The sequence below is a fragment of the Nocardiopsis sp. FR4 genome (genome assembly GCF_009830945.1).
Lineage (GTDB): Bacteria > Actinomycetota > Actinomycetes > Streptosporangiales > Streptosporangiaceae > Nocardiopsis.
Genome location: NZ_VWVV01000027.1, coordinates 56,076 through 109,723 on the forward strand (window position 1 = coordinate 56,076; position 53,648 = coordinate 109,723).

Here is a 53,648-nt window from a genome sequence, read left to right on the forward strand (position 1 = left end):
CGGGTTGCTGGTGGCCGTCGTCAGCCCGATGACCGCCAGGACGAGGCCGACGATCGCCAGCGCCCAGCACAGGCACAGGCCCACGGCGTTGGCGACGATCGCGCCGATCGCCGAGCCCTGGCTCGCCGGGCTGGGCGGGGGCTGGAATCCGGGGCCGCCGTACCAGCCTCCCGGCGGCGGAGGAGGGGGACCGCCGCCGGGAGGCGGGTAGCCGCCACCGCCGGGCGGAGGAAAGCCTCCGCTGCCTCCCGGCGGGGGAAGGTAGCCGCCGGTTCCGGAGTCGTAACTCATGGAGACCTTTCACAGGGATACCGGGGGAGAACGCGTCACCCGGGTGGGACGCACCGTCAGTGTCCCAGGTTCTCCCCAACGCCCCGCCCCGGCACCGGATGACCGTTTGGCCGCGCGACGATTCCCACGCGGTCGCGGAGCTCGGATAGGGTCCCCTGCGTGGCTGTCACCTCCTTGCGACGAAAACTCCTCCTGTGCGCCGCGCTCGGCCTGCTCCTGGTCCCCGGGTGCCACACGGTGCCCCAGGCCCTGCCCTACGCCGAGGCGGTCCGCACCCCGCCCGAGGACGTGGCCGGGATGCGGGCGCGCACGGTGACGGTGGAGGCCGACCACAGCGTGACGAGCTACCGCTACCCGGAGCTGGGCGGCGCGCACCCCCTGACCGTGCGGGTGCGCACCCTCATGGCCCGGCGCCAGACCGACTTCCTGGAGGACCTCCCCGAGCGCGGCAGGCCCGAACTGCACCAGGACGTGTCCGTCCTGGCCGCCTCCTCCCAGGTGGTGGGGGTGCGCCTGACCGCGGCCACCGAGGCGGGCATGTCCCGGGACCTGACCGCCGACACCCTGTGGTACGACGCCGACAGCGGCGAGGTGCTGCCCTGGACCGCGCTCTTCCGCGACGACGAGGCGATCGAGCGGGCCCACCTGGCGCTGGCCCGGGTGCTGCGGGACGGCTACAACCTGCCCGCCCAGCAGCTGCCCGGAGTGGTGGGAGAGGCGGCCCGGGACCAGGCCGCGCTCGACGAACCCGCGCCGAGCCCGAGCGCCTCCCCCCGCGGCCGGCCCACGCAGGCCCCGGGGAGGACGGAGTTCTCCGACCCCGACCGGGTCCGTGAGGCCGCCGAGCGCTGGACCGACTCCCCCCTGCGGGACGCGGCCTTCAGCACGGCGGGCGGCCTGGCCGTACGCATGGACCCCGCCCAGGTGCCCGGCGCGGGCATGGTCCGGGAGGTCATGGTCCCGATCGAGGCCGCGGACGCCGAGGACCTGCTGTCCGAACTCGGCTACCGGGCCCGCGAGGCGGCCCTGTCGGGCAACGACCCGGGGGACGACCTGGTGCCGGACGGCGACTCCGACACCCCCGGGCACACCCTGGACTGCTCCCAGCTCAAGTGTGTGGCCCTGACCTTCGACGACGGCCCCGGCGAGCACACCGACGACCTGCTGGACATCCTGGCCGGCTACGACGCGCACGCCACCTTCTACGTCCTGGGCTCACTGGTCGAGGAGTTCCCCGAACCGGTCGAGCGCATGGCCGCCGAGGGGCACGAACTGGGCAACCACACCTGGAAGCACGACGACCTGGCACGGATGCCGGGCAACGCGATCAAGAAGGACATCGGGCGCACCAACGAGGCGGTGCGCGAGCTGACCGGGACCACGCCGCCGACCGTACGGCCCCCCTACGGGTCGCTGAACGGCACGGTGCGCCGGTCGGTGGACCAACCGCTGGTGTTGTGGGACGTGGACACCCTGGACTGGCAGAGCCGCGACCCGGAGGCGATCAGCGAGCACGCGCTCACGCACACCGCCCCGGGCAGCGTGGTGCTCTTCCACGACATCCACCGCACCTCGGTGGACGCCATCCCCCAGGTGCTGGCCGGACTGCACCGGCAGGGCTACCACTTCGTCACGGTCACCGACATCTTCGGCGGCCAGGGGCTGGAGCCGGGCGAGGTCCGCACCGACGCCCGGCTGACCTGAGCCGCGCCCGGCGCCTCACAGGAGTCTGCGCAGCAGTTTCTCCTTGGTCCGGGTGATGGGCGCGTAGGCCACCCGCATGGTGTCCAGGAGCAGCGGCTTGTCCAGCACCGACTTGGTGTGGGAGAAGGTGTCCAGCGAGGCCACCGAGTGATAGGCGCCCATGCCGCTCTCCCCCACCCCGCCGAAGGGCAGGCCGGGCACGGCCAGGTGCGCGACGGGCAGGCCGAAGGCCAGCCCGCCCGAGGAGGTCTCGGTGGTCAGGCGGCGCTTGGTCTCCTCCGATGCGGTGAAGCCGTACAGCGCCAGCGGCTTGTCGTGCCGGTTGACGAAGTCGATCGCCGCGTCCAGGTCGGGCACGCCGACCACCGGCAGGATCGGGCCGAAGATCTCCTCCGACATCACCGGTGAGTCCGGGTCCACGTCGCCGAGGACGGTGGGGGCCAGGTAGAGCCGCTCGCGGTCGTGGCGGCCCCCGGCGACCACGGTGCCGCTGTCCAGCAGCGCGGTGAGCCGGGCGAAGTGGCGTTCGTTGACGATGCGCCCGTAGTCGGGGCTGGCGGCGGGGTCCTCGCCGAACATCTCGGTGATGGCCGCGGCCAGCTCCCGCTGCAGCGGGGCCGCGGTGTCGCCGACGGCGAGCACGTAGTCGGGTGCCACACAGGTCTGACCGGCGTTGGTGAACTTGCCCCAGGCCAGGCGGCGGGCGGTGGTGGCCAGGTCCACGCCGGGCTCGACGATGACCGGGCTCTTGCCGCCCAGTTCCAGGGTGACGGGGGTCAGGTGCTTGGCGGCGGCGGCCATGACGATGCGGCCCACCGCCCCGTTGCCGGTGTAGAAGATGTGGTCGAAGCGCTCCTCCAGCAGGGCGGTGCTCTCGGGGACCCCGCCCTCCACCACCGCGACCGCCTCGGTGTCCAGGTGGCGCGGCACCAGGTCGGCCAGGGCCGCGGAGGTGGCGGGGGCCAGCTCGCTGGGCTTGAGCAGTGCGGTGTTGCCCGCCGCCAGGGCGCCGACCAGGGGCGCCAGGGACAGGTTCACCGGGTAGTTCCACGGGGAGATGATGAGCACGGTGCCCAGCGGCTCGCGCACCAGGCGGGCCCTGGCCGGGGCCAGGGAGACGGGCACCGGGACCCGGCGCGGGCGCAGCCAGGAGGACAGGTGGCGCAGGGTGTGGTCGATCTCGTTGACCACGAAGCCGATCTCGGTGGTGTGCGCCTCCACCGGGCTCTTGCCCAGGTCGGTGCGCAGGGAGTCCTCCAGCGCGGCGCGCTCCTCGGTGAGCAGGCGGCGCAGGGCGCGCAGCTGGGCGCGGCGCCAGGCCAGGGGCTTGGTGCGGCCGGAGGCGAAGGCGGCGCGCAGGCGGGCCACGGTCGGGGGGATCTCGGTGGTCAGGGTGAGCGGTTCGGGGACGGGCAGGGGGGCGCTCGCGGCGTCGGCGGCGGTGTTCGACATGCGCCGATGGTAAACGAAACACTTTCGTTTCCATAGGGGGCACTCGCATAGGATTTCCGGTATGACCACGGACCATCTGCCCGAGGCCTCGCGCGCGCCCCACCGGGGCAGGCCGCGCGACGCCGCCCGGGACCGCGCGCTGATGGACGCCACCCTCGCCGTACTCCAGTCCCACGGCTACAGCGGCCTGACCACCGCCGCCGTCGCCAAACGGGCCGGTGTCTCCACCGCCACCCTCTACCGGCGCTGGCGCTCCAAGGAGGACCTGGTCCTGGGCGCCGCCCGCGCCTGGGCCGAGGAACTGGGCCCCGACCGCGACACCGGGGGCCTGCGCGGGGACCTGTCGGCGCTGCTGCACGACAAGGCCGCCGCCCTGGACGGCCCCTCCGGGCGCCTGTTGCGCGCCGTCCTGGGCGAGGCCGCGCACAACCAGGCCCTGGCCGAGGCCCTCACGGAACAGTTCGTGCTGCCGCTCCAGGCCCGGGTGGAGGCCGTCCTGGCCCGGGCCGCGGACCGGGGGGAGATCCCCCCGGTCCAGGACACCACGGTGGTGGGGGAGATGGTGATCGGCCCCATGGTCAGCCACACCTTCCTGGTCCCGCACACCCCCGGGTCCCGCCCCGGCGCCCGCATGGCCGAGCGGCTGCTGCCCTACCTGCTGCGCGCCCTGGGCGCCCGGGGCGCCTGACCCCCGGCCCCGAGGGTCCCGCCGGTCCGCACGCGGCCTCAGTCGCGGGCGGGCAGAACCCGGCCGGTGACCTCGCCGAAGTGCACCAGCGCACCGTCGGCCCCGGGCGCGGTGGCGGTGATGGCCACCTCGTCACCGTCCTCCAGGAAGGCGCGCTCGGTGCCGTCGGACAGGCGCAGCGGTTGCTTCCCGCCCCAGGTCAGCTCCAGCAGGCAGCCCCGCTGGTCCGGCTCGGGGCCGCTGACCGTGCCCGAGGCGTACACGTCCCCGGTGCGCAGGCTGGCGCCGTTGACTGTCATGTGCGCCAACTGCTGGGCGGCCGTCCAGTACATCTGGGCGAAGGGCGGACGCGAGACCACGTGCCCGTTCACCCGCACCTCCAGGCGCAGGTCCAGCCCCCAGGGCTGGCCGGTCCGCAGGTAGGGCAGCGGCTCGGGGTCCTGGGCGGGCGGGGCCACGCGGGCCGCCTCCAGCGCGGCCAGCGGCACCACCCACGGCGAGACCGAGGTGGCGAAGGACTTGCCCAGGAAGGGGCCCAGCGGCACGTACTCCCAGGCCTGGAGGTCGCGCGCGGACCAGTCGTTGAGCAGGAAGACCCCGAAGACGTGGTCGGCCAGGGAGTCCGCCCCCACCCGCTCGCCCATCCGGGTTCCGGTGCCCACCACGAAACCGACCTCGGCCTCGATGTCCAGACGGGTCGAGGGGCCGAAGAGCGGAGCGGGCGCGCCCGGGGGCCTGCGCTGCCCCACCGGGCGCACGATGTCGGTGCCCGAGACCACGACCGTGCCCGCCCGCCCGTGGTAGCCGATGGGCAGGTGCTTCCAGTTGGGAGTGAGCGGCTCCTGTTCGGGGCGGAAGATCCGGCCGACGTTGGTGGCGTGGTGCTCGGAGGCGTAGAAGTCCACGTAGTCGGCCACGGTGAAGGGCAGGTGCAGGCGCGCCGAGGACCGCTCCACCAGGTGGGGGCGCACCGCGGCGGCCCGGGCGGGATCGGTGAGCCAGTCGGTCAGCGCGGCGCGCACCGCCTCCCACACCGGCCGTCCGGCCGCCAGCAGGGCGTCCAGGTTCGGCCGGGCGACGGTGTCGGCGAAGGGCGCGTCCAGGGCACGGGCGGCCGCGCCCAGGTCCAGCACGTACTCCCCCACCGCCACGCCGGTGCGCGGGGCGGGATCGGCGCCGGTGCTGAACACCCCGTAGGGCAGGGTCGCCAGGCCGAACGGCGCGTCGGGTACGGGATCGAGCCAGCTGTCGGGCATGGGTTCGCTTTCTCGGAAGTGGGCGGGTCAACGGGTGCGGGACACAGGCAGCGCTCCCAGGACGACCAGGTCCTCCAGGGGTTCGCTGATACTGCACGTCCCGAAGGAACGGAAGGCCGCGCGCACCGCGGCGGCCCGGTCGTCGGGGAGCGCGGCGGCGAGCGCGGCCAGGCGGGGGCCGTCGCGGTCGGCCAGCACGTGGGCGGCCTCGCGCACCGGGCCGCCGCCGACCAGGGCAGCGGTGGCCATCAGCACGTTGAGGAAACCGTGCTGCTCGAACCCCTCGGCGCTGGTGTGGCGCACGGCGTGGTGCAGCCCCGCCGTGCACTTGAAGGGCACCCCCCGTTCCACGGCCGCGTGCAGGAAGGCGGCCAGTTCCTCCTCGTCGGGGTGGGCCCGCGCGGTGAGCCCGCCGGTACGGAACTTGGCGCCGTACCCGGTACCCGCCAGGGCCGCCAGGTCGGCGGCCACCTCGCCCTGGCGCGCCACCTCCACGAACCCGCCCGCCCCCGCGGGCAGGCCGGCCCCCAGGGCGGCGGCCGCCTCCGCGGCCCGGCCGGGCTCGGCCGCGACCTCGACCCCCACCAGGCGCAGCGCCGGATCGGCCAGTACGGCGGCCACCGCGGGTTCCACCCCGTCGGGGCCGCCGGGGACGGTGACCGCGACCGCCAGGGGCTCGGGGGCGCCCTCCTCGCGGGCCAGGACGGCGCGCAGCTCGCCCAGGCGGGCGTCGGAGACCAGGAACGGGCCGACGTAGGCGGCGCGCGGGCCCGACCGGTGCGCGCGGTGCGCGGACAGCGCCCCCACCATGGGGGCGTTGCCGGGCGGGAAGAGCGCGGCGTCGTCGAACAGGCCGCGGTACAGGAGCACGCTCATCCCCGCTCCCGGCGTCCGCCGGCCCAGGTCCAGGCGTAGCCGCCGTCGTCGCTGGCCAGACCGCCCTCGCCCAGGTCCAGGGGGCGGAAGGTGTCCACCATGACGGCGAGCTCGTCGAAGGCCTGCACGCCGATGCTGCGCTCGTAGGCGCCGGGTTGGGGGCCGTGGGAGTGGCCGCCCGGGTGCAGGGAGACCGACCCCTGGCCGATCCCCGAGCCCTTGCGGGCCTCGTAGTCGCCGCCGCAGTAGAACATGACCTCGTCGGAGTCGACGTTGGAGTGGTAGTAGGGCACCGGGATGGCCCCGGGGTGGTAGTCCACCTTGCGCGGCACGAAGTTGCACACCACGAAGTTGTGCCCCTCGAAGACCTGGTGGACGGGCGGCGGCTGGTGGACGCGACCGGTGATGGGCTGGAAGTCCTCGACGTTGAAGGCGTAGGGGTACAGGCACCCGTCCCAGCCCACGACGTCGAAGGGGTGGGTGGGGTAGGTGTAGCGGGTGCCGGAGATCCCGCCGGGGCCGTCACCGCGGTGCTTGATGAGCACCTCCACGTTCTCCCCCTCCGCCAGCAGGGGTTCGGAGGGGCCGCGCAGGTCGCGCTCGCAGTAGGGGGCGTGCTCCAGGAACTGCCCGTAGCGGGACAGGTACCGCTTGGGCGGTGCGATGTGGCTGTTGGCCTCGATGGCGTAGGCGCGCAGCGGCTCCTGGCCGGTGGGCACCCAGCGGTGGGTGGTGGCGCGCGGCAGGATGACGTAGTCGCCCCGTCCCACCTCCAGCAGCCCGAAGACGGTCTCCACCCGGGCGGTGCCCGACTCCACGTACACGCACTCGTCGCCGATGCCGTTGCGGTACAGCGGGGAGGGGGCGCCGGCCACCACGTAGGACAGGCGCACGTCGTCGTTGCCCAGCACCAGGCGGCGCGACTGGACGACGTCGGCGGCCTTCCACTCCTGGCCGGGGAAGAGCTCGTGCAGCCGCAGGTGTCGGGGCACCATGGGCGCGTTGCGGGTGCGGGTCTGGTCCGGGACGCGCCACTCGGCGGCGTCGACGATGGCCGAGGGGATGGCGCGGTGGTACAGCAGCGAGGAGTCGGAGGAGAACCCCTCCTCCCCCATCAGCTCCTCGTAGTACAGGCCCCCCTCGGGGGTGCGGTGCTGGGTGTGGCGGGTGCGGGGCACCTCGCCCACCTGCCGGTAGTAGGCCATGGCGGTGTTCTCCCTACCGTGTCGGTGGATGGCGGTCAGACGGTGGCGGCGGCCGCGCCCAGGGCGGTGCGCACCGCCTCGCGCACGGCGTCGGCGCCGGTGACGACGGCGGCGACGTGGGCGTCGGGGCGCACCAGCCACACCTGGCCCGGTTCGGGGGCCAGGGCGCGGGTGAGCGCTCCGGTGGCGTCGATCTCGTGCAGGTACAGGGCGGTGACGGGGGCCGGGGTGGCCTCGCGGGCGGCGGCGCGCACACCCGACAGGAAGGCGTCGGGGTCGCCGTCCCCGGGGGCGGGGCCCGCGAGCAGGGTCAGCCCCTCGCGCAGCAGGGGGCGCAGGCGCTCGGGCGCGCCGGGGCCGGGCAGGGCGACGGGGGCGTCGGGCATGACCACGCCGGGGCAGGGGGCGGGGGCCTGCCCGCGGGCGGGGCGCCCGCCGAAGGGGCGTTCGGTGCAGGGCGTGGTCAGGGCCGAGTCGGTGTACCAGAACGGTTCGGCCAGGCGCCCGGAGTCGACCAGGGCGCGGGCGGCCTCCTCGGTCAGGGCCCGCTCCAGCACGTCCAGGCGGGTGCGGTGCTCCTGTTCGCTCCGGGGGACCAGGAAGCGCATGGTGGCGCTGGTGACGTCGGCGTTCTCCAGGGCGGCGGCGTGGCGTTCGGTGTGGTAGCTCTCCAGCAGCTCCTCGCCCGCCCACCCGGCGCGCACGTAGGCGAGCTTCCAGGCGGCGTTCTCGGCGTCCTGCACCCCGGAGTTGAGGCCGCGGGCGCCGAAGGGGGCGACCAGGTGGGCGTTGTCGCCGGCCAGCAGGACCCGGCCCGCGCGCATGCGGTCCGCCACGCGGGTGTGGAAGCGGTAGACCGAGTGCCACACGATCTCGTAGGGGCGCTCGCCGATGATCTGGCGGACGCGCGCGTCCAGGCGTCCGCTGGCCTGCTCCGCGGCCAGGTCGAAGTCGCTGGGCACCTGCCAGTCGATGCGGTAGACCGAGTCGGGGCAGGGGTGGATGAGCACCTGGCGGCCGGGGTTCCACTCGGGGTCGAAGTAGAAGCGGCGCTCGCGTTCCCACCCGGCCAGGTCGGCGCGGATGTCGCAGATGAGGAAGCGGTCGTCGAAGCTGGTGCCCTCGAAGGCGATCCCCAGGGCCTGGCGGACGGAGCCGCCGTGCGCGCCCAGGCAGGACAGGGCGTGGGAGCCGCGCAGGGACACCCTGCCCCCGGGGGTCTGGCACTGGACGGTGACGCCGTGCTCGTCCTGGGTCAGGCCCGTGACCCGGTGGTTCCACAGGGTGGTCAGGCCCGCCGCGGCCATGCGCTCGTCCAGGACCTGTTCGGTGCGCGACTGGGAGATGTTGACGAACGGCGGCAGCGGCGAGGCCCCCGGGTCGGGCAGGCGCACGCTGAACAGTTCCCGTTCGCGGTAGAAGGTGCGTGCGGTGTCCCAGGTCAGGCCCTCGCGGGTGAGGGTTCCGGCGCCCAGCCAGTCCCACACGTCCAGGACGTCGCGCTGCTGGCAGATGGCCTTGGACCCGACGGCGTCGCGTTCGGGGCGCGCGTCCAGGACCAGGACGGGGACGCCGCGCCGGGCCAGCAGCAGGGCCGCGGTCTGGCCGACCGGTCCGGCGCCCAGGACCAGGACGGGCTCGGCGCCGGTGTCGGCGCCGGCGGGGGTGCGGGGAGCGGGGGGTCGCATGTGGTGGCTCCATTCACGTGGACGCCCCGGACGGGCGGGGGTGGACGGGGTCGGGGTCGGGTCAGCCCTGGAGCTGGTCCCAGACCTGGCGGTCGCGCTCGGCGGTCCAGATGACGGGGCGCTCGATGCCGGAGAACTCGTCCCACAGGCGCGAGACGTCGAAGGGCAGGCAGTGCTCGAAGATGGGCCAGTGGCCGTAGTCGTCGACCAGGGCGGCGTGGGTGGCCTCGAAGGCCTCCTTGAGCGTGCCGCCGCGCCGGTGGACGGCGCCGACCTGCTCGATCATGACCCGCAGGAAGCCGCGGGTCTGCTCGATGGCGGCGTCGACCTCCTCCCGGCCGCGGCTGACGGCGCCGCGCCCGCCGACGAGCATCCGCGCGCCCAGGGCCTTGACGCCGTCCAGGGTGGCTCCGGCCCAGTCGTGGTGGAAGGCGTCGCCGGTGTAGAGGGCGGCCTGGGCCTCGACGAGGTCGCCGGCGAAGAGGATCTCCTGGCGGGGCAGCCAGGCGACGATGTCGCCCTCGGTGTGGCCGCGGCCGAAGTACTGCAGGACCAGTTCGCCACGGTTCCCGCCCAGGTCGATGGTGGTGCGGTCGGCGAAGGTCTGGGTGGGCCAGGTCAGCCCGGGCACGGAGCCGGCGTCCTTGGCCAGGCGCGGCATGCGGGCGAACTCGCTGGCCCAGTCCTCCTTGCCGCGCTCGCGGATGAGGGCGTGGGTCTTCTCGTGGGTGAGGATGATCTCGGCGTCGAAGGCGCTGGCGCCCAGGACGCGGACCGCGTGGTAGTGCGAGAGCACCAGGTAGCGGACGGGCTTGTCGGTGTGCTCGCGCAGCTTGGCGAGCCACTCGCGGGCCGCGGTGGGGGTGGCCAGGGCCTCGAAGGCCACGAGGAAGTCCTCGCCCTCGATGGCGCCCACGTTCGGGTCGCCCTCGGCGGTGAGGGCGTAGACCCCCTCGGCCAGGACCTCCAGGGTCTGCTCCTTGGCCTGGGTGTCGGCGGATGAGGCGAACGGCTTGGCTGCCATGGTCGGGCCCTTCACGCGTTGGGGGCGGCGCACCACCCGATTGATCAAAGGTTTGATGATTCTGACCCGGGCGTGCCCCGCGCCACAACCCCGGGAGGCGTGGAACCCCCGCACAAGTGGCGCAGATCACATTCTCAGGCTACTCTCTCCCTTTCCCGCACCCGGGGCGGACGACCTCGCCACGCCGGCACCCCCGCCACGCGCACGCCACAGGGGAAAGACCAGGTAAACAGCGCGCACACACCAGGTACTAGGCTGGTCGGCGTGACCGACAACGCCGCTCCCCCCAGCGATCTCACGTTCTGGTCCTTCGTGGACTACGCGGTGCGCAAGGCCGAGCAGGAACTGCCCTCCGTGAACACCGACGCCATGCGCATGGTGTTGACCCTCAACCGGGCCACGAGCATGGTCATCTACGACCTGGAGTCCTCGGTCCACCGCCCCCGCGGCCTGACCTGGCCGGGCTTCCGGGTGATCTTCGCGCTCTGGCTGGCCGGACCCATGGAGGCCAAGACCACCGCCGAGATCTCCGGCATGAGCCGCGCCGCCCTGTCCGCCCTGCTCAACACCCTCGAACGCGACGGACTCATCGTGCGCGAACGCGCCGCCCACGACCGGCGCGCCCTCCAGCTCAGCCTCACCGAGGCCGGGTACGGCGCGATCCTGGGCAGCTTCCGCGCCCACAACCGGCGCGAGAGCGCCTGGGCCCAGGCCCTGGAACCCGACGAGCGCCGCGAACTCGTCCGCCTGCTCAACAAGCTCATGGCGGGCTCCACCGACGCCAAGGCCAAGTTCCGCAGCTGACCCGGCAGTCCACCGCGGCCCCCAATGGACCTTGCCGCGCCCCGCCGGCGGCGCGAGCATCAGGGGCATGGACGACTCCCACTCCACCACCCGCGTGCCCCTCGCCCTCCGGGACGAGTTCTCCCCCCAGGCCGCCTACCTCGACACCGCCACCCACGGCCTGCTCCCCCGCCGGAGCCGCCGCGCCCTGGAGGAGCACGCCCGCGACCTGGCCGAGGGCCGATTCCACCCCGCCGACGCCGACCCCCTCGTCGACCGGGTCCGCGCCGCCTACGCCCGCCTGGTGGGCGTCTCGGCCGACGACGTCGCCGTGGGCACCCACGTCGCCCAGTTCGTCGGGGCCGTCGCCGCCAGCCTGCCCCCGGGCGCGCACGTGCTGACCGCCACCGGGGAGTTCACCTCGCTCACCTTCCCCCTCATGGCTCGCCAGGAGCACGGGGTCCGGGTCCGCGAGGTCCCCCTGGCCGACCTGGCCGGCGAGGTCGGCCCCGCCACCTCCCTGGTGGCCGTCTCCGCCGTGCAGTCCGCCACCGGACAGGTCGCCCCGCTGGAGGACCTGCGCGCCGCCTGCGCCGAGCACGGCACCCGGCTGCTGGTGGACACCACCCAGGCCGCCGGGTGGCTGCCCCTGGACGCCTCCCGCGTGGACTACACGGTCTGCTCCACCTTCAAGTGGCTGCTGGGCACCCGCGGGGCCGCTCTGCTCACCGCCGCCCCCGGCGCCCTGGCCGCGCTCCGCCCCCCGGCCGCGAACTGGTACGCGGGCGAGGACCGGTGGTCCTCCCTGTACGGGGGCCCGCTGCGACTGGCCGAGGGAGCCCGCCGCCTGGACCTGCCCCCGGTGTGGTCGGCGTGGATCACGCTGGAGCGCTCCCTGGCCCTGCTGGAGGAGGTGGGCACCGCCGCCGTGCACGCGCACAACACCGCCCTGGGCGACCGGCTGCGCCGGGCCCTGGACCTGGAACCGGCCGGGTCGGCGATCGTGTCGGTCCCGGTTCCCGAGGGGGCCCTGGAGCGCGTCGCCGCCGCGGGGGTGCGCACCGCCGCCCGCGACGGCAGGCTGCGGGCGGCGTTCCACCTGTACAACGACGCCTCCGACGTGGACCGCCTGGTCGGCGCCCTGCGCGGCTGACCCCCTAGAAGATCACCCCGCAGAACGGGGCCCGGGGGCGGTGCAGGGCGGCGTCCAGCCGCTCCACCGCCCCGGGGGTGTGCTCGGTGAGCAGCCCCGCGCGCAGGTAACCCTCCAACGCGGTCTGCCCCAGGTAGGCGGCACCCAGATGGGACACGTCCACGCTCAGGTCGGGGGCCGCGTCGGTGGCCTCCGCCCGGGCGCCGTCGGTCCCGGCCTTGAGCCGCCAGCGCCCCGCGTTCCACGGAGCGTAGCGGTCACCGACCTCCAGCACGGTGTCCACCGGGGCGGCGTAGGAGCGCTCGGACAGAGCCCCGGGCACGTCCACCAGACGCACCCACAACGACGTGTACAGGGTGGGCGGCGCCGCGTCGCGGTCCGCCAGCAGGTGGCGCAGGGGGTCGTCCACCGGCAGGGAGTCCAGCACGACCCCGGTGGTCAGGTCCCGCGAGAACAGGTGCTCGTACAGGGCGGTCCAGGCCGCCGGGACGGTGGCGGTGACCTCCTGCACGTGCACCTCACCGCGGGCGCCGTCGCGCTCCCACGTGCTCTGTGTCCGGTAGAGGGCGTACCCCACCGGCCCGTCGGGACCCTCGACCACCACCGCCCACAGCGGCCCCTTGCCGCCCCGCTGCGCGGGGTCGTCGCGCAGGAGGCGGTCCCACCAGTGCGCGGCGCGCTGGAACTGGCCGACCTGGACGGCGGCGACCTCGCGGTGCACCCGCTCCAGCTGGGGCCGCGCCCGCCCGGGCTCGACCAGGCGCACGGTCAGGGCGGGGTCGCGGGGCGCGTCGGGGCGCAGGACGGTGCGCGGGGCGCGCACGGAGGTCTCCATCTCTGTGGCCGCCGGACCGTACCCGAACCGGCCGTAGATCGACCCCTCGGAGGCCCACAGGGCGGCGTAGCGCTGTCCGCGCGCGTGGGTGTCGGCCAGCTGGCGGCGCATCATCGCGCTGAGCACGCCCCGGCGCCGGTGGGTGGGCCACACCCCCACCCCGGTCACGCCCGCGACCGGGCGCGGACCGCCGGGCAGGGCCATCTCGAACGCGAAGTCGTTGACCGCGCCGACGATCTCCCCGTCGTCGCCGGTGGCCACCAGGACCCGGTCATAGCCCTCGGCGTCCAACAGGGGGCGCAGGGTGGCCTCGCGCTCCTCGGTGCTCTGCGCGGACAGCAGGGCCTCGCCGACCACCCGCATCACCTGCGCGTACTCCTCGCGGTCGGTACCGCGCACGGTCCACTCGGCGTCCCGCCGCGGGCCGGATTCGATCGTCATGGGCAGTGTTCCCGTCCGTTCTGGCGGCGCCAGCCGCCTGTGGGGTGGTCAGAATTCGGTACTGCAGAAGGGGGCGCGCGGCACGTACAGGGCGGTGTCCACGCTCGCCGCCGCGCCCGGGGTGTGCTCGACCGCCGCCCCGGCGTCCACGAACCCGGTCAGGGAGCGCCGCCCCAGGTAGGCGGCGCCCAGGTGGGACACGTCCACGGTCAGGTCGGGGGCCGCGTCGGCGGCCTCCACCCGGGCCCCGCCGGGGCCGCCGCGCACCCGCCAGCGCCCCGCGTTCCAGGGCGCGTAGCGGTCGCCGACCTCCAGCACGGTGTCCACCCCGGTGGCGTAGGGCCGCTCGGACAGCGCCCCGGGCACGTCCACCAGGCGCACCCACAACCCGTCGAAGCCGCGGCGCACCAGGCGCCGGGGGTCGGCCAGGTGCACGGTGAGGGGGTCGTCCTCGGGCAGGGCTTCGAAGGCCGTCTCGGCGATCAGGTCGCGGGAGAACAGGTGCTCGTACAGGGCCACGCGCGCGGCCGGGGTGGTGGAGACCAGGTCGGACACCTCGATGCGCCCCTGGGCCAGGTCCTCCCCCCACCGGCCGAGGAGGCGGTGCAGCGCGTAGCCCGCGGGCCCGTCGGGGCCGCGCACCAGCGCCACCCGGACCCGCCCCGGCCCGGGTTTGGACCGCTCCCGCAACAGCTGGCCCCACCGGTTCGGGGAGCGGACGAACTCCCCCGCCCGGGCGGGCACGGCGCGCTGGTGCAGATCCTCCATCTCCTGGCGGACCTGGTCGGGTTCGGCCAGCTCCACGGTCAGCGCCGGGTCGCGGGGCGCGTCGGGGCGCAGCGCCGTGTGGGGGCGCTGGATGCTCGCCCGCACCTGGTGGAAGGCCATGCCGTAGCCGAACCGGGGGTAGATGCCGCTCTCGGAGGCCCACAGCACGGCCAGGTGCTCCCCGCGGGCGCGAACGTCGGCGAGCTGGCGGCGCATCATCGCGCTGAGCACCCCCCGGCGCCGGTGGGTGGGCCACACCCCCACCCCGGTCACGCCCGCGACCGGGCGCGGACCGCCGGGCATGGTCATGCGCAGACCGCAGGCCATGGCGGTGCCCACGATCCGCTCCCCGTCCAGGACGAGCAGGGTCCGGTCGTGCTCGGCCGTGGGATGGTCGCGCTCGCCCTCGACCACCTCCTGGGCGGAGACGTTGACGGCCTCGGCGAAGACCCGCAGCGCCTCGGGGTGTTCGGCCTCGCTCCCGACTCGCACGGTCCACTCCCGGCCGCCGGGTCCCTGCGCTCGCACACCTGTCATGAACCCGAGCCTCTCAGCCGCGCACGGGGCGTGCCACTGATTTTCCGCCTGGTGGCACCCGTGTCGCCCGCCCCGCCGAGCGCGCTCAGCCGCCGTGGCGGGCCGAGGCCTCCAGGGCGGACCGGACCCGGTCGGTGGCGGTGAAGGCGCCCAGGGCGATGAGTCCGACCAGGTCGGCGTCGGTACCGCCGCCGGCACGCCAGTGCTCCACATGGGCGTCGCTGACCCGGTGGGGGGCCAGGGCCGCGCACAGCGCCAGGCGCGCTGCGGCCCGCTCGGTGCCCTGGAGCCCCTCCAGGTGCTCCTCGGGCCAGGCCCCTGCCAGGGGCGGCGGGGTGAGGTCGCCCCCGGCGACGACCGCGCGTACCCGGGCGCGGACCGCCCCGGGCAGGGGCAGGGCCTCGACGGCCTCACGCAGCGCGGTGTAGGCGGTACCGACCGGGCTCTGGCGCGCCCAGGCGGGCACGGGGCCCCGCACGGGCGGGAGCAGGGACAGGGAGCGGCCGGGCGCGACGGAGTCGCCTGGGCCCCGGCGGACGGCGCGGCCCAGGGCACGCCGGACCAGGCGCGAGTTCTGGGCGTTGGCGGGCAGGAGGCGTTCCTCCAACAGGGAGGTGACCACGCGGTTGATGAAGTGGGTGACCAGGGCGGTGCCCACGAAGGCGGCGGTGTGCTCGGCGGGGAAGGGCGCCGGGGGGAGCTCGCCGGGGGCGGCGGTGGCCGCGGCCCAGTCGGCGAGGGCGGCCCTGGCGGGGTCCCGGGGGCTGCGGCCCGCCCGCACGGCCTCGGCTGCGGTGTGCTCGCCCGCGGCGTGCCCCAGGGTCGTGTGTGCGTCGACACAGAAGGGGCAGCGGTTGGCCGCGGAGACCGCGGCGGCGACGAGCTCGCGGTCGGCGCGGGAGGCGGGTCCGGCGAGTTCGGCCTCCCGGAGCAGGGCCCAGACCGCCACGAGCAGGGACGGAACCCGGGACAGGGTCATCAGGGGGCCGTCGGCGAGCAGGAACTCCTCACGGATCTGGGTGTAGGCGGCGGCGACCGGCCCGGTGGCCTCGCGCGGTGTGACAGGGGTGGTGTACCGGTAGATGCTGGCCATGGCTGGGGTTCCTCCGGGGAAGCGAAGCTTTATCGCAACTTTTTGTTGCGATAACTCAGCCTGCCGCACCGACAACCACCAAGCAACAAGGAGTTGCGTTGACTTCTGCCTCCCGACCCCTCGGCCGAGGCGCCAAGGTACGCGCCGCCGTCCTGGCCGCCACCCTGACCGAGTTGGGCGAGCGGGGCTACTCGGGCCTGAGCGTGGAGGGGGTCGCCCAACGCGCCGGAGTCCACAAGACCACGGTCTACCGGCGCTGGCGGGACCGCCAGAGCCTGGTGGTGGACGCCCTGGGGCAGGTCGTGGCCCAGGACGTCCCCATGCCCGACACCGGAACACTGGAGGGCGACCTGCGCGCGATGGCGCGCTCCCTGGTCGACGTGCTGGCCTCCCCCACCGGGGCGGTCATCGCCGCGATGCTCGCCGACGCCGTACGCATACCCGAGGTGGCCCGCGCCCGAGACCGCATGTTCGACGACCGGGTCGCCCGGGCCCGCCCGGTGGTCGAACGCGCCCGGGCCCGCGGGGAACTGCCCCCGCACACCGACCCCAGAGATCTGGTCCGCGCGCTGGCCGCCCCCGTCTACCTGCGCCTGCTGGTAACCGGCGACCCCCTGGACGCGCGGGCGGTGGAGGAGGCGGTGCGCTCGGCGCTCGCCGCCGCACGGCCCACGGGGAACCCGCCCGCCGCTCCCGCGTCCCCCCCAGCGGAGGGGTAACACCGCCCGCGGCGGGGCACCTCTTCCCTGTGACACGTGCGACCACCTCCTTCCAGGCCCGATCCGACCGACGCCCCCGCGACGGGGAGCACCGACTCGTGGTGGGGGTGGACGCCGGAGGCACCGCCACCCGCGCCCTGGTCACCACCCTGGACGGAAGACGGATGGGCCTGGGCCACGCCCGGGGCGCCAACCCCAACGCCCACGGCGCCGACAGCGCCGCCGCCCACCTGGCCCAGGCCCTCACCGCCGCACTGGACACGGCCGGGCCCCGCTCACGCGAGTCCGTGGCCGCCGCCGTGGTCGGCCTGGCCGGAGCCTCCGCTCTGCGCGAGGAACACGTACGCGCCCGCATGGAAAGCGCCCTGGCCCAGGCGGGCCTGCCCCGGGTCCGCGCGGAGTTCACCGGCGACGACGAGGTGGCCTTCGCCTCGGGCACCCCCGCCCCCGACGGCACCGTCCTCATCGCCGGAACCGGGGCTATCGCCACCCGGATCGAGGGGCGGGCGCGCACACGCTCGGCCGACGGGATGGGCTGGCTGATCGGCGACGAGGGATCGGGGTTCTGGATCGGCCACCAGGCCGCCCGGGAGACGGCCCGGCAGCTGTCCCGGGGCGGGGCGCTCAGCCCGCTGGCCCGCGCGGTGGCCAAGCGGGTCATCCCGGGCCAGCGGCCCGCACCGGACCGCGCGCACCTGCCCGAGGAGCACGCCCGCGCCTTCGCGCGCACCCTGACCGCCGCCGCCCCCGTCACCCTCGCCGCCCTGGCCCCGCTGGTCAGCCAGGCCCTCGAGCAGGGCGACCCCGCCGCCGAGGTGATCGTGGAGGCCGCCGCCGGACACCTGGCGCACTCGGTGCACCATGTGCGCAACCCGGGCGAGCGCCAACCCGTGGTCCTCGCGGGCGGGGTGCTCACCGGATCGGAACCGGTCCGCGCGGCGCTGATGCGCAAGCTGACCCTGGGCGCGGCCGGGTCCGCGATCACCCTGGCCGGGTGCACGGCGGGCGGGGCGGCCTGGCTGGCGGCCCTGCGGGCGGGTGCGCCCGAGCACGACCGCCGCCTGCACGCGGTCTTCACCCGCACCGACCGCGATCCGGGCCAGGACCGCACCGACGCGGCGTGAACCACACGGCGCCGACCCGTGTTGCCCCGGGTCGGCGCGTACCCTACGGTAGAGAAGACTTAGGGTTGGCTAACCTGACAAGAACCGAGGGGGCGCTGTGGCACAGCGGCAGGGACGCGGGAACAGAACCGTCCACACCGGACGGGTGGAGAGCGTCGAGCGCCTCACGCCCCACATGATCCGCGTCGTCCTGGGCGGCGAGGGCCTGGCCGCCTTCACCACCCGGGGCCACACGGACAGCTACGTCAAACTCCTCTTCCCCCCGCCCGCCCCCGGCGACCCCGAACCCTACGACCTGGACCGGGTCCGCGCCGAACGCCCCCGCCAGGAGTGGCCCGTCACCCGCACCTACACCGTGCGCGCCTGGGATCCCCGCGCCCGCAGGCTCACCCTGGACTTCGTCCACCACGGCGACACCGGCCTGGCCGGCCCCTGGGCGGCCTCCGCCCGGCCCGGCGACCGCCTGCGCCTGCTCGGCCCCGGCGGCGGCTACGCCCCCGACCCCGACGCCGACTGGCACCTGCTGGCCGGGGACGAGAGCGCCCTGCCCGCCATCGCCGCCACGCTCGAACACCTGCCCGCCCACGCCCGCGCCCACGTGTTCGCGGAGGTCGCCGGCCCCCGCGAGGAACAGGACCTGGCCGGCGGCCCCCACGTGCGCGTGACCTGGCTGCACCGCGCCGACCGCCCCGTGGGCGCCGCCCTGGTCGAGGCCGTACGCGCCCTCGACTTCCCCCCGGGCACCGTCCAGGCCTTCGTCCACGGCGAGGCCGGGTTCGTCCGCGACCTGCGCCGCCTGCTGCGCGTGGAACACCGCCTGCCCAAGGAGCGCCTGTCGGTGTCGGGCTACTGGCGGCTGGGCCGCGACGAGGACGGCTGGCAGAGCTCCAAGGCGGAGTGGAACCGCGACGTGGAGGCCGAGGAGGAGGCCGCCCTGACCGGGGCCTGAGCCCGCAGCTTGCTCACATCCGCAGCCCCTCCAGGGCGATGAGGTAGGCCTCGTTGTAGGTCGGGAACTGCGGGATCGTATCGGCCAGCACCGCCACCGGCAGGCCCGTGCGGATGGCGAGCGCGGCGGTGTGGATCCACTCCCCCGCCATCGCCCCGAACGCCCAGGCGCCCACCAGCACCCCGCGCCCGCGGTCGGCCACCAGACCCAGGGTCCCGCGCGGTTCGGTCTCGTAGGTCCAGGGCCGGGCCAGGCTCCGGGCCAGGTCGACCTCGGAGGTGACGGTGTCGATCCCCGCCCGTCCGGCCTGCTCCTCGGTCAGCCCCACCCCCGCGGCCTCGGGCGAGGTGAAGACCACGCGCGGCACCGCGGTGTAGTCGGCGGTGCGGTCCCCGCCCAGGATGTTGTCGGCCACCACCCGCCCCTGGTACTTGGCCACGTGGGTGAACAGCGCCCGTCCGGTGGCGTCTCCCACCCCCCACAGCCCCGGCGCCGCCCGGCAGCGCTCGTCCACCACCAGGGCGGAGGAGTCCACCCGCACGCCCGCCTCCTCCAGGCCCAGCCCGTCGGTGCGCGGGCGCCGCCCGGTGGCCAGCACCACCACGTCGGCCTCCACCGTCCGGCCGCCCTCCAGCACGGCCCGCACCCCCGCGCCCCCGCGGGCCACCGAGGAGACCTCGCTGCCCAGCAGCACGGTGACCCCGTCGCGCTCGAACTGGTCGGCGACCAGCTCACCCAGCCGCGGATCCTCCCGGTCCAACAGGCGCGGACCCCGCTGGACCAGCGTGACCCGGGTGCCCATCCGGGCCAGGAACTGGCCCAGCTCCACCCCCACTGCGCTACCGCCGACCACCAGCGCGCGGCCGGGGATCTCGGTGAGCGTGGTCGCCTCCCGGTTGGTCCACACCAGTGAGGAGTCCAGGTCCTCCAGTCCCCTGATCGGCGGATCGGCGGCCCGCGAACCGGTGGCCACCACCACGTGGTCGGCGGTCAGCTCGGTGCCGCCCGCCTCCACCCGCCAGGGGTCGCACCCGACCACGCGCGCCTGCCCCCGCACCACCAGGGCACCCTGGTCGCGGTAGCCCCGTTCCTGCGCGGAGTCGTCGAGGTGGCGGATCATCCGGTCCCGGTAGGCGCGCAGTCCCGCCCAGTCCAGGTCCGGTCGGCCCACGCCGGCCGCGCCCTCGGCCTCCTGGCGCACCTCCGGTGGGCGCAGCAGCACCTTGGTGGGGACGCACGCCCAGTAGGCGCACTCCCCGCCGATGAGCTCGCGTTCGACGACCGCCACCCGTTTGCCCGCCTCGAGCAGGCGTCCGGCGACGGTCTCCCCGCCCGGGCCCATGCCGATGACGACCGCGTCCATGTGTTCCATAGGTCCTCACTCCGCCCGTGTTCCGGTGGTCCCCTCCCCCGATGGTGTCCCCCGCCCGGGACGCGGGGAAGACCCGACACACCCCGCCGCCCGGCGCACCGGAGCCGCGCCGCACCCCGCGCGGTTGGGCGGCACGCCGCCCACGTGGTGAAATATTCGGTCGGCACCCGCCCCACCCGAGAGGAACAGCCTTCCCCGGCGCACCCGCATGTCCACGCAGACCCTCATCCTCGTCCTCGACCTCGTCGGCATCCTGGCCTTCGCCATCGACGGGTCGCTGACCGCCATACGCACCGCGCGCGTGGACATCGTCGGCGTCATGGTCCTGGGCGTGGTGACCGCCCTGGGCGGCGGCGTCATCCGCGACCTGCTGCTCGGCGTCACCCCCGCCACCTTCCAGGACTGGCGCTACGTCTGCACCGCCATGCTGGGCGCCACCGCCGCGTTCTTCCTCAGCCGCCAGCTCACCCACCTGGCCAAACCGATCCTGGTCTTCGACGCGGCCGGTCTGAGCCTGTTCGCCGTCATCGGTGCGACCAAGGCCCTCGAACTCGGGTTCGGCCCCCTTCAGGCCGCCCTCCTGGGCGCGGTGACCGGGGTGGGCGGCGGCACCATCCGCGACGTCCTGCTCAACCGCGTCCCCACCGTGCTCAGCGCCAACTCGCGCCTGTACGCCGTCCCGGCCCTGCTGGGCGCGGGCCTGGTCGCCGCCTGCGCCACCGTCGGCCTGACCGGGGGACGGATCGCCGTGGTCGGGGCCCTGCTGTGCTTCGGCGTGCGCCTGCTGTCCCTGCTCTACCGCTGGAGCGCGCCCCGGCCCCCGGGCGCCCCGCCCCTGTGAGCGGCCCGCTCACCCCGGCCCGGCCGCCGGGCCCCCGGGCCCCAGGGCCCGGGCCGCCACACCGCGCAGAATGGTGACCATGGCGGGTACCGGTTCGGGCGGGCGGCGCCGGTGCACGGCGTAGATCTCCCGGGCCAGCCGCACCTGCCGCAGCGGACGGCTCACCCACCCCGTCCCGCGCGCCGAGGCCAGGATGCTCAACGGGATCAACGCCACCCCCACACCCGCCTCGATCAACGCCAGCGCCACCTCGTAGTCACGCGTCTCGTAGGCCACCGTCAGGCGCACCCCCGCGGCGGCCGCCGCGGTGTCCAGGCTGATCCGGTTGTGGATGCCCGGGGCGCCGCAGATCCACTCCTGGTCCGCCAGCTCGGCCAGCGAGGGGTCGCGGTCGGTGTACGGGTGCCCCCGGGGCAGCGTCACCAGCAGCGGATCCACCAGGACCCTCTCCCGGTGCAGCCCTCCGGCCCGGGGCAGGGGCACCGCCGGGTAGCGGTGGGTCACCAGCAGGTCCAGCTCGCCGGAGGTGACCAGGTCATACCCCCCGGGAGGCTCGATGTCGGCCAACGACAGGCGCACCTGGGGGTGTTCGTGGCCGAAGGCGGCGAGCGTGGCGGGCAGCAGAACCTTGCCCGCGCTGGCGAAGGCCCCCAGGGACAGGCGCTCGGGAGCCGCCCCGACCAGCGCCCGCACCGCTGCCTCCGCGTCACGCAACTCCCCCAGCACCCGCTCACCGTAGGCGAGCAGGACCCGGCCCTCCTCGGTGAGCGTGGCGCCGGTGCGACCGCGCTCGACCAGACGGCAGCCCAGCTCGCGCTCCAACTTGGTCAGCTGCTGCGACAGCGCGGGCGGGGTGAAGGAGAGCCGCTCGGCCGCCGCAGCGATCGACCCCGCGTGCGCGATCTCCACCAGCACCCGCAACCGGTTGGCGTCCAGCACGAACTCTCCCTACAACAAAGCTCGGCACAAAGCTTCGCTTACCCTTCCTTAGCAAGCCCAACTTTAAGTTAACCACCGGTAGGGGCAGAGTGAGAGCTATGAGCTCCACGACCGCGCACGCCACACCCACGGCCACCGACGTCCGCGCCGCCGCCGAACGCATCTCCCCCCACGCCCGCCGCACCCCGGTCCTGCGCACCGAGGTCGACGGACGCCCCCTCACCCTCAAACTCGAACACCTGCAGCGCACCGGGGCCTTCAAACTGCGCGGAGCCCTCAACGCCCTGCTCGGCGGTCCCCCCACCGACCGGGTCATCACCGCCTCCGGCGGCAACCACGGCCTGGGCGTGGCCACCGCCGCCCGCCTGCTCGGCGTCCGCGCCACCGTCTACGTCCCCCGGACGGTCCCCGAGGCCAAGGCCGCCCCCCTGGCCGCCACCGGCGCCGAGATCGTCCGCGTCGGCGACCACTACGCCCAGGCCGCCGAGGCCGCCGCCGCCCGCGCCCAGGCCGAGGACGTACGCTACCTGCACGCCTTCGACGACCCCCTCGTCGTCGCGGGCCAGGGCACCATCGGCCTGGAGATCGCCGCGGACGCCCCCGGGTGCGACACCATCGCCGTCGCGGTCGGCGGCGGCGGCCTGGTCGCGGGCGTACGCCTGGGCGCCCAGGGACGCCGCGTCGTGGGCGTGGAACCCCGGGGCTGCCAGAGCATGCACGCCGCGATGGCCGCCGGGCACCCCGTCCAGGGCCCCGTGGACTCCGTGGCCGCCTCCGCACTGGGCGCCGCCGCCCTGGGCCGGGTCCCCTTCGAGGTCCTCAGCGCCCACCCGGTGACCCCCGCCCTGGTCAGCGACACCGAGATCCTCCAGGCCCAGGACCGCCTGTGGGAGGAGTTCCGCATCGCCACCGAACCCGCCGCGGCCGTCCCCTTCGCCGCCTGGCTCGCCGGGCGCGTCCCCGGCGACCACCCCTGCCTGGTGATCTGCGGAGCCAACGCCCAGTGGCGGCGCGAGGGCTGAGACCTCCGGGGCAGCCCCTCCCCCGCCACAGCGGCCCTCCAGGGCGCACAAGGGCACGACCTGGCACAACGGACCCCGCCCCCCGAGGGTGACCTGGGGCACTCCACGCACCCCGGGCCCTTGTTACCGATCAGTCGCCCTTACATTGGACTGCGGCGTCCGACCAGTGGTGAGGGAGAACACGTGCTCTACGGTGCGTTGCGGCAGACGGTCTCGGTCTTGGCCCGCACCCTGTGCCGCCCAACGGTCGAGGGCCGGGAGAACATCCCCACCACCGGCGCGGTCCTGCTGGCCAGCAACCACCTGTCCTTCATCGACAGCGTCGTCATCCCCCTGGCCGCCTCCCACCGGCGCGTACGCTTCCTCGCCAAGTCCGACTACTTCGAGGGCACCGGCCTCAAGGGCCACCTCTCCCGCACCCTGTTCACCTCCCTGGGCGCCATGCCGGTCCAGCGCACCGACGCGCGCGGCGCCATGCTCTCCCTGGAGATGATGCTGGAGAGACTGCGCGAGGGCGAGGCCTGCGTCATCTACCCCGAGGGCACCCGCTCCCTGGACGGACGCCTCTACCGCGGTCGCACCGGCGTGGCCCTGCTCGCCCTGGAGTCCAAGGCCCCCGTCGTCCCCGTCGCCGTCACCGGCACCCAGCACGTCCAGCCCGTCGGCGCCTCCCTCCCCCGCCCCCACCCCTACACCATCCGCTTCGGCGCCCCCCTGGACTTCTCCACCGGCTACGACCACCTGGCCCCCGGCAAGGCCCGACGGGTCATCACCGACGAGATCATGGACGCCATCCAGGCGATGTCCGGCCAGGAACGCGCCGGAAAGTACAACACCATCGGCGGCCACGAAACCACCTAGGCTGCCCGTATGCGCGTGCTCCTCATCTCCGACACCCACATCCCGCGCCGCGCCCGCGACCTACCCGACCAGGTCTGGCGCGAGGTCGACCGCGCCGACGCCGTCATCCACGCCGGGGACTGGTGCGACGCCGACAGCCTGGACCGCCTCCAGGGCCGCGCCGCCCGCCTGATCGGCGTCCACGGCAACAACGACGGCCCCGAGCTGCGCGCCCGGCTCCCCGAGACCGCCCGGGCCACCCTCGAGGGCGTGCGCATCGCGGTCGTGCACGAGACCGGCCCCGCCCGCGGCCGGGAGCACCGCTGCGCCCAACGCTTCCCCGACCACGACGTCCTCGTCTTCGGCCACTCCCACATCCCCTGGGACACCACCGCGCCCACGGGCCTGCGCCTGCTCAACCCCGGCTCCCCCACCGACCGGCGCCGCCAACCCCACCACACCTACATGACCGTCCAGGTCCAGGACGGGCACCTCCACCACGTCCGCCTGCACCGGATCGTCTGAGCCCGGCCGACACGGCTCAGAAGACCAGCACACCCACGATCCCCGCGTAGACAACGATCAACAGCACTCCCTCGAAACCGATCCGCGCCCATCCCCGCGCCTGGCGCAGGATCAACCCCGCCAACAGCACCACCGTCATCAGCACCGCGCCCGCGGTCAGGAACAACTCCTCCTCCGTCGCCACGTGGAACAGCGAGCCCGACCGGTAGAACACGTCCCCCACCGCCAGGTTCAGCACGTCCAACGCGTTACCGCCGATCACCGCGGACACCGCCAACGTCATCGCCCCGCGCCGCACCGCCGCCACCGCCGCGACCGTCTCCGGCAGCGCGTTGACCGCGCCCAGCGCCACCGCCCCCACGAACCCCGCTCTGAGCCCCGTGGTCTCCACGATCGTGTCCGCGGCCACGGCAAGCACCCACCCGCCCACGGCCACCACCGCGCCCACCGCGACGAACCGGACCCACAACACCCCGGTCCGCGGCGCCCACACGTGCTCACCCGACCCCGGCGCGCCCCCACTCGCAGGAACGTCCACCACGGTCTCCCGGGTACGCACCGCCCGCCACATCGGATGCTTGTGCTCCTTCTGGATCAACCACAATCCGCCCGCGTAGAACAGCACCAGCCCCAGCGACGCCGGATGCACCCCCGCCACCGTCACATCCGGACCAAAGGACGCCAAAAGCACCAACGACAGCAAACCGATCAACAGGCTGCAGAAGAGCAGGTTCGCCGACGACGCCGCCGCGTGCTCCAGATTCGCCCGCCGGTGGAAGAAGTCGGCCACCGCCAACGCCAGCGTCTGCGCCGCGATCCCCCCGACCGCGTTGCCGTAGGCCAGCCCCGGCTGATCCACCACCGCGCTCACCGCCGTCATCACGATCCCCGACAACGACGTCGCCAACCCGAAGAACACCGCGCCGAAGACCGCCTCACCCCACCCGGTACGGTCGGCCAGCACATCACCCAGCCCCGTCATCCGCACACTGGCCGCCACCGTCACCACGGCCGTCAGCGCGAACAGCACCACACTCCAGGACAACGGCCAGGGGGGAGCCAGCACCTCCAACGCAGCCCTCCCCCGCTCAGCCGGTCCACACCGCCACCCGACTACCCGAGGCGCCCCGCCACACACGCCGGTACACGATGGGCCAACTCCGGGTTGACCGTGATTACCCTCCGCGCCCTCGGGTAGCGGCCGCGAAGACGACGTGTCGCCCACCACATCCCCCAGGAACGAGGAGACGGATGTTCCGGCACACCAAACACCTGCAGTTCGAAGCCAAACCCGAGGCCCCCGACGCGCTCTACGCCATGAAGCTCCAGGAGCTCATCGGCGGTGCCTACGGAGAGATGACCGTCACCATGCAGTACCTGTTCCAGGGCTGGAACTGCCGTATCGAGGGCAAGTACAAGGACCTCATCATGGACGTGGCCACCGAGGAGATCGGCCACGTCGAGATGCTCGCCACCATGGTCGCGCGCCTGCTGGAGGGCGCCCCGGCCACCACCGTGGCCAAGGCGGTCAAGGACCCGGCCGTGGCGGCCATCGTGGGCGGCATGAACCCGCAGCAGGCCATCGTCTCCGGCGGCGGCGCCGTGCCCGCCGACTCCGCCGGCACCCCCTGGAACGGCAAGTACATCGTGGCCAGCGGCAACCTGCTCGCCGACTTCCGCGCGAACGCCGCCGCCGAGGCCCAGGGCCGCCTGCAGACCGCACGCCTGTACAACATGACCGACGACCCCGGCGTCAAGGCCATGCTCCAGTTCAACCTCGCCCGCGACACCGTCCACCAGAACATGTGGCTCGCCGCCATCGAGGAACTCCAGGAGGACGGCATCGAGGGCGAGATCGCCCCCAACGCCCTCCTGGACGAGGAGAACCAGGAACACGCCAACACCATCTGGGGCCTGTCCGACGGCACCGACGCCTCCCAGGCCCGCTGGGCCCACCGGCCCGCACCCGACGGCCAGCACGAACTGCGCTACCTCGACCAGCCCGACCCGCTCGGCGGCCCGGCCTCCGCCCCGCCGCCCGACCCCGAGCTCTACGCCTCCTTCGACGGCCAGGGCGGCGAGGGCTCGGCCAAGGGGCCCGACAAGGCCACCAAGAGCGAGGGCGTCATGGGCAAGCTCAAGGACACCCTGGAGTAGCCCCGCCCCGCCCACCCACGGTCACCCCGTCTAGGCTTGGCGGGACAGAACCCACCGTCCTCCACCAGGCCTGCGGGGTGATCCCGTGTCCTCAGCGCGCGTGCCAGGGGTACCGCCCCTCGACCCCCCCGCGCTTCCCGGCCCAGCGCTGCTCGGCCAGAACTGGCGCGACACCGTCTTCGCGCACTGGCCCGTCCCGCCCGAGCGCGTGGCACCCCTGCTTCCCGCCCACACCCGGCCCGACGTCCTCCACGGGTTCACCTACGTGGGCCTCGTGGCCTTCCGCGCCCCCTCCACCACGGCCCTGGGCATCCCCGTCGGCGGATTCGACGAGGTCAACGTACGCCTGTACTCGGTGGACTCCCACGGCCGCCAAGGCGTGGTCTTCCTGAGTATGGACGCCACCGCCCCGCACAGCGTCCTGGCCGCCCGCACCCTGGTGGGCCTGCCCTACCTGTGGTCGCGCATCCGCCTGCGCGGCGACGACCACACGCACACGGGCACGGTGCTGCGCCACCCGCTCCGCGGCGGAGTCCGGGGCAGGTGGCGCCTCACCGTCGGCGAGCCCCTGGCCGACCCCTCCCCCCTGGAGCACTTCGTCACCGCGCGCTGGGGCCTGCACACCGCCCGCGCCGGACGCACCTGGTGGATCCGTGTACACCACCGGCCCTGGCCGCTGTACCGCGTGCGTTCCTGGACCTACCAGGGCAACCTGCTCCAGGCCGCGGGCGTCCACGTCGACGCCCCCGAACCCGTGTCGGTGCTCTGGTCACCGGGAGTGGACGCCCACGCGACCCCTTCCCTGGCCACCGCGCCCCGCACCTGACCAGCGCACGGCGGACCCTCCCTCCCACGCCCCCTCTTCAGCGCACCAACGTGTCCAGGGTGATCGGCAGGTCCCGCACCCGCACCCCCGTGGCGTGGTACACGGCGTTGGCCACCGCCGCCGCGGTACCCACGACCCCGATCTCCCCCACACCACGCGACCCCATGGGAGTGGCACGCGGGTCCTCGCCCTCCAACCACTCCGCCCGCAGATCACGCACGTCCGCGTTGGTCGCCACGTGGTACTCCGCGAAGTCCCCGTTGGCCACGTGCCCGTACCGGGGGTCCCGGAAGCTCTGCTCGTGCAGCGCCATCGACAGGCCCATCACCATGCCGCCCAGGAACTGCGAACGCACCATGCGCGGATTGACCACCCGCCCCACCGAGAACAACCCATACATCCGCGGCACCCGCACCTCACCCGTGTCAGCGTGCACCGCCACCTCGGCGAAATGGGCCCCGAACGAGTAGACCGCGTACCCCTCGTCCACGGTGTCCTCACCCGCGCTCGCCCGCGCCACCGCACCCGGCGCCGGAGCACCGCCGTGCTCGGCCGCGAACGCCCGCGCCGCCGCAACGATCGCCGTCCCCCAGGAACTGGTCCCGCTGGAACCCCCCGCCACCGACGCCGACGGCAGGTCCGTGTCACCGATGCGCAACCGCACCCGTGACACCGACACCCCCAACGCGTCCGCGGCGATCTGCGTGAGCGCCGTCCACGCCCCGGTACCGATGTCCACCGCCCCGATGGACACCTCGTACACACCCTCCCCGCCGTAGCGCACCACGGCCACCGACCCCGGGTTGTACAGGTGCGGGTAACTGGCCGCGGCCACCCCCGTACCCACCCACCAGTCGCCCTCGCGCCGCGCACGGGGCGAAGGATCCCGCCCGTACCAGCCGAAACGCTCCGCCCCCTCACGCAGACACCGCACCAACTGGCGGTCCGACCACGGCGCACCGCTCTGCGGATCCCGCTCCGGCTCGTTGCGCACCCGCAACTCCACCGGATCCACCCCGCACGCCTGCGCCAGTTCGTCCATCGCCGACTCCAACGCGTACATCCCCGGAGCCTCACCCGGCGCACGCATCCAGAAGTTCACCGGCACGTCCAACGCCGCCATCCGGTGCCGGGTACGACGGTGCGGCGCGGCGTACATCCACCGCGAACACATCGCGCTGTTCTCCGTGAACTCCTGCACCGTCGAGGTCTGCTCCACCGACTCGTGCACGACCACGTCCAACCGCCCCCGCCGGTCGGCACCCAACCGCACCCGCTGGATCGTGGGCGTACGGTAACCCACCAGGCTGAACATGTGCTGGCGGGTCAGCGCGAACTTCACCGGCCTCCCCGGCAGCACCCGGGCCGCCATCGCCGCCAGAACGTCATGCGCGTGCGCCTCCCCCTTGGACCCGAAGCCGCCCCCCACGTGCGGGGCCACCACCCGCACCCGCTCCGGATCCAGACCGAACACCCCGGCCACCGACGCACGGACCACGTGCACGCCCTGCGTGGAGTCGTACAGGGTCAGCCGCCCCGGCTCCTCCTCCCACACGGCCACCGTGGTGTGCGGCTCCATCGGGTTGTTGTGCTCGGTGGGCGTGCGGTAGGTCTGGTCCACCACCACCTCCGCGCGCTCCAGCGCCGCCTCCACCTCACCCTCCTCGGTGTCGGAGGCGGGCCCCTCGTCATCCTCACCCACAGGCCGGTACAACCGCTCGTGGTCAGCCGTCAGCACCACGTCGTGCGGCGCCCGCGCGTACTCCACGCGCACCAGGGCGGCCGCCTCCCGCGCCGTCTCCGGTGTGTCCGCCACCACCGCCGCGACGAACTGGCCGTGGAAGGACACCTCCTCCGACTGCAGAACCGCGAACTCCCCGTCCCCGGCACCGGCGAGCCGCTCGGCGTTGTAGGGGGTCAGGACCGCGCGCACCCCCGCCAGCGCCTCCGCGGCGGAGGCGTCCACACCGGTCAGCCGCCCACGGGGGACCGTGGACAGCACCGGGTGCAGGTAGAGGGGGTCGGTCAGCGGGTGCTCATAGGCGTAGGGGGCCCGCCCGGTCACCTTCCGCTCCCCCTCCAGGCGGGTCAGCGGCTGCCCCATCACCCGGGTCTCGCTCATCGTCGTGCCTCCTCAGCGGTCAGACCGCGCAGGGTCGCGGCCAGGGTGTTCACGGCCAGGGGAACCTTGAAGGCGTTGTCCGGACCGGTACGCGCCCCGGCCAGCTCCGCCTCCGCCGCCTCCCGGAAGGACTCCTCCGTCGCCGCACGCCCCCGCAGCACCTCCTCCGCCCGCAGGGCCCGCCACGGCGCGTGCGCCAACCCGCCGAAGGCCACCCGGACATCGGTGACCGTCCCTTCCACCACCTCCAGCGCCGCCGCCACCGACACCAGGGCGAACGCGTACGAGGCGCGATCCCGCACCTTGCGGTAGGCCGACCGCCGCGCCAACGGCAGGCGGGGCAGCTCCACCGCGGTGATCAGCTCGCCGTGCTCCAACACCGTGTCCCGCTCCGGCCGGTCCCCCGGCAACCGGTGCAGCCCCGGCAGATCCACCGTCCGCTCCCCCTCAGGACCCAGGACGCGCACCCGCGCGCCCAGAGCCGTCAGCGCCACCGCCATGTCCGAGGGGTGCGTGGCCACACAGTGCTCTGAGGTGCCCAGAACCGCGTTGTAGCGGCCGTAGCCCTCCACCGCCGCGCATCCCGTACCCGGCTCACGCTTGTTACAGGGCATGGCCCGGTTCTGGAAGTACACACACCGCGTACGCTGCAACAGGTTGCCGCCCGTCGTCGCGACGTTGCGCAACTGCCCCGAGGCCCCGGACAACAACGCCTGGGACAACACAGGAAAACGCCGACGCACCTCCGGGTGCGCGGCCAGGTCGCTGTTGGGCACCGCCGCGCCGACCCGCAGCACCCCCTCGGGAGTCTCCTCGACCCGGTCGCTGAGCAGGCCGCGCACGTCCACCAACGACGTCGGCGCCGCGATACCCAACTTCATGTGGTCGACCAGGTTGGTGCCCCCGCCGATGTAGGCCGCACCCGGATCCCCCGCCACCGTCGCCACGGCCGAAGACGCCTCCGCGGGCCGCACGTAGTCGAACGGTCTCACTCGGCGGCCTCCCTGATCGCGGCGACGATGTTGGCATAGGCCCCGCAACGACACAGGTTGCCGCTCATACGCTCCCTGATCTCCTCGTCATCCAGCCGCACCGGCCCCTCCAGGTCCCCGCTCACGTGACTGGGCCAGCCCTCGGCGGCCTCCCGCAGCATCCCCACGGCCGAACACACCTGACCCGGCGTGCAGTAACCGCACTGGAAACCGTCGTTGTCCACGAAGGCACGCGCGACCGGGTGCAGCTCCCCCTCCCCGGCCAGCCCCGCCGCCGTGGTCACCTCCGCCTCCTCCTGCGCGACCGCGAAGGTCAGACAGGACAGCACCCGGCGCCCCTCCACCAACACCGTGCACGCACCGCACTGCCCGTGGTCACACCCCTTCTTCGGCGAGGTCACCCCCAACCGGTCACGCAACGCGTCCAACAACGTCGTACGGGTGTCCACGGTGAGCTCGTGTTTCTCACCGTCCACACGAAGTGTGATCGTGGCCTCCACCTACGCCGTCCTCTCTCGTCTCACTACCGCTCCCGCACACCGAGCCGCGTGTCCATCGCATTCTGTGACGGCCCCAGGGACACAGAAAGCCGACACGGCGCACCGCACCGGCCTCCGGAGCCCGCCCCCGCCAGCAGCGGTCAGGGGGTCCGCCCCGTCAGCGCGATCAACCGGTCCTGGGCACCGGCCCCCTCGTCCACCTCCACGGGTGCGTCGAACATCGCCCCCGGCCCCAGACCCTGGCCCTCGGCCCAGGCGTGGACCTCCTCCACCAGCTCCGGGTCCAGGCGCTCGTCCACACCCAGGGTCCGGGCCAGATCCCAGGCGTGCACCGTCAGATCGAAGGTCATCTGCCACAGGTAGAGTTCGGCGGGCGCGTCACCGAACGACAGGTGCACCGTGGCCTCCAACGACGAGGGCGCCAACCAGACCGTGCGCGCCTCACGGGAGGCCACCTCCCACGTCGTGATCGGCTCCTCGCCCAGGTTGTCGCCCTCGAAGCGGTCGCCCACGTCCTCGATCCGCTCCCCGGCCAACAGGGGCGGCACCCACAGCTGCTCGGTGGTCAGGTGGTTGACCAGGTCGTGTACGTCCCAGTCCCGGCACGGGGTGGGCAGCGCCCAGTCGGTCAGCCTGACCTTCCGGACCCGCCGGTCGAACTCCCCCAACGCCATGCCGTGCAGATCGATCAGCTGTGCCATCCCACTCCCCCGGGGCCGGTCTCGGTTCCGCCCCGGCTTCTACCCGGCACACCGGCCGGGCACACCGCACCCCTACCGCGCCACCCCGCGGCAGGCCGCCCCGGCCAACGCGAGCGCGCACGCGTCCTCGATCACGCCGCCGACCCACGCCGGCCGCCCGTCACGGCCCCAGAATCCCCGCCAGCGCACCCCCGCCGCCGCGCCCAACGGGGAGACCGCGGCCGCCAGCACCACCGCCGGCACGACCGGCGCCCCCAGCCCCCGGGCCAACAGAGCACCCCCCGTACCCGCACTCACCACCCGGCTCACCAGGCTCGGCCAGGCCAACCGACTCGGGATACCCGGGACCTTGTCCCCCGACGCCTCCCCCAGCATGACCAGCCCCATCAGCACCCGCCCGCCGGTACCCGCTCCGACCCACAACGGCGTGCTCCCGAGAGTGCCGCGCACCCCCGTGGCCAGGCCGAGCAGTACGGCACGAGCCGCACTCGCGCTCCTCACACCCATGTCCGCGCCCCCTTCCACGGCCGCCCTCCGCGGCCCCTGCTGTCCCGAGTATCCGGATCCGCCACCGCGAAACGTCGCCCTAGAGTGGAGCCCATGCCCCCCGCCGAGAACCTCTCCCCCACCGTCCTGGAAGCGCTCGTCCGCGCCGCCTTCGGCCCCCGCGCGCACGTGGACGGGCACACCCCCCTCACCGGAGGCACCTACAACACCGTGCACGCCGTGGTCCTGCGCGACGGCCGCCGGTCGGTGCTCAAACTGGCCCCGCCCCCGGACCGGCCGCGGCTGACCTACGAACAGGACCTGCTGGCCACCGAGGCCCTGGCCTACACACGGGCCCGGCCCGCCGTGCGCCGCTGGGTGCCCCGCGTCCTGCGGGCGGGCACCGTCCCCGGCGACCCCCGCCGCGCCTACCTGTTCCTGGAACACCTGCCCGGACGGCCCCTGGACGGCCTGCGCTCCCGCCTGGAACCGCGGCGGCTGGCCCCGGTGCGCCGCGCGCTGGGCGGCGCGGTGGCCGCGCTGCACACCGTCACCGGCACCGGGTTCGGCTACCCGGGGAACCCGCGGCTGCGCGCCGCCACCTGGCCGGAGGCGTTCACCGCGATGGTGGAGGCCGTGGTGGCCGACGCCGCCCGCCTCGGCGTCGCCCTGCCGGGCGGCGGCGCGCGGATCATCCGCCTGGTCGCGGACAACCGCGCCCATCTGGCCCCGGTACGCGTCCCGGTCCTGGTGCACTTCGACCTGTGGGACGGCAACGTCCTGGTCACCGGAACCGGGGAGGGCGACGCCCCGGCCCTGTCCGGGATCATCGACGCCGAACGCGCCTTCTGGGGCGACCCGGCGGCCGATCTGGTCTCCCTGGCGCTCTTCGGCGACGTGCGCGGGGACCCGGCCCTGCTGGAGGGCTACCGGGCGGCCGGGGGCCGCGTCGGGTTCACTCCGGCCCTGCTGCGCAGGATCACCCTGTACCGGGTCTACCTGCACCTGATCATGTTCACCGAACTCACCCCACGCGGGTACGGGCACGCGGAGGCCGAGCGCGTCCGGACCTTCCTCGCCCCCCTCCTGGCGGCCGACCTGGACCGGTTGGCCACTCCTGCGGAGTGACGTGCGTGTTCGGCTTCGTGGTTGGTTCCGTTTGCTTCTCCACCTCTTTTGGGAGGTTGTGAACAACCAGAAGCTTTACGATGTAGATTTATTTTCGGGCGGAGGGACCCGTCGGCCCGGGCCCGGATCCCGGAAGCGCACTGATCCCGGACAGACCGCGGGCCGCCCCCTCGGGGGGCGGCCCGCGAAGGAGCGGATCAGCGCGGCAGGCGCTCGGCCAGCCAGGCCTCCACCTCGGCGGAGGAGCGCGGCAGGGCGGCCGACATCACGCGGCTGCCGTCCTCGGTGACCAGCACGTCGTCCTCGATACGCACGCCGATACCGCGCAGCTCCTCGGGCACGGTCAGGTCGTCGGGCTGGAAGTACAGGCCCGGCTCCACGGTGAGGACCATGCCCGGCTCCAGGTCGCCGTACAGGTGCGCCTCCTGGCGGGAGACCGCGCAGTCGTGCACGTCCATGCCCAGCATGTGCCCGGTGCCGTGCAGGGTGTACCGGCGCTGCAGCCCCAACTCCAGGACGCGCTCCAGCGGCCCCTCCAGCAGGCCCCACGCGATGAGGCCCTCGGCCAGAACCCGCTGGGAGGCCTCGTGGAAGGCCATGAAGGGCCGCCCCGGGGCGACCGCGGCGATACCGGCCTCCTGGGCGGCGTACACCAGGTCGTAGACCCGGCGCTGGACGTCGGTGAAGGTCCCCGAGACCGGCATGGTGCGGGTGACGTCGGCGGTGTACAGGGTGGTGGTCTCCACGCCCGCGTCCAGCAGCAGCAGGTCGCCCTCGCGCACCGGGCCGTCGTTGCGGGTCCAGTGCAGGGTGGTGGCGTTGGCGCCGGAGGCGGCGATGGTGCCGTAGCCGACGTCGTTGCCCTCCACCCGGGCGCGTAGGAAGAACGTGCCCTCGACGTAGCGCTCGGAGGTGTCCTTGGCCTGCGGCAGCGCCCGGGCCACGTCCTCGAAGCCCCGCACGGTGGCGTCCACGGCCAGCTGGAGCTGGGTGATCTCCCACTCGTCCTTGACCAGGCGGTGGTCGGCCAGGGTGACGGAGAGTTCCTCGTCGAGCTGGGCGGACTTGGCCCGCGACTCCTCGTCGGCGTCGGCGCGCAGCTCGTCGACCAGCGCGTCGAGCGCGGCGTCGTGGCCGCGCACGATCCGCGTGGTGACGCCGTGGTCCGAGCGCAGCGCCCCGTCCAGGGTGGTCACGTCGGCGGTGGCCACGCCGAGCAGGTCGGCGGCCTCGGAGAGGCTGTTGCGGCGGCCCGTCCACAGCTCCCCGTAGCCGCCCAGCCAGAACTCGCCGTTGTCGCGGTTGGAGCGGGGCTTGAGGTAGAGGACCACCTCGTGGCCGCCCCCGGCGTCGGGCGTGAACACCAGGCAGCCGCCGTCGGAGGTGTCTCCGGTGAGGTAGGCGTAGTTGGTGGCGGCCCGGAAGGGGTACTCGGTGTCGTTGGAGCGGGTGAGCAGCTGCCCGGCCGGGACGACCAGGCGGTCGCCGGGGAAGGCCGCGCTGATCGCGGCGCGGCGGCGGGCGGTGTGGGCGGCCTGCTCCACGGGCTCCAGGTCGCGGCGCTCGGTGTCGGCCCACCCGGTGGCCATCCACGCGGCGAGCTCGTCGGAGACGGTCTGCGCCTGCCCGTTCTTGCGTGGACGGAACACGGGGGCGTTCGTCTCGTCCTGGGGGCGCTGCTGCTCGCTCACGTCGGGTTCTCCTCGTCGAGTTCGTGCGTGTGACCGCTGGTGACGGCTGTTGCCCATCGTACGGGCCGGACCGGGCACGGGACCGCCCCGCGGACATAGCTCACCCCATAACGCCGCGGAGCGCGCGGGCAGTCCCCGGTCAGAGGTCGTGCGCGAAGGGGATGGCCGAGGGGTAGGGCAGGTCCTCGATCCGGGCCGGGTCGAGCGAGCGGTAGCCGATTCGTTCGTACAGGGCCACCGCCTCGGGCTGGGAGGGGCCGGTGAAGAGCACGACCCGCCGGTAGCCGAGCTCGCGGGCGGCCTCCTCCAGGGCGGCCATCACCTGGCGGCCCAGGCCGCGCCGCCGGTGCTGGTCCGAGGTCCAGATCCGCTTGAACTCGGCGGTCTCGGCCATGGCCGCGCGGTCCTTCCGGTAGGGGCGAACGGCCCCTCCGGCGACGACCTCCCCGTCGATCTCGGCCAGCACGATCCGGCCGTGGGGGGCGGCGAACTCCGACACCGGGTAGCGGGCCAGTTCCCGGGACGCGCCCTCGGCCCCGTAGCGCGCGGTGTACTCCCGCAGCAGACCGGCGAGCAGTCCCTCCACCCTCGGGTCGTCGTGGCCCACGCTCAGCATGCGGACCCCACCGGTCCGCTCGCGCGCCCCCGTGTGCGTCACCGTGCTCCCCCGCCCCTTCGGCCGTCGCGGGCCTCCGCCCGATTCCGCCGGAATACTACGCGCGCGCCTTCCCCGCTGCCACGGGATCCCGCTCACCCCGGACCGAACGGCGCCCCTGGAAGACCACCCGCCACGGGCGCCGCACTAGGCTGGTCGCATGGCACTGACCGAGCGCATCCTCCTCGGCCCCGGGCCGAGCAATCCCTACCCCGAGGCGACCCTGGGCCTGGCGTCCCCGCTGCTGGGACACCTGGACCCCGAGTTCATCGCCCTGCTGGAGCGCACCTGCGCGCGCCTGCGGACGCTGTGGGGCACCGCCAATCCGCTGACCCTGCCGCTGTCGGGCACGGGTTCGCTCGGCATGGAGACGGCCTTCGCCAACACGGTGCGCCCGGGCGACACCGTGGTCGTGGCGGTGAACGGCCTGTTCGGCCAGCGCATGTGCGAGGTGGCCTCGCGCTACGGCGCCGAGGTGGTGCGCGTGGACCACGAGTGGGGCCGTCCGGTGGACGTACAGCGCGTGCTGGACGCCCACCCCGACCCCCGGATCGTGGCCGCCGTGCACGCGGAGACCTCCACCGGCGTGCTCAGCGACGTGGGCGCCCTGGGCCGCGCCCTGCGCGAGCGCTCCGACGATGTGCTCCTGGTCGCCGACTGCGTCACCTCGCTCGGCGGCACGGAGACGGACCTGGACGCCTGGCGGGTCGACGTCGCCTACTCCGGGACCCAGAAGTGCCTGGGGGTGGCCCCGGGCCTGGCGCCCTTCACCTTCTCCGAACGTGCCTGGGAGCGCCGGGTCGAGGTGCCGCCGGTGTGGTACGTCGACCTGGGACTGCTGGGCGCCTACGTGCGCGGCGGCCCCGGCGGGCGCGCCTACCACCACACGGCGCCGGTGGCGATGGTCGCCTCCCTGGACGCGGCCCTGGCCCGGATCGAGGCCGAGGGCGTGGAGGCGGTCGCCGAACGCCACCGGGCGGCCGGGCAGCACCTGCGCGAGGGGCTCACCGCGATGGGCCTGGAGCTGTTCGCCGCCGAGGGGCACCGCCTGCCGCAGCTGACCTCGGTGCGCGTGCCCGAGGGCGTGGACTCGGCGAAGGTCCGCGAACGCCTGCTGAACGAGTACGGCCTGGAGATCGGCGCGGGCGTGGGCCCCTTCGCCTCCTCCGTGTGGCGAATCGGGCTGATGGGCCACAACGCCCGCCTGGACCGCGCCGAGCTGGTGCTGGCGGCCCTGCGCCGCGTCCTGGAGCGCTGAGGGCCCGAGCCGCGCGAGATCCGCCCCGGCCGGGACGACCGGCGGGCGCGGGCCGCGGAGGCGTCGGGGAACGCGGCCGAGAGCGCGAACCGGCCCCGGACGAGGTGCCCGGGGCCGGAGTGCTCAGCCCACCCTGTCGGCGGGACCGCTTTTGATCGCCTCCACGAAGTGGCCGATCTCCGACTCGGGCAGGTTCTGTGCCAGGTCGGCCTCGCTGATCATCCCGACCAGGCGCTTGTCGCGCATCACCGGCACCCGCTTGATGCGGTGGCTGGCCATCATCTCCACCACGCGGTTCACGTCGTCCTCGGCGTCCACGCAGAAGGGCTTGCCCTGGGCCAGCTCCCCGGCCCTGCACGTCTGGGGGTCCCTGCCCTCCGCGACACAGCGGAGCACGATGTCCCGGTCGGTGATGATGCCGTGCAGCCGGTCGTCCTCGCCGCAGATCGGCAGGGCGCCCACGCCCAGCTCGCGCATCTTCCGGGCGGTGTCGAACAGCGTGGTGTCCTCCTGGACGCACTCGGCGCCCGCGTGCATGATCTCTCCCGCGGTCGTCATGGACCTCTCCTTCCACGCGACAGACATTCCGGATATTTCGGACGCTACCCCTCACGTGCCCGGGGAACACCTTCACCGGCGTCCCGGAGTGCGGCCGGTTCCGACCGCGTGCCGGAACGCCGGGCGCGGGGAGGGAGTCGGCCTCCTCTCCCCCGGAGGCGGGAGGCCTCATCACGGTTGCCCCGCGGCCCTCCCGCATGGCCAGCGATCGGGCTCAGTCGGCGTTGGGCCCGTACCGGTTGTCCCGGTCCCGGGGGTCGTCGGGGTCGGCCAGGCTGCCCAGGGTCGCCGCCACGGGCGGCAGCAGCGAGGCCACCGCGCACAGGGCCACCGCCCACCCGGTGCCGAACAGGTGGTAGACGGGCAGCGCCCCGGCGAACAGCACCAGGCACACCCCCATGACCAGGCCGTACTGGCGCACCCGACGCCTCACAGCCCCCTCCTTCCCGCGTGGCGCGCCTCCACGCCGTCCGCCGCCCAGGTCCGGGCCGGGTCCCCCGGCGGCGGTACCGACGGCACCCCGAACAGGGTGCGGGCGCGCAGGGCCCGCAGCCCGTTCTCCACGGAGTACCCGGCCTCCAGCAGGCGCTGGCGGGCCTCCTCAGCGCTGCGCACGGTGGCCTCGTCGAACAGGAGGTTGTAGTAGCGCTCCGGCACCCGGTTCAGGGCGGTGCGCAGGGCCCGCAGCCCGGCGGTGGCCGCCGACGCGCCGCCGGGGGCCTCGGGCAGGATCCGGTAGGCGCGGCGCGCCCAGGCGGGCAGGGTGGCGTAGGCCAGGGCGCCCACCGGGAACCACAAGGGCTTGAGCGGGGCCAGCCAGGCCAGGCGCTCGGGCACCCGGGGCCACAGCAGGAAGCGCACCGCCGCGCGCGCCTCGGGGGTCGCGCCCAGGCGGGGCCGGACCGAGGCCAGGTAGCGGCGCATGGCGGGCACCGAGCGCGGCACGTCCCCGCGGGCCAGTCCCACGTAGGCGGCGGTGCGCGACTGCTCGTCGAGGTAGCGGTCCGCCTCCCGGGGGCTGACCCCCACCCCGGCGCGGTGCGCGGTCTCCAGATAGGAGGAGACCTCGGCGCAGTGCACCCACACCAGCAGGTCGTGCTGGTCCACCCGGTGGCGGCGTCCGGTGGCCGGGTCCTCGAAGGACAGGGCCCGGTGCACCCGCCGCACGCGCTCGCCCAGGGCCTCGGCCTCGGCCGGGCTGCCGTAGGTGGTCACGGCCACGAAGTGGGCGGTGCGCAGCAGGCGGCCGGTGGGGTCCTCGCGAAAGTCCGAGCGCTGCCACACCCCCTGCATGGCCACCGGGTGCAGGGCCTGCAGCATGAGGGCGCGCACCCCCGCCACCCACATCGACCGGTCCAGGTGGATCTTCCAGGTCACGCTCTCCGGGGCGGCGACGGTCGGCTGCATCCGGTCTCCTCCGGGGCCGTGAGGGGGTTCGCACGGTATGTCCGCTCTTGGTTTCCACCATACGTCCGGTCTCCCCCGCCCCGCGGCGGGTTCCCGACACAGCCGTTCCGTTACCGGACCTTGGGCGAATCGGGGAACGCAGCGGGCGCAGTCTGGGTACGAGGACCGCCCGCGCCAAGGGCGGTCCGGGCACGGAGAGGAGCACACCCATGTCCGCCCCGGCACAGACCCCCTTCGACGTCGACCGCTACCGCCGGGCCGTGGAGTCGGCCGACGCCGACGCCCTGGTCTCCCAGTACAGCGACGACGCCGAGATGGAGATGATCGACCGGCGCACCCCGCCCAGCGCCCCCACGGTCCTACACGGCAGGGAGGAGATCGGTGAGACCGTGCGGGAGCTCTGCTCACGCGAGATGACCCACGAGGTGGTCCAGTGCGTGGCCGACGGCGAGCACGTCGCCTACACCGAGCGGTGCGTCTACCCCGACGGCAACAAGGTCCTGAGCATGAGCATGCTGGACCTGCGGGACGGCCGCATCGTGCACCAGTCCACCGTGCAGGCCTGGGACGAGGAGGCCCAGACCATGGAGTCGGCCGACTTCATGCCGATCCCGGAGCGGAAGGAGGCCAGCCACGAGAACCTGGAGGCGGCCACCGTGGGCGGACAGACCGTCGTGCGGCTGGAGCTGGAGCCGGGATGGCGCTGGTCCGAGCACGCCAAGCCCTTCCAGGGCACCGACTCGTGCATGATGACCCACTGCGCCTACATGATCTCGGGCACCCTGTGCTGCCGCATGGACGACGGCACGGAGAAGGAGTTCCGGGCCGGGGAGCTGGCCTTCGTCCCCGCCGGACACGACGCCTGGGTCGTGGGCGACGAGAACGTCGTCGCGATCGACTGGCGGGCCGCCAACCCCGGCTGAGCCGGCGTACGCCGGGCCCGTACCCGCGGGGGCGGGTACGGGCCCGGTCCGCGTCCTCAGACCGGGCGTCCGCGCAGGTAGGCCAGCACCGCCTGGACCCGGCGGTGCACGCCCTCGTCCGGGGGCAGGTCGAGCTTGGCCAGGATGTTGCCCACGTGCTTGCCGACCGCGGCGTCGCTGACCACGAGCCGGCGGGCGATCGCCCCGTTGGAGCGCCCCTCGGCCATCAGGGCGAGCACCTCGCGCTCACGCGGGGTCAGACGCTCCAGCGGGTCGGCGCGGCGGCGCAGCAGCTGGCGCACCACCTCGGGGTCGACGAAGGTGGCGCCCCCGGAGACCTGGCGCAGCACGGAGGCGAACTCGCGGACGTCGCCCACCCTCTGTTTGAGCAGGTAGCCCACGCCCCGGCCGCTGCCGGAGTCGAGCAGGTCCGTGGCGTAGCTCAGCTCCACGTACTGGCTGAGCGCCACCACGGCCAGCCCGGGGTTCTCCCGGCGCAGCCGCACCGCGGCGCGCAGCCCCTCGTCGGTGAAGTCCGGCGGCATCCGGATGTCGGTGACCACCAGGCCGGGCGCGTGCTCGGCCACCGCCGCCAGGAGCGCCTCCGCATCGCCGACGGAGGCCACCACCGGGAACCCGAAGCGCTCCAGGACGCTGGCCAGTCCCTCGCGGAGCAGCACGCCGTCCTCGGCCAGGACGGTGGGCACCGGGGGCGGGGCCGCCGGGGCGGCGGTCAGGTCAGCGGTGTCGGAGGGATCGGTCCGCACGGCAGCTCCACTCGGATTCGGGTCGGTCCGCCCTCGGGGCTGGACAGCTCCATTGTGCCGCCCATGACGGCGACGCGGTCCCGGAGCCCGGTGAGCCCGGACCCCCGCGCGGGCTCGGCGCCGCCCGGGCCGTAGTCGGTGATCTCCAACACGAGGACCTCGGCCGCCCCCGGACCGCCGGGAACGACGCTGGCGTGCACGGCGGCGGCGTTGGCCTCGGTGTGCTTGTGTACGTTGGTCAGCGCCTCGGCGGCCACGAAGTAGGCCGTGCCCTCCACGTGCGCGGGCAGGCGACGGGGGACCTCGGCGTCCACCCGGGCCGGGAAGGGGCAGCGGTCGGTGAGCTCGGCCAGGGCGGCGGGCAGGCCCCGGTCGGTGAGCACCCGTGGGTGGATGCCGCGCACCAGCTCGCGCAGCTCGGTGATGAGCTCGTCGGCATGGGCCTGGGCGGCGGCCACCCGGCGGTCGGCCTCACCGCCCTCCGCCAGGTCCAGGCGGGCCAGGCCCAGCTCCATGGACAGGGCCACGAGCCGTTGCTGGGCGCCGTCGTGCAGGTCGCGCTCGATGCGCCGGCGCTCGTACTCGAAGGCGTTGACCAGGCGGGCGCGGGACTCGGTGACCTGGCTGAGCTCGGCGCACAGCTCGTCCCTGGGCGGTCCGACCAGCAGGGCGCGGGCGGCCGCGGCGTGGACCTGGGCGCAGACCCCGGAGGCGTAGAGCAGCACGACGAGGACCACCGGGGAGAGCAGCGCGTACGGAACGGCCTCCTCCACCCTGGTGAGGGTGGCGGAGCCCATGATGATCTCGCCTCCCCCCTCCTCGCTGACGATGAGGGGGGCCAGCGCCAGGACGGCCCCCAGGAGGAACAGGCTGCCCAGGACCGTGGCGGTTCCGAAGGACAGGGGCAGCAGCAGGCCCGCGTAGGCGATCTCACGCCAGGTGGCGCCCTCGGCGTAACGGGTGCGGACCCACCCCCACAGGCCGGGCGGGGGCGGACGGTGGCCGTGGGGGAAGGGACCGCGGGCGACCAGGGACAGGCACCACCGCTGAAGGGCGGCCAGGGGCAGGGCGAGAAGGGGGGCTCCGACAGCGAACAGGACCAGGCCGCAGACGAACAACGCGGCCATGGGCGCGAACGCCAGTGTGTCCCAGGGCCGGGAGAACAGCATCCAGGTGAACACGGTCCAGGGCAGGTAGACGGGCATCCCGACGACCACCAGGGCCAGCCCGACGAGCACGGTGTTGGTGTTGTGGACCAGGGCCCGCCACGGCCACGCGGTGAGGAGGAAGCGGGGGCTGAGCAGGGCCCGGAGCAGGGTCGGCGGTCGGGAACGGCGGTCCCGCCCCCGGCCGGGGGGCGTGGCCGGGCCCGGAGGTGCGTCGAACGTGAGCATGACCCTCACGTTAGACAGGCCGGAAACGCCGGGGAATCGGCCCCGCCACCCGGTACGGGGTGGGGCTGGCCCCACCCCCGGTGCGGCGGACCGCCGCGCGTCCGTCCCAGCTCAGGACGATAGGGTGGGGCGACGTGAGCGCGAAACCTCTGATCCCCGATGTCCTGGCTGCCCGCTACGCGTCCGCGGAGCTGACCCGGCTGTGGTCCCCCGAGTACAAGGTGGTCGCCGAGCGGCGGCTGTGGCTGGCCGTCCTGCGCGCCCAGGCGCGTCTGGGCGTGGACGTTCCCGCAGGCGTGGTCGAGGACTACGAGAAGGTCTTGGAGCGGGTGGACCTGGCCTCCATCGCCGAGCGCGAGCGCGTCACCCGCCACGACGTCAAGGCCCGCATCGAGGAGTTCAACGCCCTGGCCGGGCACGAGCACGTCCACAAGGGCATGACCTCGCGCGACCTGACCGAGAACGTCGAGCAGCTGCAGGTGCGCGACAGCCTGCTGCTGGTGCGCGACCGCGTGGTGGCGCTCCTGGCCCGGCTGGGCCGTCTGGCGGCCGAGCACGGCGGGACCGTGGTGGCGGGCCGGTCCCACAACGTGGCGGCCCAGGCCACGACCCTGGGCAAGCGGTTCGCGTCGGCGGCCGACGAGGTGCTGGTCGCCCACGGGCGGCTGGAGGAGCTGATCGACCGCTACCCGCTGCGCGGGATCAAGGGCCCGGTGGGCACCGCGCAGGACATGTTGGACCTGCTGGGCGGGGACCGCGCGGCGCTGACCGCGCTGGAGGACGAGGTGGCCGCCCACCTGGGCTTCGCGCGGCGTCTCACCAGCGTGGGACAGGTCTACCCGCGCTCACTGGACTTCGAGGTGCTGACCGCGCTGGTGCAACTGGCCGCCGGTCCCTCGTCGCTGGCCAAGACCATCCGCCTGATGGCCGGGCACGAACTGGTCACCGAGGGGTTCGCCGAGGGGCAGGTCGGCTCCTCGGCCATGCCGCACAAGATGAACACGCGCTCGTGCGAGCGGGTCAACGGGCTGACCGTGATCCTGCGCGGGTACGCGTCGATGGCCGGTGAGCTGGCCGGGGACCAGTGGAACGAGGGCGACGTGTCCTGCTCGGTGGTGCGCCGGGTGGCGCTGCCGGACGCGTTCTTCGCCTTCGACGGCCTGGTGGAGACGATGCTGACGGTGCTGGACGAGTTCGGCGCCTTCCCCGCGGTGGTCTCCGCCGAACTGGACCGCTACCTGCCGTTCCTGGCCACCACCAAGATGCTCATGGCGGCCGTGCGCGCCGGGGTGGGCCGCGAGACCGCGCACGAGCTGATCAAGGAGCACGCGGTGGGCTCGGCCCTGGCGATGCGCCAGGAGGGCGCGGGCAACCGGTTGCTGGACCGGCTGGCCGAGGACGAGCGCTTCCCGCTGGACCGCGCGGAGCTGGACGCCCTGCTGGCCGACCGGATCACCTTCACCGGGGCCGCCGCCGACCAGGTCGCGGCCGTGGTGGAGCGGATCGGCGAGATCACCGCCGCGCACCCGGACGCGGCGGCCTACTCCCCCGGTTCGATCCTGTAGGCGGGACACCCGGACGGGCACGGGGCCCGGGACGGTGCGACGCGCCGACCGGGCCCCGGCGCGTTCCCGCCCGACGCGCCTATGGCACAGCTCACCTGTGCTAACACTGGGTCCGGAAGTTAACACCTATTACGGTTGTCGTGTCGGTAGGCCCCGCGCCCCCTGGGAGGACCCCGTGATCGACCCCGACTCCTTCGGCACCGCGCTGTGGACCGTGCTCCTGGTCGCCGCGTTCGTCGTCGCCCTGGGCCTGGCCGCCCTGTCCGACATGGCGATGCGCCGACGCGAGGACCGCGCCGCCGTACGCGGGCGCGGCACCGCCGGCTCCCGGGACCGCCGGAACTGAGCGGTCCGGGGGAGCGCCCCCGGACCGTTCAGCCCACCAGCCGGGCGAACAGGGCCGGGTCCACGTTGCCCCCGGACACGACCGCGACCGTCTCCTCGGGACGGCCGGGAACGGTGGCCACCCGGCCCGCCAGGATCGCGGCGGCGGCCAGGGCCCCGCTGGGCTCGGCTACCAGGCGCGCCCCGTGCGCCAGCACCGCCACGGCGCGGGCGATCTCCTCCTCGGTCACCGTCACGATCTCGTCCAGCCGGGCCCGCAGGTGGGCGAAGGTGAGCTCGGACAGGCAGACCCGCGTGCCGTCGGCCAGCGTGCGGTGGGTGCGCTCGGGCGTCCAGGTCACCAGCCGTCCCGTGCGCAGGCTCTCGGCGGCGTCGGCGGCCAGCTCGGGCTCCACGCCCACCACCCGGACCCGGCGCGGGTGGACGGTCCACGCCGCGGTGGCCACCCCCGAGGCCAGTCCCCCGCCGCCCACGGGCACGACGATGGTCGTCACCTCGGGTGACTGCTCCAGGATCTCCAGGCCCACGGTGCCCTGGCCCGCGATGACCCGGGGGTCGTCGAAGGGCGGCACCAGGGCGAGCCGTTCGGTCTCCTGGAGTTCGCGGGCGGCCTCCTCCCGCCGCGCGGGCGGCACCGGGACCACCCGCGCGCCCAGGGCACGGATGCGGTCGGCCTTGACCTTGGGCGCGCCCTCGGGGACCACGACGGTGCAGGGCACCCCCGCGCGGGCCGCGGCGTGGGCCAGGGCCTGTCCGTGGTTTCCGGAGGAGTGGGTGACCACGCCGTTGGCGCGCTGGGCGGGGTTGAGCAGGGCGACGGCGTTGGTGGCGCCGCGCAGCTTGAAGGCGCCGGTGGGCTGGAGGCTCTCGGGTTTGAGCAGGAAGGGCGGTCCGTCGGGCGGCCCCGCGGTCAGGGGGGTGCGCACGACCAGGCCCTGTAAGCGGGTCTCGGCGGCGCGGACGTCGTCGGCGGTGATCAGTTCCATACGCGGTGTATGCCCGGAGGCGGTCACAGCACACGCCGGGGCCTCCCCGCCGCGTGCTCCGTTCCGGACGCGGTGGAGCTCTGGCGCTTACCGGGCCGGTGGCGGACACGGACGGCGGCTCCCCGGTCCCCGCGGGCCGACACGCTCCGGGCGGCGGGGCACGGGATAATCGGTGCCGATGCGTACCGAATGGACTCCAGAGGACCTGCCCGGGCGGGCGTTCTACAAGCTCCTGACGGCCCTGGTGGTGCCGCGCCCCATCGCGTGGGTCTCCACCACCTCCGCCGCGGGCGTGGACAACCTGGCCCCGCACTCGTTCTTCACCGTGGCGAGCACCGACCCGCCGATCGTGCAGTTCACGTCGGTGGGCCGCAAGGACTCGCTGCGCAACGCGGAAGAGACCGGGGAGTTCGTGGTCAACCTGGCCCCCGAGTCCCTGTGGAAGCAGGTCAACGCCAGCGGCACCCCCTACCCGCCGGAGGTGGACGAGTTCGAGGCGCTGGGGATCACCCGCCAGGCCAGCTCGGCGGTGCGCCCGCCCCGGGTCGCCGACTCCCCCGCGGCCCTGGAGTGCGTTGTGCACTCCACGGTGGAGCTGGGCGACTGCACGCTGGTCCTGGGCCGGGTAGTGTGCGCGGCCGTGGCGGACGGGGTGCTCGTGGACGGGCACCCCGAGGTGACCCGGATGCGCCCGCTGGCGCGGCTGGGCCGCGACGAGTGGTCCACCCTGGGCGAGGTGACCTCCCTGGCCCGCCTGCCCCACCGACCCTGACGCTCCCGACGCGGGTCAGGGCGCCCGGCGTTTCCCCGGCGGCCTCAGACCCGCAGCTCCACCTCGGGAACGGGGAGGGTGGACAGGTACTCCAGCACCGGCGCGGGGTCCCCGCTCCAGTCCATGGCGCGCACCTGGTCCGGGGTGCGGCGCCCGGTGCTGGCTCGGGCCAGCTCGAAGGCGGTGGCCGACCACCGCAGCGCGTCGCGGTCCTCACCCCGGCCCAGGATCCACTCCTGTCCGGTGTCGGTGGCCGCCACGCGCACCCCGGGCAGTTCGGGGGACCACGTCCGGGCCAGTCCGCCCACGGTGAAGTGCGCCAGCTGGTCGGCGTCCAGGGTCTGGGCGTCCATGCCCAGGGCGCCGCGCACGTCGTTCTCGTGGTGCCACAGGTCCAGGGCGGGCAGGGAGTAGCGGGCCCGTTTCCGGGTGGCGAAGACCCGCAGCAGGGCGGGGGTGTCCTCGCGCCATGCCGCGCAGATCTGGGCCAGGTCCAGGTGGGCGCGCTCGGCCACCTGGCGGGCGGTCGTCTCGTCGTCGGCCGGGGGGCTGACCCGGTCGGCGGCCACGTCGGCGCAGATCCCGGCGAGGTGGGCGTAGGTCTGCTGGACGTTCCAGGCGGGCAGGGCGGGGACGGGGGTGGTCCGCTGCTCGGGGTTGAGGTCCTCGGCGAGGGAGAGCATGCGGTCCTGGCAGCGGATGTAGACGTCGGCGGTATCCATGAGCGCCACGGTACCGAACGCTGTTCGGTACCGTGGCGCCGGGGACCGCGCGGGCGCCCGGGCCCCTCACGGGGTCCCGGGGCCCTTCATGGGGGGTACGGCCCCCGAGTCGGTGTCACCGCGGGGTCACGACTCCTGGCAGGCGACCTCCGGGGCGATGTTCACTCCCCCGTGGGTGGCGGTGAAGCCGAAACTGGTGGACTCACCGGGCGCGAGGCGGCCGTTGTGGCCCACGTTGGTGGCCTCGAAGTGGGCGCCGTGGTTGACCAGCGAGGCGTTCCAGGCGCTGCTGACCTGCTGGCCGTTGGCGAACACCCAGTCCACCATCCAGCCGTCCACACCGTTCTCCCCGGCGGTGACCTCCACCTGGCCCTGGAACCCGCTGCTCCACTCGTTGACCACGGTGTACTCGGCCGTGCAGTACTCACCGTCCGGGCTCGGCTCCGGGTCCGGGCTCGGCTCCGGGTCCGGGTCCGGTCCCGGGTCGGAGCCGCCGGTGAAGACCACGTCCGAGCAGTTGTAGAACGACTCGGGGCTGTCCGAGCGCTCCCAGACCACGTAGACGATGTGCTGGCCGCTCTTGTCCGGCAGGTCCACGTCCCAGTAGTACTCGGCCCCGGCCACGCCGCCGCTGCGCAGCGGCGGGTTGGTCACCTGGTCGATGAGCTCCAGGTCGTCCCACTCCAGGGCGTCGGTGGCCGGGTTGAAGCCGTCCTTGGTGACGTAGGTGAAGAAGGTGCCCGGGTGCGCGGCCCAGGCGTTGTGGTGGAACTCCACCGTCTGCCCCGCGGGCAGGGAGGTGGTCGGCCAGTCGGCGCGCACCTCGTTGAACGCCGAGAAGCGCTCGGTGGGTCCGCACAGCTCGCCGTCGGCCACGAACTCGCGGTGGCGGTCCTCGGAGTTGCTGATGAGGTTGCCGAACCAGTTCCAGAACGGGTAGTCCCCGCCCTCGGCCAGGGCGTCGGCGCAGGCGTCGTTGGTGGGCTGCAGGGCGCCGCCGCTGCTGCCCTTGGTGGCGTCCTGGAAACAGGCGTAGGTGCGGCTGGCGGGGTAGGTGAAGGCGCCGTGCGCTTCGGCGGACTCGGGCAGGGCGACCACGGCCGTGCCGATGGCCAGTCCGCCGAGCGCCACGGTCAGGGCGATGGCGTCGCGTGACCTCATGGGTCGTTCCAATCTGTGTGGGGGGTGGCCCGGCCGCGCCCGCGGGGGTGCGGCCGGGGGTCTGGTGCTGTTCCCTCGGCGGGATCAGGCGGTGCAGGAGAGCGCGGGTGTGGAGACGCTCCCGTTGTGGGTGCCGATGAAGCCGAACGAGGTCGACTGCCCGGCGGCCAGGGTGCCGTTGTATCCGGCGTCGGTGGCGGTGACGGTGGACCCGCTGGTGTTCACCGAGGCGTTCCAGGCGTGGGAGACGCTCTCGCCGCTCCCGAGGGTCCACGTCACCGTCCAGCCGGTGATCGGGGCCCCGGCGGTGACGGTCACCTCGCCCTGGAAGCCGTTGTTCCACTGCCCGGTCACGGCGTAGGAGGCCTCGCAGTCGCCCGCGGGCGGGTCGGTCGGCTCCTCCGTGGGCTCCTCGGTGGGCGGGTCGGTCGGGCCGCCCCCGCCGTAGACGGGTGCCTCCACCGCGGTCGAGGCGATGCCGTCGGGGCCGTGGAAGATGCGCTCGCCCCAGGGGGTCAGGCGGTTGACGTCGAAGTCCTCGACCATGTCCAGGTACTCGACGCCTCCGCCGTTGCCGCTCCAGGACCAGCCGATGTAGCCCAGCCCGAGCCGCTCGGTGTGGGCCATGATCGCGTCCTCGTCGGGGTTGCCGTCGGAGTGGTCGTGGCCGAACTCGCCGACCAGCAGCGGCAGGCCCGCGTCGACGAAGGACTCCAGGTAGGAGACGACCGTCGACTCCTGCGCGTAGACGCCGTACATGTGGATGGAGAAGATCGTGTTGCGGTGCGGGTCGGAGTCGAAGACGGACCGGGCGTTGTCGCGCATGATGCCCTGCCAGTCCTGGCCCCAGTTGGGCGCGTCCACCACCAGCGTGTGGTCGAAGCCCGCGTCGCGCAGGCGCCGGATGGCCGCGCTGGTGTCACCGGCCCAGCCCTGGTTGACGGTCGCGTCGTTGCCGTAGGGCTCGTTGCCGATGTTGACGAGGATGTGGTCCTCCTCGCCCTCGACGGCGTCCTGGACCCGAAGCCAGTAGTCCACGGCCCGGTCCAGCGGGACGGCCGCGGCGGCCTCCCCGTAGCCGGTGGTGTCGTGCACCTCCAGCATGCAGATCAGGCGGTTGGCCTTGCACTCGGCGACGATGTCGGCCACGTCGTCGACGTCGTTCTCCTGCCACTGGTCGCCGCTGCTGAGGACCACCCGCACCGTGTTGGCCCCCAGCGACTTGATGTCGGCGAAGGCTCCGGTCTGGTGGGTGTACCAGGCGTGCGGGTGGCTGACACCGCGGATGACGAAGTCGTTGCCGGAGGCGTCGACCAGGCGGCCGTCGCTGATCCGGAAACCGGTGTCGGCGTGTGCGGGCAGGGTGTACGCGAGTAGCGCCGCCACCAGGGTCAGCACGGACCCCAGGGCGATGAGGAGGCGTTTGATCATCGCGGGACTCCAGACGGGAGGAGATGACAACGTTGTCGGATTACGGTGGTCCACCGCCCGGGGAGGGCGGTGGTGCGGGTGCCGGGGGAGGGCTCGAGTCCTCTCCCCCGGCACCCGGTCCTGTGGCAGGCGTGGCCTGTTCCGGGGCGGTCACGTCCGCGCACGGGACCCCGTACGCTCCTGGCCGGTCAGCCGGGGATCAGGAACTCGTACACGTCAGCTGGGGTGTGGAGACGCTCCCGTTGTGGTTGCCGACGAAGCCGAACGAGGTGGACTGCCCGGCGGCCAGGGTGCCGTTGTAGCCGACGTTGGTCGCGGTGACGGAGGATCCGCCGCCGCTGACCGAGGCGTTCCAGGCGTGGGAGACGCTCTCACCGGAACCGAAGCTCCACGTCACCCTCCAGCCCGTGAGCGGAGCTCCAGCCGTGACGGTCACCTCGGCCTGGAAACCGGTGTTCCACTCGCTGGTGACCCGGTACCGCGCCTCGCACTCGCCCGAGGGCGGGTCCGTCGGCTCGTCGGTGGGCTCCCCGGTCGGGTCGGGGTCGGGGCCCGCGTCACCGCCGAGGGCCTCGTGGATCGCCCAGTAGGCGGGCTTGGGCTGGTAGTTCTCGTCGATCGGCAGGGCCGCGCCCTGGCCGTCGAAGTGGTCGGGCACCCAGGAGTAGGCGTCGGTGACGCCCCAGACGATCACGCCCGAGCACCCGCTGACCGCGTAGCAGGCGTTGACCACGGTCTCGTAGTCGCGGGCCTGCTGCTCCAGCTTCTGCTGGGTGACCGGCATCTGCATGCGGATGTCCAGCTCGGTGATCATGACCTCCAGCCCCAGGTCGGCGAAGCGCTGGATGTTCTGCTGGAGGCTGGAGGGCACCTGACCGGAGATCAGGTGGCCCTGCAGGCCGATGCCGTCGATCGGCACGCCCTGGGCCAGCAGGTCCCGGACCAGTTCGTAGTAGGCGTCGCTCTTGGCGTTGATCCCGTCGATGTTGTAGTCGTTGATGAACAGCCGGGCGTTGGGGTCGGCCGCCCGCGCCATGCGGAAGGACTGGGCGATGAAGTCCCGGCCCAGCGTGCGGTAGAACACCGAGTCGCGGAACTGGGCGTTGTCACCGATGGGCTCGTTGACCACGTCCCAGGTGCCGATCTGCCCGCGGTAGCGCCCCACCGTGGTGCTGATGTGGTTCTCCATGATCTGGGTCAGCTCGCTCCGGCTGAAGTTGCCGTTGGCCACCCAGGAGGGCAGCTGGCTGTGCCACACCAGCGTGTGCCCGTGGATCATCTGGTCGTTCTGCTGGGCGAAGTCGACCACCCGGTCGGCGTTGGTCCAGTTGAACTGTCCCCGCTGCGGCTGGACCGTCTCCCACTTGAGGTCGTTCTCGTGGGTGACGGAGTTGAACTCCGCGGCGGCGGTCTGCCGGTAGGCGGTCTCGTTCAGGCGGTGGGAGGCCACCGCGGTGCCCATGCGCACGCCCCGCTGGTCGGCCAGGTCGCGCAGGGTGGCCGCCTGGGCCTGGGCGGCCTCCTCGGCCGAGACCAGGGTGGCGGTGTTCGTCTGACCGTGTGCGGTGGCGGCGAACGCGCCCGCCACCAGGGTCAGGGCCAGGGCCGTCGCGGCGACGATCCTGTTGCGGGGCCGTTCTCGCCCCTTGGGAAACGACATGGTGCTCCTCGTCATCGGTTGGGTGAGGGGGCCGGGCGCGCCGGAGCGCCCGGCCCCCGGGTCCGGCTACGGTCCGCTAGGAACCGTCACCGAACAGCTCGCCGTGGGTGGCGAGGGCCGTGGCCACGTCGACCTGCGCCCAGAACCGGTGGTAGGTGAACTCGGGCACCGGACCGCCGTTGAGATAGGACTCGACCTGGGGCCAGTTCGGGTCGTCCTCGTAGAAGGACCGGATGGACAGGAACGTGGAGTCGGAGTTGATCGGGTCGCCGTTGGGCATCTGGCCGGTCCACCCCTGCGGGATGTAGAGGCCGCCGTCGGCGGAGCCGAACGGGTCGTCGAAGCGCGCGTAGTCGGCGCGCTGCTCGGGGATGGCCACGCCCAGGTCGTCCTGGTGGGCCATGAGCGCCTCCAGCAGGCCCTCGGCCACCTCGCGGGACTCGGCGTCACCGGTGGCCGCGGAGTAGTGCATGAGGGTCTTGGCCAGGCCCGCGGCGATACCGACGTCCTGGTTGTGCGAGACCACCTCGACCCTCAGGCCGGAGTTGCCCGTGGGCTGACCGGTCCAGGTGTCGGGCTGGCCGCTCCACTCCATGTCGGCGGGGATGGCGAACTCGCCGTTCTCTCCGACGGTGGTGTTGGCGATGGCCCAGGGCACCCAGTCGTCCAGGATGTCCCCGGCGCGCTCGTCGCCCGTGATGCGGTAGTACTCCGCCACCCGCTCGATGTCCCAGACCTGGAACCCGAACCAGCGGTTGGAGGGCGGGTCGTGCCAGACCGGCTTCTCGTCGTAGAACAGCCCGTAGAAGGTGGGCGTGCCCGCGGGCGGCTGGGCGTAGGTGCCCTCCCAGCTGTTGGTCGCGCCGCCGGCGATGCCGCCGTCGGCCGACTGCAGCCACTGGAGGAACTCCAGCTGGCGGTCGAGGCTGGTGTCCCAGTCCTGGGCGCCGGTGGGCGACTGCGGCCGCAGCGCGTCCACCTCCGAGAGCGCGTAGGCGGCCATCACGTTCTGGTAGCCCTGGTGGGCGGACGAGCCGCCGATCCGCCAGGCCCAGGGGTACTCGGCGCTCTCCAGCGCGCCGCCCCAGGAGTAGTACCAGGCCATCAGGTAGTGCGCGGACTCCTTGCCCGACCCGGGCGGGCAGGACTGGGCCCCGACGCAGTCGCCGATCTCCTTGAAGTACTTGTCGAACATGGCGTAGCGCAGGTAGTCGCCCATCTTGGCCGCGTTGGCCACGTTCTCGGCGATCGCGCCCTCGTTGCCCTGCTCGGCGGCCCACTCGTGCGCCAGGTAGGCCACCTGGACGGCGCGCGCGTCGGCGTCGGGGGCGTTGGTGTAGCGCCACTGCTCGGAGTAGTTCTCGTCGTCGGTGAACAGGTCGAGGAACCCGTTCTCGCCGCCGTGCGCGAAGGTCTCGCAGGACGGGTGCGGGACGGTCTCCCAGACCGACTCGTTGGAGCCGCGCTGGAAGGTGTTGATGTAGGCGGGCAGGTCGTCGCTGCCGTCGCCGCAGAACCCGTAGCCGTAGGTGTTGTCCACGTCCAGCAGCCAGTGCATGCCGTAGACCTCGTCGGTGCCGTACGTGCTGCTCAGCTCGTTGGCGATCGGGTCCTGGCCGGCCTCGACCTCGGGGGTCAGCGGCATCGGGTAGTCGCTGGGGTCCAGGGACTCGGGGATGTAGGTCGCCGGGTCCGCGGGGTTGTAGGAGCCGTTGGTGGGCTGGTCGGCGGTGCCCGGGATGATGAAGGTCTCCATCGACTCCCAGGCGTCGTTGAAGGGCTCCCAGTCGCCGGTGACGCGCCCGTAGGACGCCTCCAGCCACAGGTAGTAGCTGTAGGCCTCGGAGGTGGTGGCGTGCCCGTGGTCGGGGGCCTCCACGATCAGGGTCTCCACCGAGTGGTAGGGCACGAGCAGGCCGTCGACCTCGCGGAAGTAGCCGCTGTCGGGGTCCTTGATCTTCTCGTACTGGGCGAGGAACTCCTCCTCGTACTCGTTGGAGGCGCCCGCCCGCTCGCGGGCGGTCACGACCACGGGGTCGTAGCCCTCAGCGGAGACGGTGAACTCGGCCTGCGCCGGATCGCCGGAGCCGTCCCCGGAGGAGGCGATGGTGACCTGCTGGGCGTCGTCCCAGTCGCTCCCGCCGAAGGACAGCGAGGAGCCGGAGGCCACCGAGAGCGCCTGGCTGCCGGAGGTGCGCTCGACGCTGACGGAGACCGCGGCCTCGGGCTCCGCCGAGAGTGCGACGTCGAAGGTGGCCTCGCCGCCGGGGGGCACGGTGACCGAGGTCGGCTGCACGACCAGTGCCGGGTCCTCGGGCTCCTCGTCCTCGCCCGCGCAGTCCAGGCCGTTGAGGGTGAACTCGGTGGGCACGGTGTTGCTGCCGCTGTAGGTGCCCTGGAAACCGAAGGTCGCGGTCTGGCCCGAGGCCAGGCCGGGGGCCCAGGAGGGGCCCTGCGCGGTCACGGAGCTGCCGCTCTGGGAGACCTGCGCGCTCCAGGAGTTGGTGATGCGCTGGTTGCCGGAGAACTCCCAGCCCAGCGTCCAGGTGGAGAGGGAGTCCCCCTCGTTGGTGACGGCGACCTCGGCGGTGAAGCCGGATCCCCAGTCGTTGAGGCGGTAGTCGACGGAGCAGATCGGGGCCGCCTGTGCGGGGCTGGCCGGTAGGAGGGCGGCCACGAGTGCCGCGCCGAAGAGGGCGGAAACCGATCTGCGCCAGCGCGTCGGGCGCGGACCGGAGCGGGGGGTGATCACGTGTCCTCCTTGGAGGTTCTCTCCGTTCCCGCCGCCCGGGACCTGGGGCGCCGCCGGGCGGAACGTGCCGGGTGACCGGCCGGGTCGGAGTGCGGGTGGGGGGTGGGGACCGGGTGTCGGCGTCGTCACCCGGGCCCGTGGCCCGTGGCGTGGGCCTGCCGTGTCCGTGGTCCCGGAAGCGAGTGCGCTTGGGTGCACCCACTCCCGGGAGCGCTCCCATTGCGCGTGGGCCGAAGTTAACACCAGTGACACACGGAGACAATGGGTGTGGAGTAAGTAACTTGTCGTTAAGTTCCGGAAGTTTCCGATGCGACCGGGGCGGGCCGGACCGCGACGGAGGACGGGCGCGGGCAGCGCGCGGCGGAGGTACCCGACCCGCCGTGCAGGGCGGGCACCCCTTCTCGCGGGCCCCTGGCCGGGACCCGCTCGTTCCTACCGGACGGGCGGGTGGGCGTTGGCCAAGAGCTCCTGGAACTGCTCGGAGAACCAGTGACCCGCCACCGGAGCGTTGGGCAGCGCCCCGCTCATGTTGTTGCCGTTACGCGGGTTGCCCTCATAGGTCGG

The 53,648-nt window shown here is 73.8% G+C and carries 50 protein-coding genes (1 of these 50 only partly in view); 19 read left to right on the forward strand and 31 right to left on the reverse strand.

Features of this window, described 5'->3' with window-relative positions; translation table 11 throughout:
* Window positions 1–291, reverse strand: partial view of a hypothetical protein gene (locus FYW95_RS27820; protein ID WP_201294977.1) — the 5' portion only. Its footprint begins 135 nt before the window's first position; only the first 291 of its 426 coding nucleotides appear in the window; its start codon is at window positions 289–291; its stop codon lies beyond the left edge, outside the window.
* 159 nt (window positions 292–450) lie between these two features.
* Between FYW95_RS27820 and FYW95_RS21600 the strand changes: the two genes are divergently transcribed.
* A complete protein-coding gene (locus tag FYW95_RS21600; protein ID WP_159943448.1) occupies window positions 451–1,995 on the forward strand; it encodes a polysaccharide deacetylase family protein in 1,545 nt (514 codons plus the stop codon).
* Between the two features lie 15 nt (window positions 1,996–2,010).
* On the opposite strand, the gene FYW95_RS21605 is transcribed toward FYW95_RS21600, so the two are convergent.
* Window positions 2,011–3,447, reverse strand: coding sequence for an aldehyde dehydrogenase family protein (locus FYW95_RS21605; protein ID WP_160050692.1), 1,437 nt, complete (start codon window positions 3,445–3,447; stop codon window positions 2,011–2,013).
* A 61-nt stretch (window positions 3,448–3,508) separates the two neighbouring features.
* On the opposite strand from FYW95_RS21605, the gene FYW95_RS21610 reads away from it, so the two are divergent.
* Window positions 3,509–4,135: a TetR/AcrR family transcriptional regulator gene (locus tag FYW95_RS21610; RefSeq protein ID WP_201294978.1), complete on the forward strand. Its 627-nt coding sequence runs from the start codon at window positions 3,509–3,511 to the stop codon at window positions 4,133–4,135.
* A 38-nt stretch (window positions 4,136–4,173) separates the two neighbouring features.
* Here FYW95_RS21610 and fahA read toward each other — a convergent pair whose 3' ends face one another.
* From fahA to FYW95_RS21635, 5 genes are all read right to left on the reverse strand, one after another.
* A complete protein-coding gene (gene fahA, locus FYW95_RS21615; protein ID WP_159943446.1) occupies window positions 4,174–5,391 on the reverse strand; it encodes a fumarylacetoacetase in 1,218 nt (405 codons plus the stop codon).
* Window positions 5,392–5,418: 27 nt separating this feature from the next.
* Window positions 5,419–6,267 (reverse strand): hypothetical protein, encoded by an 849-nt coding sequence (locus tag FYW95_RS21620; RefSeq protein WP_159943445.1) that lies wholly within the window; start codon window positions 6,265–6,267, stop codon window positions 5,419–5,421.
* On the reverse strand, window positions 6,264–7,472 hold the full coding sequence (locus tag FYW95_RS21625) for a homogentisate 1,2-dioxygenase (protein ID WP_159943444.1): 1,209 nt from the start codon (window positions 7,470–7,472) through the stop codon (window positions 6,264–6,266). Before FYW95_RS21625 ends, FYW95_RS21620 begins: the two co-directional genes overlap by 4 nt.
* A 35-nt stretch (window positions 7,473–7,507) precedes the next feature.
* On the reverse strand, window positions 7,508–9,160 hold the full coding sequence (locus FYW95_RS21630; protein ID WP_159943443.1) for an FAD-dependent monooxygenase: 1,653 nt from the start codon (window positions 9,158–9,160) through the stop codon (window positions 7,508–7,510).
* 61 nt (window positions 9,161–9,221) lie between these two features.
* Window positions 9,222–10,184, reverse strand: a complete 963-nt coding sequence (locus tag FYW95_RS21635) for an MBL fold metallo-hydrolase (RefSeq protein WP_159943442.1) — start codon at window positions 10,182–10,184, stop codon at window positions 9,222–9,224.
* A gap of 264 nt (window positions 10,185–10,448) precedes the next feature.
* Between FYW95_RS21635 and FYW95_RS21640 the strand changes: the two genes are divergently transcribed.
* Window positions 10,449–10,988 (forward strand): MarR family winged helix-turn-helix transcriptional regulator, encoded by a 540-nt coding sequence (locus FYW95_RS21640; protein WP_159943441.1) that lies wholly within the window; start codon window positions 10,449–10,451, stop codon window positions 10,986–10,988.
* A 67-nt stretch (window positions 10,989–11,055) separates the two neighbouring features.
* The gene (locus FYW95_RS21645; protein ID WP_159943440.1) at window positions 11,056–12,120 is read left to right on the forward strand and encodes an aminotransferase class V-fold PLP-dependent enzyme; all 1,065 of its coding nucleotides are present in this window, start codon (window positions 11,056–11,058) and stop codon (window positions 12,118–12,120) included.
* 4 nt (window positions 12,121–12,124) lie between these two features.
* On the opposite strand, the gene FYW95_RS21650 is transcribed toward FYW95_RS21645, so the two are convergent.
* The 3 genes from FYW95_RS21650 to FYW95_RS21660 form a co-directional block, all read right to left on the reverse strand.
* Window positions 12,125–13,396 carry a GNAT family N-acetyltransferase gene (locus FYW95_RS21650; RefSeq protein ID WP_159943439.1) on the reverse strand — a complete coding sequence of 424 codons (1,272 nt, stop codon included), beginning with the start codon at window positions 13,394–13,396 and terminating at the stop codon, window positions 12,125–12,127.
* 48 nt (window positions 13,397–13,444) lie between these two features.
* On the reverse strand, window positions 13,445–14,701 hold the full coding sequence (locus FYW95_RS21655) for a GNAT family N-acetyltransferase (RefSeq protein WP_160050693.1): 1,257 nt from the start codon (window positions 14,699–14,701) through the stop codon (window positions 13,445–13,447).
* 85 nt (window positions 14,702–14,786) lie between these two features.
* Window positions 14,787–15,794 carry a carboxymuconolactone decarboxylase family protein gene (locus FYW95_RS21660; RefSeq protein WP_160050694.1) on the reverse strand — a complete coding sequence of 336 codons (1,008 nt, stop codon included), beginning with the start codon at window positions 15,792–15,794 and terminating at the stop codon, window positions 14,787–14,789.
* A 98-nt stretch (window positions 15,795–15,892) separates the two neighbouring features.
* On the opposite strand from FYW95_RS21660, the gene FYW95_RS21665 reads away from it, so the two are divergent.
* The 3 genes from FYW95_RS21665 (at window position 15,893) to FYW95_RS21675 (ending at window position 18,586) form a co-directional block, all read left to right on the forward strand.
* Window positions 15,893–16,513: a TetR/AcrR family transcriptional regulator gene (locus FYW95_RS21665; protein WP_160050695.1), complete on the forward strand. Its 621-nt coding sequence runs from the start codon at window positions 15,893–15,895 to the stop codon at window positions 16,511–16,513.
* A 107-nt stretch (window positions 16,514–16,620) separates the two neighbouring features.
* Window positions 16,621–17,637, forward strand: coding sequence for an N-acetylglucosamine kinase (locus tag FYW95_RS21670; RefSeq protein WP_160050703.1), 1,017 nt, complete (start codon window positions 16,621–16,623; stop codon window positions 17,635–17,637).
* A gap of 97 nt (window positions 17,638–17,734) precedes the next feature.
* Complete coding sequence (locus tag FYW95_RS21675; protein WP_160050696.1) at window positions 17,735–18,586, forward strand: siderophore-interacting protein; 852 nt, start codon at window positions 17,735–17,737, stop codon at window positions 18,584–18,586.
* A 13-nt stretch (window positions 18,587–18,599) separates the two neighbouring features.
* On the opposite strand, the gene FYW95_RS21680 is transcribed toward FYW95_RS21675, so the two are convergent.
* Window positions 18,600–19,958: a dihydrolipoyl dehydrogenase family protein gene (locus FYW95_RS21680; RefSeq protein ID WP_160050697.1), complete on the reverse strand. Its 1,359-nt coding sequence runs from the start codon at window positions 19,956–19,958 to the stop codon at window positions 18,600–18,602.
* Between the two features lie 208 nt (window positions 19,959–20,166).
* On the opposite strand from FYW95_RS21680, the gene FYW95_RS21685 reads away from it, so the two are divergent.
* On the forward strand, window positions 20,167–20,799 hold the full coding sequence (locus FYW95_RS21685) for a trimeric intracellular cation channel family protein (RefSeq protein WP_159943433.1): 633 nt from the start codon (window positions 20,167–20,169) through the stop codon (window positions 20,797–20,799).
* 9 nt (window positions 20,800–20,808) lie between these two features.
* On the opposite strand, the gene FYW95_RS21690 is transcribed toward FYW95_RS21685, so the two are convergent.
* Window positions 20,809–21,738 carry a LysR family transcriptional regulator gene (locus FYW95_RS21690; protein WP_159943432.1) on the reverse strand — a complete coding sequence of 310 codons (930 nt, stop codon included), beginning with the start codon at window positions 21,736–21,738 and terminating at the stop codon, window positions 20,809–20,811.
* A gap of 98 nt (window positions 21,739–21,836) precedes the next feature.
* Here FYW95_RS21690 and FYW95_RS21695 point away from each other — a divergent pair, with 98 nt between their 5' ends.
* The 3 genes from FYW95_RS21695 (at window position 21,837) to FYW95_RS21705 (ending at window position 24,125) form a co-directional block, all read left to right on the forward strand.
* Entirely contained in the window at window positions 21,837–22,760 is a 924-nt protein-coding gene (locus tag FYW95_RS21695) for a serine/threonine dehydratase (RefSeq protein ID WP_159943431.1), read from the forward strand.
* Window positions 22,761–22,943: 183 nt separating this feature from the next.
* Window positions 22,944–23,621: a lysophospholipid acyltransferase family protein gene (locus tag FYW95_RS21700; RefSeq protein WP_159943430.1), complete on the forward strand. Its 678-nt coding sequence runs from the start codon at window positions 22,944–22,946 to the stop codon at window positions 23,619–23,621.
* 9 nt (window positions 23,622–23,630) lie between these two features.
* Window positions 23,631–24,125, forward strand: a complete 495-nt coding sequence (locus FYW95_RS21705; RefSeq protein WP_159943429.1) for a metallophosphoesterase family protein — start codon at window positions 23,631–23,633, stop codon at window positions 24,123–24,125.
* 16 nt (window positions 24,126–24,141) lie between these two features.
* Here FYW95_RS21705 and FYW95_RS21710 read toward each other — a convergent pair whose 3' ends face one another.
* Window positions 24,142–25,155, reverse strand: coding sequence for a sodium:calcium antiporter (locus FYW95_RS21710; RefSeq protein WP_236572272.1), 1,014 nt, complete (start codon window positions 25,153–25,155; stop codon window positions 24,142–24,144).
* Between the two features lie 221 nt (window positions 25,156–25,376).
* Between FYW95_RS21710 and FYW95_RS21715 the strand changes: the two genes are divergently transcribed.
* On the forward strand, window positions 25,377–26,282 hold the full coding sequence (locus tag FYW95_RS21715) for a manganese catalase (RefSeq protein ID WP_159943428.1): 906 nt from the start codon (window positions 25,377–25,379) through the stop codon (window positions 26,280–26,282).
* A 100-nt stretch (window positions 26,283–26,382) separates the two neighbouring features.
* Window positions 26,383–27,108, forward strand: coding sequence for a YqjF family protein (locus FYW95_RS21720; protein WP_236567869.1), 726 nt, complete (start codon window positions 26,383–26,385; stop codon window positions 27,106–27,108).
* A 37-nt stretch (window positions 27,109–27,145) separates the two neighbouring features.
* Here the strand turns inward: FYW95_RS21720 and FYW95_RS21725 are convergent, their stop codons facing one another.
* From FYW95_RS21725 to FYW95_RS21745, 5 genes are all read right to left on the reverse strand, one after another.
* Window positions 27,146–29,230 (reverse strand): xanthine dehydrogenase family protein molybdopterin-binding subunit, encoded by a 2,085-nt coding sequence (locus FYW95_RS21725; protein ID WP_160050698.1) that lies wholly within the window; start codon window positions 29,228–29,230, stop codon window positions 27,146–27,148.
* Window positions 29,227–30,222 carry an FAD binding domain-containing protein gene (locus FYW95_RS21730; RefSeq protein ID WP_159943425.1) on the reverse strand — a complete coding sequence of 332 codons (996 nt, stop codon included), beginning with the start codon at window positions 30,220–30,222 and terminating at the stop codon, window positions 29,227–29,229. The genes FYW95_RS21725 and FYW95_RS21730 overlap by 4 nt, the downstream gene beginning before the upstream one ends.
* Window positions 30,219–30,722, reverse strand: a complete 504-nt coding sequence (locus tag FYW95_RS21735; RefSeq protein WP_159943424.1) for a 2Fe-2S iron-sulfur cluster-binding protein — start codon at window positions 30,720–30,722, stop codon at window positions 30,219–30,221. The genes FYW95_RS21730 and FYW95_RS21735 overlap by 4 nt, the downstream gene beginning before the upstream one ends.
* Before the next feature lie 140 nt (window positions 30,723–30,862).
* Window positions 30,863–31,423 (reverse strand): TIGR03086 family metal-binding protein, encoded by a 561-nt coding sequence (locus FYW95_RS21740; RefSeq protein ID WP_159943423.1) that lies wholly within the window; start codon window positions 31,421–31,423, stop codon window positions 30,863–30,865.
* A gap of 72 nt (window positions 31,424–31,495) precedes the next feature.
* Window positions 31,496–31,930: a hypothetical protein gene (locus FYW95_RS21745; protein WP_159943422.1), complete on the reverse strand. Its 435-nt coding sequence runs from the start codon at window positions 31,928–31,930 to the stop codon at window positions 31,496–31,498.
* A 93-nt stretch (window positions 31,931–32,023) separates the two neighbouring features.
* Between FYW95_RS21745 and FYW95_RS21750 the strand changes: the two genes are divergently transcribed.
* Window positions 32,024–33,037: a phosphotransferase family protein gene (locus FYW95_RS21750; RefSeq protein WP_159943421.1), complete on the forward strand. Its 1,014-nt coding sequence runs from the start codon at window positions 32,024–32,026 to the stop codon at window positions 33,035–33,037.
* Between the two features lie 197 nt (window positions 33,038–33,234).
* Here the strand turns inward: FYW95_RS21750 and FYW95_RS21755 are convergent, their stop codons facing one another.
* Together FYW95_RS21755 and FYW95_RS21760 are read right to left on the reverse strand one after the other, a co-directional pair.
* A complete protein-coding gene (locus FYW95_RS21755) occupies window positions 33,235–34,728 on the reverse strand; it encodes an aminopeptidase P family protein (protein ID WP_159943420.1) in 1,494 nt (497 codons plus the stop codon).
* A 139-nt stretch (window positions 34,729–34,867) separates the two neighbouring features.
* Complete coding sequence (locus tag FYW95_RS21760; RefSeq protein ID WP_370462398.1) at window positions 34,868–35,386, reverse strand: GNAT family N-acetyltransferase; 519 nt, start codon at window positions 35,384–35,386, stop codon at window positions 34,868–34,870.
* Between the two features lie 157 nt (window positions 35,387–35,543).
* On the opposite strand from FYW95_RS21760, the gene FYW95_RS21765 reads away from it, so the two are divergent.
* Entirely contained in the window at window positions 35,544–36,641 is a 1,098-nt protein-coding gene (locus tag FYW95_RS21765) for a pyridoxal-phosphate-dependent aminotransferase family protein (protein ID WP_159943419.1), read from the forward strand.
* A 123-nt stretch (window positions 36,642–36,764) separates the two neighbouring features.
* Here FYW95_RS21765 and FYW95_RS21770 read toward each other — a convergent pair whose 3' ends face one another.
* From FYW95_RS21770 to FYW95_RS21780, 3 genes are all read right to left on the reverse strand, one after another.
* On the reverse strand, window positions 36,765–37,199 hold the full coding sequence (locus tag FYW95_RS21770) for a CBS domain-containing protein (RefSeq protein WP_159943418.1): 435 nt from the start codon (window positions 37,197–37,199) through the stop codon (window positions 36,765–36,767).
* 214 nt (window positions 37,200–37,413) lie between these two features.
* The gene (locus FYW95_RS21775; RefSeq protein WP_236567868.1) at window positions 37,414–37,632 is read right to left on the reverse strand and encodes a DUF3099 domain-containing protein; all 219 of its coding nucleotides are present in this window, start codon (window positions 37,630–37,632) and stop codon (window positions 37,414–37,416) included.
* The gene (locus FYW95_RS21780; protein ID WP_159943417.1) at window positions 37,629–38,606 is read right to left on the reverse strand and encodes an oxygenase MpaB family protein; all 978 of its coding nucleotides are present in this window, start codon (window positions 38,604–38,606) and stop codon (window positions 37,629–37,631) included. The genes FYW95_RS21775 and FYW95_RS21780 overlap by 4 nt, the downstream gene beginning before the upstream one ends.
* 209 nt (window positions 38,607–38,815) lie before the next feature.
* On the opposite strand from FYW95_RS21780, the gene FYW95_RS21785 reads away from it, so the two are divergent.
* Complete coding sequence (locus tag FYW95_RS21785) at window positions 38,816–39,529, forward strand: nuclear transport factor 2 family protein (protein ID WP_159943416.1); 714 nt, start codon at window positions 38,816–38,818, stop codon at window positions 39,527–39,529.
* Between the two features lie 56 nt (window positions 39,530–39,585).
* On the opposite strand, the gene FYW95_RS21790 is transcribed toward FYW95_RS21785, so the two are convergent.
* The gene (locus FYW95_RS21790) at window positions 39,586–40,296 is read right to left on the reverse strand and encodes a response regulator (protein ID WP_159943415.1); all 711 of its coding nucleotides are present in this window, start codon (window positions 40,294–40,296) and stop codon (window positions 39,586–39,588) included.
* On the reverse strand, window positions 40,263–41,690 hold the full coding sequence (locus tag FYW95_RS21795) for a sensor histidine kinase (RefSeq protein ID WP_159943414.1): 1,428 nt from the start codon (window positions 41,688–41,690) through the stop codon (window positions 40,263–40,265). The genes FYW95_RS21790 and FYW95_RS21795 overlap by 34 nt, the downstream gene beginning before the upstream one ends.
* A 134-nt stretch (window positions 41,691–41,824) precedes the next feature.
* Here FYW95_RS21795 and purB point away from each other — a divergent pair, with 134 nt between their 5' ends.
* Both purB and FYW95_RS27825 read left to right on the forward strand, forming a co-directional pair.
* Window positions 41,825–43,255, forward strand: coding sequence for an adenylosuccinate lyase (gene purB / locus FYW95_RS21800; protein ID WP_160050699.1), 1,431 nt, complete (start codon window positions 41,825–41,827; stop codon window positions 43,253–43,255).
* A 175-nt stretch (window positions 43,256–43,430) separates the two neighbouring features.
* The gene (locus FYW95_RS27825) at window positions 43,431–43,601 is read left to right on the forward strand and encodes a hypothetical protein (protein WP_201294980.1); all 171 of its coding nucleotides are present in this window, start codon (window positions 43,431–43,433) and stop codon (window positions 43,599–43,601) included.
* Window positions 43,602–43,629: 28 nt separating this feature from the next.
* Here FYW95_RS27825 and FYW95_RS21805 read toward each other — a convergent pair whose 3' ends face one another.
* The gene (locus FYW95_RS21805) at window positions 43,630–44,586 is read right to left on the reverse strand and encodes a threonine ammonia-lyase (RefSeq protein WP_159943412.1); all 957 of its coding nucleotides are present in this window, start codon (window positions 44,584–44,586) and stop codon (window positions 43,630–43,632) included.
* Between the two features lie 178 nt (window positions 44,587–44,764).
* Here FYW95_RS21805 and FYW95_RS21810 point away from each other — a divergent pair, with 178 nt between their 5' ends.
* Window positions 44,765–45,358, forward strand: a complete 594-nt coding sequence (locus FYW95_RS21810; RefSeq protein WP_159943411.1) for a flavin reductase family protein — start codon at window positions 44,765–44,767, stop codon at window positions 45,356–45,358.
* 44 nt (window positions 45,359–45,402) lie between these two features.
* On the opposite strand, the gene FYW95_RS21815 is transcribed toward FYW95_RS21810, so the two are convergent.
* The 5 genes from FYW95_RS21815 to FYW95_RS21835 form a co-directional block, all read right to left on the reverse strand.
* Window positions 45,403–46,080, reverse strand: a complete 678-nt coding sequence (locus FYW95_RS21815; protein ID WP_160050700.1) for a DinB family protein — start codon at window positions 46,078–46,080, stop codon at window positions 45,403–45,405.
* A 126-nt stretch (window positions 46,081–46,206) separates the two neighbouring features.
* A complete protein-coding gene (locus FYW95_RS21820) occupies window positions 46,207–47,241 on the reverse strand; it encodes a lytic polysaccharide monooxygenase auxiliary activity family 9 protein (protein WP_160050701.1) in 1,035 nt (344 codons plus the stop codon).
* Between the two features lie 84 nt (window positions 47,242–47,325).
* Entirely contained in the window at window positions 47,326–48,672 is a 1,347-nt protein-coding gene (locus FYW95_RS21825) for a cellulase family glycosylhydrolase (RefSeq protein ID WP_160050702.1), read from the reverse strand.
* 199 nt (window positions 48,673–48,871) lie between these two features.
* Entirely contained in the window at window positions 48,872–50,332 is a 1,461-nt protein-coding gene (locus FYW95_RS21830; protein WP_159943407.1) for an endo-1,4-beta-xylanase, read from the reverse strand.
* Window positions 50,333–50,408: 76 nt separating this feature from the next.
* Window positions 50,409–53,084 carry a glycoside hydrolase family 48 protein gene (locus FYW95_RS21835; protein ID WP_159943406.1) on the reverse strand — a complete coding sequence of 892 codons (2,676 nt, stop codon included), beginning with the start codon at window positions 53,082–53,084 and terminating at the stop codon, window positions 50,409–50,411.
* Window positions 53,085–53,648: the final 564 nt, after the last annotated feature.

What these genes read in the sequence shown, in the direction of transcription:
- FYW95_RS21605 (WP_160050692.1), bottom strand. Translation starts at nt 3,447, where the DNA reads ATGTCGAACACCGCCGCCGACGCCGCGAGCGCCCCCCTGCCCGTCCCC.
- FYW95_RS21610 (WP_201294978.1), top strand. Translation starts at nt 3,509, where the DNA reads ATGACCACGGACCATCTGCCCGAGGCCTCGCGCGCGCCCCACCGGGGC.
- fahA (WP_159943446.1), bottom strand. Translation starts at nt 5,391, where the DNA reads ATGCCCGACAGCTGGCTCGATCCCGTACCCGACGCGCCGTTCGGCCTG.
- FYW95_RS21620 (WP_159943445.1), bottom strand. Translation starts at nt 6,267, where the DNA reads ATGAGCGTGCTCCTGTACCGCGGCCTGTTCGACGACGCCGCGCTCTTC.
- FYW95_RS21625 (WP_159943444.1), bottom strand. Translation starts at nt 7,472, where the DNA reads ATGGCCTACTACCGGCAGGTGGGCGAGGTGCCCCGCACCCGCCACACC.
- FYW95_RS21630 (WP_159943443.1), bottom strand. Translation starts at nt 9,160, where the DNA reads ATGCGACCCCCCGCTCCCCGCACCCCCGCCGGCGCCGACACCGGCGCC.
- FYW95_RS21635 (WP_159943442.1), bottom strand. Translation starts at nt 10,184, where the DNA reads ATGGCAGCCAAGCCGTTCGCCTCATCCGCCGACACCCAGGCCAAGGAG.
- FYW95_RS21645 (WP_159943440.1), top strand. Translation starts at nt 11,056, where the DNA reads ATGGACGACTCCCACTCCACCACCCGCGTGCCCCTCGCCCTCCGGGAC.
- FYW95_RS21650 (WP_159943439.1), bottom strand. Translation starts at nt 13,396, where the DNA reads ATGACGATCGAATCCGGCCCGCGGCGGGACGCCGAGTGGACCGTGCGC.
- FYW95_RS21655 (WP_160050693.1), bottom strand. Translation starts at nt 14,701, where the DNA reads ATGACAGGTGTGCGAGCGCAGGGACCCGGCGGCCGGGAGTGGACCGTG.
- FYW95_RS21660 (WP_160050694.1), bottom strand. Translation starts at nt 15,794, where the DNA reads ATGGCCAGCATCTACCGGTACACCACCCCTGTCACACCGCGCGAGGCC.
- FYW95_RS21680 (WP_160050697.1), bottom strand. Translation starts at nt 19,958, where the DNA reads ATGGAACACATGGACGCGGTCGTCATCGGCATGGGCCCGGGCGGGGAG.
- FYW95_RS21685 (WP_159943433.1), top strand. Translation starts at nt 20,167, where the DNA reads ATGTCCACGCAGACCCTCATCCTCGTCCTCGACCTCGTCGGCATCCTG.
- FYW95_RS21695 (WP_159943431.1), top strand. Translation starts at nt 21,837, where the DNA reads ATGAGCTCCACGACCGCGCACGCCACACCCACGGCCACCGACGTCCGC.
- FYW95_RS21705 (WP_159943429.1), top strand. Translation starts at nt 23,631, where the DNA reads ATGCGCGTGCTCCTCATCTCCGACACCCACATCCCGCGCCGCGCCCGC.
- FYW95_RS21715 (WP_159943428.1), top strand. Translation starts at nt 25,377, where the DNA reads ATGTTCCGGCACACCAAACACCTGCAGTTCGAAGCCAAACCCGAGGCC.
- FYW95_RS21725 (WP_160050698.1), bottom strand. Translation starts at nt 29,230, where the DNA reads ATGAGCGAGACCCGGGTGATGGGGCAGCCGCTGACCCGCCTGGAGGGG.
- FYW95_RS21740 (WP_159943423.1), bottom strand. Translation starts at nt 31,423, where the DNA reads ATGGCACAGCTGATCGATCTGCACGGCATGGCGTTGGGGGAGTTCGAC.
- FYW95_RS21745 (WP_159943422.1), bottom strand. Translation starts at nt 31,930, where the DNA reads ATGGGTGTGAGGAGCGCGAGTGCGGCTCGTGCCGTACTGCTCGGCCTG.
- FYW95_RS21750 (WP_159943421.1), top strand. Translation starts at nt 32,024, where the DNA reads ATGCCCCCCGCCGAGAACCTCTCCCCCACCGTCCTGGAAGCGCTCGTC.
- FYW95_RS21765 (WP_159943419.1), top strand. Translation starts at nt 35,544, where the DNA reads ATGGCACTGACCGAGCGCATCCTCCTCGGCCCCGGGCCGAGCAATCCC.
- FYW95_RS21770 (WP_159943418.1), bottom strand. Translation starts at nt 37,199, where the DNA reads ATGACGACCGCGGGAGAGATCATGCACGCGGGCGCCGAGTGCGTCCAG.
- FYW95_RS21780 (WP_159943417.1), bottom strand. Translation starts at nt 38,606, where the DNA reads ATGCAGCCGACCGTCGCCGCCCCGGAGAGCGTGACCTGGAAGATCCAC.
- FYW95_RS21785 (WP_159943416.1), top strand. Translation starts at nt 38,816, where the DNA reads ATGTCCGCCCCGGCACAGACCCCCTTCGACGTCGACCGCTACCGCCGG.
- FYW95_RS21795 (WP_159943414.1), bottom strand. Translation starts at nt 41,690, where the DNA reads ATGCTCACGTTCGACGCACCTCCGGGCCCGGCCACGCCCCCCGGCCGG.
- FYW95_RS21805 (WP_159943412.1), bottom strand. Translation starts at nt 44,586, where the DNA reads ATGGAACTGATCACCGCCGACGACGTCCGCGCCGCCGAGACCCGCTTA.
- FYW95_RS21810 (WP_159943411.1), top strand. Translation starts at nt 44,765, where the DNA reads ATGCGTACCGAATGGACTCCAGAGGACCTGCCCGGGCGGGCGTTCTAC.
- FYW95_RS21815 (WP_160050700.1), bottom strand. Translation starts at nt 46,080, where the DNA reads ATGGATACCGCCGACGTCTACATCCGCTGCCAGGACCGCATGCTCTCC.
- FYW95_RS21820 (WP_160050701.1), bottom strand. Translation starts at nt 47,241, where the DNA reads ATGAGGTCACGCGACGCCATCGCCCTGACCGTGGCGCTCGGCGGACTG.
- FYW95_RS21825 (WP_160050702.1), bottom strand. Translation starts at nt 48,672, where the DNA reads ATGATCAAACGCCTCCTCATCGCCCTGGGGTCCGTGCTGACCCTGGTG.
- FYW95_RS21830 (WP_159943407.1), bottom strand. Translation starts at nt 50,332, where the DNA reads ATGTCGTTTCCCAAGGGGCGAGAACGGCCCCGCAACAGGATCGTCGCC.